Genomic DNA, 57,671 nt, shown 5'->3' with positions numbered 1-57,671 from the left:
CGCGGGGTTGAGCGCGGCGGCGGGCATGGCCCTGTTCGTCGTGTTCTCGGCGATCGCGGCGCTGCTGGTGTGGCTGTCGGACCGGCTGACCTTCCACGACAACTAGGGGATCCGCTGTGGATGCTTCCTCGGACGCACCGGTCGGCTCGCTCTCGCGGTGGCGCGCCGCGCGCGGGCACGTGGTGCTGGGCGCTTTGGGCCTGCTGTGCGCGTTCCCGATCTACTGGCTGTACGCGACCTCGTTGCGCGCGCCGGACGACGTGCTGTCGCTCTCGCCGTTCCCGTGGCCGCTGTCGTTGGACAACTACGTCGACGCGGCGTCCAAAGTGGACGTCGGGCGGTTGCTGCTGAACACGACGGTGGTGGCGCTGCTGACCTCGCTCGGCCAGCTGCTGACCGGCCTGCTGGCCGCGTACGCGTTCGCCGCCTGGCGGTTCCCGTTCCAGCGCCTGCTGTACCTGCTGTTCGTCGGCACCTGGCTGGTGCCGTTCCAGGTGACGATGCTGCCGAACTACGTGCTGCTGTTCCAGCTGGGGCTGCTGAACACGCTGGCGGGCGTGGTCGTGCCGACGCTGTGCTCGGGCCTGGGCGTGCTGATGCTGCGCCAGCACCTGGACAGCTTCCCGAAGGAGCTGCTCGAGGCCTCGGCGATGGACGGCCGGTCGTCGTGGGCGACGCTGTGGACCGTGGTGGTGCCGAACCTGCGGCCGGCTCTGGCGGCGTTGGCGATCCTGCTGTTCGTGAACGCGTGGAACGAGTACTTCTGGCCCGCCATGGTGCTCCAGCGCACGAACTCGGTGCTGCAACTGGGCCTGCGCAGCTTCATGGGCACCGAGGGCAACGACTGGGGTCCGCTGATGGCGGTCGCCGGGTTGGCCTGCCTGCCGGTGTTCGCGCTGTACCTGTTCCTCCAGCGGCACATCGTGAACGCGTTCGTCCGGTCGGGGATCAAGTAGTCGACCCGAGGGCCGCCGTCGATCCGCGAGGTCCTCTCGGCCGGCCGGTTCGGGTTCGGCACCGGGGTCCGCCGACGGCGGTCGCCTGCCTGCCCGCGTTCGCGCTGCATCTCGTCCTCCGGCGGCACGTCGTGAACGCGTTCGTCCGGTCGGGGATCGAGTAACCCTTTCGGGGCGACCACGACTCCCCCCGCCACCCCTAGGCTCGACCCGGCGACACCGGAACCGGGGAGTGCGGGATGCGGGCATTGCGGGCACACGAGCGCGGCGGGCCGGAGCGGCTGGTCTTCGAGGAGGCGCCTGACCCGGTGCCCGGGCGGGGCGAGGTGCTGGTGGCGGTGCGCGCGGCGGCGATCACGTTCGCCGAGTTGACCTGGGACCTGTCGTGGCAGACGGTGGACGGCGTCGACCGGACACCCGTCGTGCCGTCGCACGAGTTCTCCGGGGTGGTCGACGCGCTCGGTCCCGGCGTGGCGGACGTCGCCGTCGGTGACGAGGTGTACGGGCTGGTGCCGTTCGACCGGGACGGGGCCGCGGCCGGGTTCGTGGCCGTGCCGGTGACCGCGCTGGCCCGCCGGCCCCGGTCGGTGTCGCACGTCGAGGCCGCCGCGCTGCCGCTGGCCGGGTTGACCGCGTGGCAGGCCCTGGTGGACCACGCGGGGGTGCGGTCGGGGCAGCGGGTGCTGGTGCTGGGCGGCGCGGGCGGTGTCGGCAGCCTGGGCGTGCAGCTGGCCACGCGGCTGGGCGCGCACGTGACGGCGACCGCGCGGCCCGCGGACGTGGACTTCGTGCGCGGGCTGGGCGCCGCCGAGGTGGCCGGGTTGGCCGAGGTCGCGGGCGAGTACGACGTGGTGCTGGACGCGATCGGCGGCCCGGCGCTGGACCGCGCGTTCGCCCTGCGGCCCGGGAAGCTGGTGACGCTGACCGCGCCGCCGTCGGCCGAACTGCTGGCGAGCGGGGTGGACGCGGTGTTCTTCGTGGTGACGCCGGACCAGGCCCGGTTGGCCGAGCTGGCCGCGGTGGTGGACGACGGCGGCCTGCGGCCGATCGTGTCGGCGACGTACCCGCTGGCCGAGGGGCGCGCGGCGTTCGAGAGCGGCGGCACGGCCGGTCGGCGGCCGGGCAAGGTCGTGCTGGTGGTCGACTGACCCGGCCCCGTCAGTCCTCCGGCGGGGTGTCCCGCACCCTCGACCTGCGGCGCAGGACCAGCCACCGCACGCCCATCGCGAGGTCGAGCAGGGTGAACACGACCGGCCACACCAGGAGGACCAGCCAGTGGAACGGTCCCCAGCGGCCCGTCGCCTCGACCACGTCGGCCGGGTCGCGCGGGTTGAACGCCACCCGCCAGGTCGAGCCCACCTCGCGGTGGAGATCGCCCTTCAGGGTCGCGCCGTGCCCGCTCGGGCAGTCCAGCCGGAACTCCTTCCACGCCGTGCTGCTCGGCGGGTCCCACTCCTCGCGCACCTGCGCGGACACCGCGACGCAGGTCTCCACCTCGCCCGTCGCGGCGAGCACGATGTCGTGCGCGGACATCGTGGTGATGAAGAGGCCGATGCAGCCCAGCCCCATCGCCGCGGCCCCGAGGATCCCGGTCAGGTCGTCGTCGCCCGACGGTTCGGCCAGGACGACGGGTGCGCCCGCGCCCGTGCCCCCCGCGCTGATCACGACGATCGCGATGACGCCGTACACGAACGACAACGACCACCGCACGGTGAACTGGTACGAGGCGGCCAGCAGGATCGCCTGCGCCACCGGCAGCGCCGCCACGCTCAGCAGCAGCCAGCCCGACACCTTCAACGCCCGTCGCACGCGCACCTCCCGCTCATCCGTGCGACGGTGGCACGACGAGGACCCGCCGGTGTGGAATCCACCGACGGGTCACCCGGTCGCCGGACCGGAAGCTTCCGGCGGCGCGGTCACGCGATGGTGATCGGCAGCTCCACCAGACCCCGGTGGATGAGGCTCGGCTGGTAGGTCGGCACGGTGTCGGTCAGGGTCAGGTCGTGCCGGATGAGCCGGGACAGCAGGGTTTCCGCCTCGATGCGGGCCAGCGGCGCGCCCACGCAGTAGTGCAGGCCGAGGCTGAAGCCCAGGTGGCGGCGGGCCGGGCGGTTGCCGGCGTAGCGGGTCACGTCGAACTCGTCGGCCCGGTCGAACGCGCGCTCGTCGCGGCTCGCCGACGCGGTCAGCACCACGACGCCGTCGCCGCGCCGGAACGTCCGGTCGCCCACCTTCGTCTCGGCCAGCGCGACCCGGATGGTGAACTGGGTCGGCGCGTCGTAGCGGAGCATCTCGTCGATCGCCGACGGGACCAGCGACGGGTCGGCGCGCAGCAGGGCCAGCTGGTCCGGGTGCCGCAGCAGCGCGTGCAGGCCGTTGCCGATGAGGTTGATGGTGGTCTCCATGCCCGCCACCAGGGTCAGCAGGCTGATGCCCAGGACCTCGTGCTGCTTGAGCACGTCGCCCTGGTCCTCCACGTGCAGCAGCATCGACAGCAGGTCGTCGGTGCGCGACGTGCGCCGGCGCTCGATCAGCGCGTGCAGGTAGGCCATGCACTCCTGGGCCGCCGTGCCGCGGGCCGCGATGGCGTCCGCCGGCAGCAGGTGGTCCGGGTCCGAGCCGCGCGCGATGGCCAACTGCCAGCGGCGCAGGTCGGGGCCGTCGGACTCGGGCGCGCCGAGCAGCGCGCCCGGCACCATCGCGACGGCCAGCGGCACGGCGAAGTCGGCCAGCACCTCGGCGCGACCGCGCTCCACCGCCGCGTCGACCAGCAGGTCGACCCGCTCCTGCACCACCGGCAGGAACCTGGCCACCATGCGCGGTGTGAAGGCCTTGTTCACCAACGACCTCAGCCGGCCGTGGTCGGGCGGGTCCATCCGGACGAACGAGCCGGGGATGGCCGCGCTCGGGTCGCGGAACGGGCTGATGCCCGCCGAGTAGCCGTGGCCCCAGTCCGAGCCGGTCAGCACGGCGGCGCACTCCTCGTACCGGGTCACCAGCGTCACCGGCACGTCGTCCAGCAGGAACGGCACGAGCCCGCCCTGGTCGCGCATCCGCCGGTACACCGGGTACGGGTCGGCGTGGTGCTCGGGCTCCCACGCGTCGAACACGGAGAGCACGGGGTCCGACACGGTCACGACAGCCTCACCTTCAGCTCGGACATCCCGCGCACCACCAGGTTCGGCAGGTACGGCGGCTCGGACAGCAGTTCCACCGACGTCGTGCGCGTGGCCAGCGCCCGCAGCACGACCTCCATCTCCAACCGGGCCAGCGGCGCGCCCAGGCAGTAGTGCAGCCCCAGCCCGAACGACAGGTGCCGGTTGACCCGCTCGCCCACCCCGTACCGGTCGAGCACCAGGCGGTCGGGGTGCGCGAACGCGCGCGGGTCGCGGTTGGCCGAGCCGAACAGCAGCAGCACCGCCTCGCCGGGCTGGAACGTCCGCCCGGACACGGTGATCTCGGCCCGCGCGGTGCGGGTGGTCAGGTGCACCGGCGCGTCGTAGCGGAGGAACTCGTCCGCGGCGGACGCGGCGAGCTCCGGGTTCGCCCGCAGCTCGGCGAACACCGAGGGGTTGCGCAGCAACGCGAGCACACCGTTGGCGATCAGGTTGACCGTGGTCTCGTGGCCCGCCACCACGAGGATCAGCAGCGTGCCGATCAGCTCGGTGTCGGTGAGCCGGTCGCCCGACGCGTGCACCTGGGCCAGCGCGCTGACCAGGTCGTCGCGCGGCTCGGTCCGCCGTCGCGCGGTCAGCGCGCCGAAGTACTCCGTGAACCGGTGCACGGCCTCGGTGCGCGCGTCCTTCTCCTCCTGCGACAGCAGGGCGTCCGGGTCGAGACCGCGCGCGATGGCGCCGGAGATCTCCCGGATCAGCTCGTGGTCCGCGGCGGGCACGCCCAGCAGCTCGCACACCAGGGTCAGCGGCACCGGGTAGGCCAGCGCGTCGACCAGGTTCACCTCGCCGGCGGCCAACGCCTTGTCCACCAGGGAGTCCACCAGCTCGACGGCCCGCGACCGGGTGCCCTCGATGGTGCGCGCGGTGAACGCCTTGGACACCAGGCCGCGCAGCCGGGTGTGGTCCGGCGGCTCCATCCACAGGAACGACCCGGGCAGCTCGACGTCGCTGTCCGGGTGCAGCAGCTCGGACTCCTCGGCGTGCGACCACTGCGGGTTCTGGAGGATCGCGTCGCACTCGGCGTAGCCCGGCACCAGCGTGATGCCCATCGGTCCGGGCACGAACGGCCCGGCCGCGCGCAACGCGGCGTAGCTCGGGTAGGGATCGTCGCGCCGCAAGGGGTTGAACACCCCGACGACGGCTTCTTCCAGGTTCACCTGGCCACCTCGATGGTCCGGCAGGAGTCGACGAACGAGATCAGCTCCGACACCCGCTCGCTCGGCGCGTCCACCGCGCGGTTGACCACCTTGATCAGGTGCTCGTACGCGTCGGTGTGGTCGTAGCGGGCGGTGTCGGCGATTTTCAGCGCCCAGCGCCAGTAACCCCGGATCACGCCGGACAGCGGCATCCGGAAGTCGGCGACGGTTTCCCGGATGGGACCCACCACCTCGTCGCCGTACACCTGGAGGTACCGGGCCACCACGTCCGCCATGAACGTGAAGTGCCGCGCCTCGTCGCGCGACAGCCGGGTCAGCACCTCCTTGAGCACCGGCTCGTCCACCACCGCGCGCAGCTGCTGGTAGTAGATCTGGGTGGCCTTCTCCTGCACCAGCGCGTAGGCGAAGTACTGCACCGGGTGGGTGAAGGGCAGCTCGAACCGGCCCTGGCCGGGCGCGACGAGCAGACCGCGCAGGGTCTGCTCGTCGGTCAGCCCGGACGCGGTCTGGTAGCGGGTGAGCGCGCGTGCGTGGGTGTCCTCTTCGGACGCCCAGCGCACGGTGAAGTGGTACAGCTCCCGGTTGTGCTCGTACACCGAGGGCTCGACCGAGCCGTCGACAGGGAAGTTCTCGTGGTAGAGCGAGAAGTAGCCGGGCAGGTGGTCCTCGATGATGGTGATGAACTCCACCGCGGACCGCTGGCCGTCGGTCAGCCGCGCGGCGTCCGCGAGGTCCCACTCCATGGCCTTCTCCACGTGCCACGTGCGGGCCTGCGCGGCGCCGGCGAGGTAGTTCGTCACCACCGACGCCATGTCGTCGGTCGGCAGCAGGCCCGCTGCCCGGTTGGCGGTCATGACCGTGCTCCTCTCAGCGGGAGTTCGCGCACACCAGCGCGTAGTGCTTGGTGGTGTAACCCCAGCCGGCGTTGGCGATGTCCAGGTAGTGCAGGAGCTGGTCGCCGAGACCGGTGGACAGCTCGTTGAGCGGCTCGTGCACGGCGCGCAGGTTCTCGCTCCAGTGCTCGATGGTGCGCTTGTAGTGGTCGGTGAGGTCGTGCACGGCCTTGATGGAGAAGCCCGCGTCCTCGGCGGCCTCCACGAGCTCGGACAGCGGGCGCAGGTCGCCCGAGCCGAAGATGCTGCTGCGCACGAACTCCGTGCCCGGCCGGGTGTCGAACGACTCGCGCAGCGCCTGGTTGCGGAAGCAGCTCTCCGACACGTACAGCCGGCCGCCGCGGCGCAGCGCCTTGCGCGCCTTGGTGAACACCGCGCGCGGGTTGGCCATGTGCACGATGGAGCCGAGCAGCGTGACCGCGTCGTACCCGCCCTCGTCGGGCTGGTAGGTCTCGAACGACGCCACCTCGGTGCGCACCAGTTCGCCCAGGCCCAGTTCCTCGACCCGCTTGGCGATGTAGTCGTGCTGGCGGGCGGCCGGGCTGATGCCGACCGTGCGGCAGCCGTACTCGGCGGCCATGAACGTGATCAGCGCGCCCCAGCCGCAACCCACGTCGAGCACCCGCTCGCCGCCGCTCAGGTCGAGTTCCCGCGCCACGAACGCGAGTTTGTTGCGCTGCGCCTGCTCCAGCGTGTCGTCGGGCGACTCGAACAGCCCGGACGAGTACTTGCGCAGCGGGTCCAGGAATCGCGCGAAGACGTCCGGGTCCTGGTCGTAGTGCTGGTTGGTTGCCGGAATCGCGGTCGCGGTCATGCGCGGGCCTTCTCGACCACCGCGACGACCTCGGACACCGTGTTGACGCCGAAGATGTCCTCGTCCTCCAGCTCGACGTCGAACCGCTGCTCGATCTTCGCGATCATCCGCAGCACCTTGATGGAGTCCGCGCCCTCGATCGAGCGCAGGTCGGTGTCCGGGGTCAGCGCGGCCGGCGTCACGCCCAGCTCGGCGGCGACGATGGTGGTGATCTCGGTGGCCAGATCTGCGGTGGTGGTCTCAGCGGACATCGGGTTCTCCCTGGCGTTGGTAGGAGGCGGTCGCGGTCGCCATGACGGCGCCGTGCTCGTCGAGCACTTCCGCGGTGGAGGTGATCAGTCCGGTGGGCGGGGTGGTGGCCCGGGCGACGCAGCGGTAGCGACCGCCGACGGTCACCACGCCCACGTAGCGCATCCGCATCGACGTGGTGAGCGCCGGCACGCCCAGGCGCAGCACGACGAGGTTGCCCATCGTCTCGTCGCAGACCAGCGCGAGGATGCCGCCGTGCACCACGCCGGGGTAGGACTCGTAGTGGTGGTCCAGCAGGAACGACGCGGACAGGTCGTCGCCCTCGTGCTCGAACTCCAGCGCCAACCCGCGCGGGTTGCGCGGCGAGCAGCCGAAGCAGTGGTGGTCGATCCCGGCCCAGGGCAGGAGCGCGGTCATCCCAGCGAGGTGGCGAGCGCCCGGCGGACCGCCTTGTTGGACGAGAGGTCGTAGCCGGTCAGCGAGCCGAACGTGCGGCGGATCTTGCCCTGGAGCTCCTCGAGCGAACCGGCGTCGGCGACCGTGTCGAGGAACATCTCGAAGCCGGTGTCGATGGTCTCGGTGGTCTCCAGCTCGGCGAGGCCGGACTTGAACACGCCGACGGGGTGCTTGATGCGGTCGTCGGAGGTGTAGAAGTACAGCGTCTCCAGCACCGACGGGATCTCCTCGGGGTGCCGCTCCAGCCGCTTGGCGGCGAAGTGCCGGAACTCGCGGGCGTGCCCGGCCTCGTCCCGGCTGGCCTGGAGCAGCAGCTGCTTGAGCACCGGCTCCTCGACCCACTGCGACACCGCGCGGTATACGTGGTTCACGGTCAGCTCGGAGATGATGTTGGTGGCGAGCGTCGCGGACGGCGTCGAGCCCGGGTCGTAGGGCGCGCGCATCGCGGCCACCGCGCGGTTGTCGACCTCCTCGCCGACGGCCTGGAGCCACGAGGTGAACGCGTAGTGGTGCTGCACCTCCTGGTAACCCCAGATCACCGCGAACGCGGAGAAGTCGTAGTCGTCCAGGAACTCGTTCATGAAGCCGTGCACGGCGGCGATGACGTTGGACTCGCCCATCACCGCGCTCTTGACCAGGGTCACGTACTCCGGCTTGACCTTGGTCAGGTCCACCGCGTCCAGCTGGAGCTCGGCCAGCCGCCAGTGGGTGCGGTCGTAGTGCCGGAACACGTCCAGGGAGTGCATCTGTGCCATCCCGGGCAGGTCGACGGTCATCGGGTTGCCTCCGCCTTCATCAGGTCGCGCATGCCGAGTCGTTGCAGTTTCCCGCTGGTGGTGCGGGGGATCGTGCGGGGTTTGACCAGTCGCACGTCGACCTCGGGCAGCCCGAGGTCGACCGCGCACCGCACCGCGATCGCCTTGCGCAGCGCGGCCCGTTCGTCCTCATCGGACAGTCGGGTCTCCGCGCACAGCACGATCTTCTCGACACCGTCGTCGAGCAGCGCGAACGCCACGCACCGCTGCTGGTGGACGCCGGCGACCTCGCGGGCCACCGCCTCCACGTCGAGCGGGTACACGTTGACGCCGCGGAGGGTGATCATCTCCTTGCTGCGGCCGGTGAAGTACAGCTCGCCCTCGCGCAGGTAGCCGAGGTCGCCGGTGCGCAGCCAGCCGTCGGCGGTGAACGGGTCGGAGCCGCCGCCGAGGTAGCCGCCGGTCACCGCGCCGCCGCGGACCTGGACCTCGCCGACCGTGCCGTCGGGCAGCCCGTCGCCGATCCGGCACGCCATGCCGGGCACCGCCAGGCCGAGTCCGACCAGGCCGCGCGCGTCCGGGTGGTCGGCGGGCACCGGCAGCGCGACGCCCTTCTCCGTCAGCGCCACCCGGTCGCACCACTCGACCACCGGCGGCCGGTCCAGCGGCGGCAGCGTGACGACCAGGGTCGCCTCGGCCATGCCGTACGCGGGCGTCATCGCCTCCGGGCGGAACCCGGCGAGCGAGTAGTGCTCCAGGAACGCCTCCAGCGACCGGACGCCGATGGACTCGGCGCCGTTGAACGCGACCCGCCAGTGCGCCAGGTCGAGTTCGGCGAGGGTTTCGGTGGACACGGTGGTGGTGAGGTAGTCGTAGCCGAAGTTCGGCATCGCGCAGATGGTCGCCTTGACGGCGGCGAACTGGCGCAGCCACGCGCCGGGGCTCTTCACGAAGTCCGCGGGCGACCACAGGGTGAGCGGGATGCCGTTGAACAGGCCGGTGAGGGTGCCGAACAGGCCCATGTCGTGGAACAGCGGGAGCCAGCTGCCCCAGCCGTCCTCGGGCTTGATCGCGATCGCCTTGGTGATGGACTCGGCGCAGGACAGCACGTTGCGGTGGGTCAGCACCACGCCCTTGGGGTCCGACGTGCTGCCGGAGGTGAACTGGAGCACGGCCGTGGCGTCGATCGGCACCGCCGGGAACTCCCGGTCCTCGCCCAGCACCAGCGTTTCCGCCTCGTGCGCCGTCACGTCGAGGTGCTCGGTGATCGGCTTCATCCTCGGCACCGTGACCAGGTGCGTCAGGCCCGCCGTGGCGATGATCTTCCGAGTGCGCCGGACGTAACCCTCCAGGTCGCGCAGGCCCATCGGCAGCGGCAACGGGCAGGCCGCCGCGCCGAGCCTGCTCGCGGCGAGAACCCCTTGCAGGAACGCGGTGTTGTTGGGGCACAGCACACCCACGACATCCCGGGCGCCCGCGTCGTGCAGCGCGCCCGCCATCCGGCGGGAGGTCTCGGCGAGCTCGCGGTAGGTCAGCCGCTCGTCCTCGCCGGGGAACGCGATGGTCTGGTCCGGGTAGCGGGACGCCGCGGCGTCGAACCGCTCATGCACCGTCGACAACGCCGACACCTCCTGGGGAAGCGGATCCGCGGCGCAACACCCGCAGCAGCACCGGCGGGGCGAGCAGCGCGGTCGGGGGGATGGTGAGGTTCGCGGTCCGCATCAGCACGCGGGCCACCTCGGGATCGCGGTGGGCGGCCACGTGCACGCGGCCCACGTAGGCGTTGGTGAGCCGGGTGCGCAGCGGGCGCGGTCCCTCGACCCGCTCGTCGCGCAGGTCCGCGCCGGTGGACATCCGCCACGCGGTGTCGACCGCCCGCGCCGACCGGCGGTAGAACCGTTGCGGCGTCAGCCTTCCCTCGGCGAGCAGGTCGCGCAGCACCAGCGCCTGCTGGCCCGCGACGGTCATGCCCTGCGCGTAGAGCGGGTTGAAGCTGCACAGCGCGTCGCCCACCACCAGGAAACCGTTCGGCGACGCGGGAACCAGGTCGTGGCGCCGGCGCAGCGAGCCGCGGAAGCGGTGCGGCACGGCGTCGCCGAGCGGTTCGGCGTCGGCGACGATGCGGTGCACGTCGGGCACCGGCAGCGTGGCGGCGAACGCGGTGAAGCCCTCGTGGTCGGCGGGCGGGTGGTCGCCGAGCATGCCGGCGAGCGTCACGTGCCAGCGCTCGCCCTCCAGCACGATCGCGCCGCCGCCGCGGAATCCGGGCATGGTGGACACCACGACGCCGCGGTCGCCGTCGAGGTGGTCGGGCCGCCGCCGGTAGAACCGGGACGCGTAGCCGAGGTCGACGTCCACGCGCTGCTCGGCGGGCCGGTGGTGGCCGAGGTCGACCAGCCAGTCCGACGCCCGCGAGCCGCGCCCGGTCGCGTCCACCACCAGGTCGGCGGCGAGCGACCGGCCGTCGTCGCACCGAACGCCCACCACGTCGCCGTTCTCGTCGCCGACGAGGCCGGTCGCGTTGTGCCGCACCAGGGTCACGTTCTCCAGCGCGAGCGTGCGCCGCCGGAGGCCGTCCTCCAGCATCGGTCTGCTCGCCAGCAGCGTGATCAGGCCGGTGTCGGTCGGGTGCATCCGCAGCCCGGACAGGTACCAGCGCGACTCGCGCAGCACCTCCGTGGTCGGCGCGCCCTCGGCCGCCAGCTGCGCGGTGATGCCGGGGTGCAACTCCTCGAGGATTTGCCTGCCGCGCTCCATCAGGCCGTGCAGGTGCCTGGCCTGCGGCACGCCGCGCCGCTGGTCGGCGCCCGTCACGTCGTCGCGCTCGACGATCGTGACGCGGTAGTGGCCGGAGAGGACGCGCGCGGCCAGCAGACCCGCGATGCTCGCGCCGAGGACGACCGCGGAACCGGTCATTGAGGACCACCCCCTGTCGGGGAGGACCTTCTCCCGCCCCGGTGATCGGGACAACGAACGCGGGGCCACGCCTATCGGTCCATTGGGATCTCGTCACGAACCCCGGGATTCAGGGCTCGTTCAGGCCGTCGTCACCCGTGCACCGGACAGTGTGGGGCGGCCCCGACCACGGAGGATCCACAGTGGACGCAGTGACCCAGGCGATGGCGGACCTGTTCGTCCGGCGCGCCGACCCCTACACGCCCGCGCGGACCCTGCGCGAGGCCGGGCCCGTGCACCGGACCCCGATCGGCCTGCACCTGATCACCCGGTACGCCGACTGCGCGACCGTGTTGCAGGGCAACGACTGGAGCCACGCCGACGAGGCGGGCCAGCTGCACCCGAGCGTGGACCCGGAGCGGGCCGCCGAGGAGATGCCGACGTCGTTCCTGTGGATGGACCCGCCGGACCACACCCGGTTGCGCGGCCTGGTGTCCAAGGCGTTCACCCCGCGCACGGTGGCCGAGCTGCGGCCCCGGATCGAGGCGCTGGTGACCGAGCTGGTCGACCGGGCGCTGGCCGCGGGCGAGTTCGACCTGGTGGAGCTGATCGCCTACCCGCTGCCGCTGACCATCGTCTGCGAGCTGATCGGCGTGCCGGCGGCGGACCACAAGGCCGTGCAGACGTGGTCGCAGGACCTGGCGCGCGGGTTCGACCCGGACGTGCTGATGACGCCGGAGACGCACGAGGCCCGCAGCACCGCCGCGCGCGAGTTCATGCGCTACTTCCGCGCGCTGATCGACGCCCGCCGGGCCGAGCCGCGCGACGACCTGCTCAGCGCGCTGGCCGCGGTCGAGGACCGGGGTGACGTGCTGACCGAGACCGAGCTGCTGACCACGTGCGTGACGACGTTGGTGGCCGGGCACGAGACCACGGTGAACCTGGTCGCGAACGGGCTGCTCGCGTTGATGCGCAACGCCGACCAGTGGGAACTGCTGCGCGCGCACCCGGAGTACGTGCCGAGCGCGGTGAACGAACTGCTGCGCTTCGACCCGCCGGTGCAGATGACCACCCGGTCGGCCAAGAAGCCGATGACGGTGGCGGGGCACGACTTCGCCGAGGGCGACGGCGTGGTGGTGCTGGTGAACTCCGGCAACCGCGACCCCGAGGTGTTCCCCGACCCGGACCGGCTGGACGTGACGCGGTACCACGACCGGCGCGACCCGGCCGCCCGGCACCTGGCGTTCAGCCTGGGCATCCACTACTGCCTCGGCGCTCCGCTCGCGTTGCTGGAGATGGAGGTGCTGCTGGCCGAGCTGGTCCGCCGGGTGACCGTGATGGAACCGCTGACCGACGAGCCGCAGTACAAGGCCAACCTGATCGTCCGCGGCTTGTCCGCCCTCCCGGTGAGGTTCGCGTGACCAACGTCTTCGACCCGTCGTTGCGGGCCAACCCGTTCGACCTCTACCGGACCCTGCGCGAGTCGGGTCCGCTGCACCCCACCGGTTTCGGCATCAACCTGGTGCCCCGGTACGCGGACTGCTCGGCCGTGCTGGCCGACCCGGCGTGGGGCCACGGCTACTACGCGGGCATCAACCCGTTCCGGCCCGGTGTCGACCCGCGGTCGCTGCCCGGCTCGTTCCTGCTGATGGACCCGCCGGACCACGGCCGGATGCGCTCGCTCGTGACCAAGGCGTTCACCCTGCGCGCGGTCGAGGCGTTGCGGCCGCGGATCACCGCGCTGGTGGACGAGCTGCTCGACGCCGCGATCGAGGCGGGCGAGGTGGACCTGGTGCGCGCGCTGGCCTACCCGGTGCCGCTGATCACGATCTGCCGGCTGCTGGGCGTGCCGGAGTCCGACCAGGAGCTGTTCGGCCGCTGGACCGGCGCGATCAGCCGCGGCCTCGACCCGGACGCGGTGCTGAGCGAGGAGGAGAAGGCCGCGCGGCAGGTCGCCGTCGGCAACTTCGCCGAGTACTTCGCCGAGCTGATCGCGTGGCGGCGCACCGATCCGCAGGACGACCTGCTGAGCAGGCTCGTGACGGTCGAGGACGGCGGCGACCGGTTGTCGGTCAAGGAGATCGCGGACATCGGCGTGCTGCTGCTCATCGCCGGGCACGAGACCACCATGAACCTGATCGCGAGCGGGGTCTACGCGCTGCACCGGCACCCGGACCAGCGCGCGGTGCTGGCCGCGGACCCGGCGCTCGCGACCGTGGCGGTCGAGGAGTTCCTGCGGTTCGACACGCCCGTGCCGTTCCCCACCCGGGTCGCGCTCACCGACGTGGAGCTGGGCGGGGTGTCGCTGCCGCGCGGCAGCGGCGTGGTGCTGCTGCTGGGTTCGGCGAACCGGGACCCGGCGGCGTTCGACGCGCCCGAGCGGCTCGACGTGCGGCGGTTCGCCTCGGACGGGCCGCGGCAGCTCGCGTTCAGCCACGGTCCGCACTTCTGCCTCGGCGCGCCGATGGCACGGGTGGAGAGCGCGATCTTCTTCCGCCGGCTGTTCGAACGCGCGCCGGACTTCGAGGTGCTCACCGACGCGCCCGAGTACCGCTCCAGCATCTCCATGCGCGGCCTGGCCTCGCTGCCGGTCCGCTTCACGCCGAAGGGACGATCGTGACCACTGCCGACCGGATCGCCGAGCTGACCTCGTTGCTCACCAAGGGACTCACCGAGGGGATCGGCGTCGGCCACTCGCTCGGCGTGCAGTGCGCGGAGCTGGGCGAGGGCCGCGCGGTGTACACGTTGAAGCCGAACGCCGTGCAGGCCAACGCGATGCTGACCGTGCACGGCGGCGTGTTGAGCACGTTGATCGACACAGCCCTGGGCAGCGCGGTCTTCACCCGGCTGCCGGACGCGACGATCTACACCACGTTGGAGCTGAAGGTGAACTTCGTCCGCCCGGTGCGGCTGGACGAGGGTGAGCTGACCTGCGAGGCCACCGCGATCCACGTGGGCCGCCGCACCGCGACCGCCGAGGCGAAGGTGCACAACGCGGCGGGCAAGCTCGTCGCCTACGGCAACTGCACGTGCCTGGTGGAGACGTTCACGGGATGAGGTCGGCGCCCTGGTGCGGCGTTCCGCCGTGCCAGGGCAGCACCCGGCCGTACCGGACCAGTTCGCCGTGGGTCGCCGGGTCCACCGGTCCGAGCACGAAGTCCAGCACCGCGGCGGCGGCCCGCGCGGGCGTGAGCGCACCGCTGAAGTCGTCGAACCACGGCCGCGACGCCCGGGTGTCGACCAACCCCGGGCACACCGCCGCCACCAGCGTGCCGGCCGACAGGTCCGCGTCCCTCCTGGTCGCCGCGACCGCCCGCACCGCGGCCACCTGGGCGACCTTCGACGGCACGTTGACCCACCGCGGCCACCCGCGCTCCTCGGCGCGGCCGGCGCGCGCCGCCGCCACCCAGTCCCCCACCACCCGCTCGACCTCGTCCAGGCTCCGCCCGTCGAACAGCGGCCACAGCGCGGGATCGAGGTTGCCCAGCGTGCCCAACCCACTGGCCACCACGACCAACCGACCGCCGGCGCGCAGCCCGGGCCCGAACTCCCGCAGCACCGCGTGGGCGCCGCCGTTGGCGACCGCCGCGAACTCCTCCGCCTGGGCCGCCTGCGACCGGTCCGGCGACAACGGCGCCACCGCGTTCGAGAGCACCACGTCGACCGGGCCCAGCTCCCGCGCCAGCTCCGCGACCGCGGCGGCGTCGGTCACGTCGAGCACCCGTCCCTCCACTCCGGCCCGTCCACCGACCCGGGACACCGCCTCCTCCACCCGACCACGGTCCCGACCGGTGAGCAGCACCAGGTCCTCGTTCCCGAACCGTTCCGCGAGGTCCGCGACCAACGCGAACCCCAACCCCTGATTGGCACCGGTGACCACCGCGATTCGTGACATGGGACCACCGTAGGAACCGCCGGGTCCTGCGCCTAGCGCCGATCGCGCACCCCGGCCATGCGTAGTTCGCATGACCGCCCACGTCGCGCGGTCGGTGCCCGGAACTGGTACTCCTGACGGTCATGGCGCTGTCCGACGTGTCCCCCACCGTGCTGAGGGTGTTCCGCGAGGTGGTCGAGCGCGGCACGCTCACCGCCGCCGCCTCCGCGCTCGGCTACACGCAGTCCGCCGTGTCGCGGCAGGTGGCGACGCTCGAGCGGGCCGCGGGCGCGGTGCTGCTCGAGCGCCGGCACGACGGGGTGTCGCCCACCGCGGCCGGGCAGGTGGTGCTGCGCCGGGCGGTGGCGGTGCTGGACCAGCTCGACGCCGGCGCGCGGGAACTGGCGGGGTTGCCCGCCGACGCCGGAACGGTGCGGCTGGGGTGGTTCACCAGTGCCGGCGCGGTGCTGGTGCCCCGCGCGGTGGCCGCGGTGCGCCGGTCGCACCCGGCGATCACCGTCACCACCCGCGAGGGGTCGACGCCCGCGCTCGTCCGCGCGGTGCGCGCGGGCACGCTCGACCTCGCCGTGCTGGCCTCCGCACCGCCGTTCCGCCCGTTCGACGCCGAGTCGCCGCCGCTGCGGGTGCGCACGCTCGCCGAACGGCCGCTGCGGGTGGCGGTGGCGCGGTCCGACCCGCTGGCCGCCGCCGGCTCGGTCATGGTGGCCGAACTGCGCGGTCGGGCGTGGATCGCGAGCCGGTCGACGGCCGACGAACGCCTGCTCGGCTGGTGGCCCGGGTTGGACGAGCGGCCGCACGTCGCGCACACCGCCCGGGACTGGCTCGCGAAGCTGAACCTGGTCGCCGCGGGCGCGGGCCTGACGACGGTGCCGGCGTCCCTGACCGGCGCGCTGCCGCCCGGCGTGGTGCCGCTGACCGTGACCGACGGCCCGAAGGAAACCCGCCGCGTGGTGCTGGCGCGCCTTCCCGGCCCGCTGGGCGAGCAGGCCGGCGTGCTGGTGGACGCACTGGTCGCGGCCGCCGACTGAACCCACCGCCGAGGACCCGCCGCGACCGCCCGGTGAGCTGCGGCCCGTCCGCCGACGGGAGGCGGGAGACGCGCAGCGCGGGCCGAGCAGACCGGAGCGCCGCCGACGGGTCGAGCGGACCGGTCGGGGGACGACCGGCCCGCTCGGGCCCGCTGGGCGTGCCCGACCGGCTCAGGTCAGCCCGGTGAGCTGCGGCCCGGCCGCCGACGGGAGACGCGCAGCGCGGGCCGAGCAGACCGGAGCGCCGCCGACGGGTCGAGCGGACCGGTCGGGGGACGACCGGCCCGCTCGGGCCTGCTGGGCGTGGCCGACCGGCTCAGGTCAGCGTCTCCAGGAACCGGGTGTGGTGGCGGACCTCGCGGAACTCGGCGCGGTCCAGTACGTCGGACAGGAACTCCGCGGTGGTGGACACGCCCGCGCCGGTGATCCGGGTTTCGGCCAGCGCGCGGCGCATCCGGGCGATCGCGGCGTCCCTGGTCGGCGCCCACACGATCACCTTGGCCAGCAGGGAGTCGTACAGCGCGGGCACCCGGTAGCCGGTGTGCGCGTGCGTGTCGACCCGGACGAACGGTCCGCCGGGCAGCAGGCACTCCACCAGCGTGCCGGGCGCGGGGGCGAAGGCGCGGGACGGGTCCTCCGCGTTGATCCGGCACTCGATGGACACGCCCTGGTGCCGGATGTCGTCCTGCCCGAACGACAGCGGTTCGCCCGCCGCGATCCGCAGCTGCTCGGCGACCAGGTCGACGCCGGTCACCATCTCGGTCACCGGGTGCTCGACCTGGAGCCGGCAGTTGACCTCCATGAAGTAGAACCGGCCCTGCCCGTCCACCAGGAACTCGAACGTGCCGGCGCCGACGTACCCGGCCTCGCGCGCGCCCCGGACGGCCGCCTCGCCCATCTCGGCGAGCAGTTCCGACGGCAGGTTCGGCGCGGGCGACTCCTCGACGAGCTTCTGGTGCCGGCGCTGCAACGAGCAGTCCCGCGCGCCCAGGTGCACCACCGAGCCGTGCGCGTCGGCCAGGACCTGGATCTCCACGTGCCGCGCGGAGTCCAGGTAGCGCTCGACGTACATCCGGCCGTCCCGGAACACCGCCTGCGCCGCGGCCCGGGTTTCCGCCCACGCCCGCGCGAAGTCCTCGGACCGGCGGATCACCGCCATGCCCCGACCACCGCCGCCCGCGACCGCCTTCACGATCACCGGGTAGCCGATCTCCTCGGCGAGCGCGTGCGCGGCCGGTCCGTCGAGCGCGTCCCGGCTGCCGGGCAGCAGGGGCAACCCGGCGTCGGTCATGATCGCCCGCGCGGACGCCTTGTCGCCCAGCTGCGCCATCACCTTGGCCGGCGTGCCGACGAACGTGATGCCCTCGGCCTCGCACACCTCGGCGAAGTCCGGGTTCTCCGACAGGAAGCCGTACCCGGGGTGGATCGCGTCCGCGCCGCGGGTGCGGGCGGCCTCGATCACCGCCGGGATGTTGAGGTAGCTCTGCTTCGCGGGTCCCGGCCCGATGTTGACCGACTCGTCGGCGAACCGCACCACCGCCGAGTCGCGGTCGGACTCCGAGTACACCGCGACCGTGCCGATGCCCAGCTCCCGGCACGTGCGCGCGACCCGGAGCGCGATCTCACCGCGGTTGGCGATGAGGACCTTGCGGATCACCGGGGTTCCAGGGACACCAGCGGCTGGCCGTACTCGACCGCCGTGCCGTCCGGCACCAGCACCTCGAGCACCGTGCCGGCGCGGTCGGACTCGACCGGGATCATCAGCTTCATCGCCTCCACGATGCCGATCTGCTGACCCGCCTTCACCTCGTCGCCGACCGACACGAACGGCTTCGCGCCGGGCTCGGCCGCGTGGTAGAAGACACCGACCGTGGTGGCGCACACCTCGTGCCCGCCACGGTCCACAATGGACGGCTCGGGCACCGGAACCGGAACCGCGGCGCGGACCGGCGCGGCGGGCGCGGACACCGGCGTCGGCACGGCCGCCTCCGGCCAGTGCACCTCCACCGTCACGTCGCGCGCGGACAGCCGCACCACGCTGGGCGCGCGGCCGGTTTGCGCGGCCAGCGCCACGACCTGCTCGCGCAGCACCGACACCACGTGGTCGACGTCGTTCGACGCGACCGGGACACCGTTGGTCACCACGTTCACCGGGCGGACTCCTTCTCAGCGTGGTCGTCGAGCAGCACCGAGGTGGTCGCGCCGAAACGGCGGAACCGGGCGCGACGACCGGTGACGAGCGTCATCTGGTCCTGGGGCAGCAGGTCGGCCAGGGTGGCCGACAGGGCGTCGCCGAGCGCGGCCGCGGCGGCGAGGTGGTCGGTGTCGGCGCCCGCGCCCGGCTCGGGCACCACGCCGTCCACCACACCGGATTCGAGCAGCGAGCGGGCGTCGACGCGCAGCGCGGCGGCGGCCCGGGGCGCCTGGGCCGGGTCCTTCCAGAGGATCGACGCGCAGCCCTCGGCGCTGATCACCGAGTAGACCGCGTTGGCGCACATGAGGACCCGGTCCGCGACGGCGAGCGCGAGCGCGCCTCCGGAACCGCCCTCGCCGGTCACCACCGCGACCACGGGCACCGGCAGGCTCGCCATCAGCCGCAGGTTCTCCGCGATGGCGACGGACTGGCCGTGCTCCTCGGCCTCGATGCCGGGGTACGCGCCGGCCGTGTCGACCAGCGTCACCACCGGCAGGCCGAGCTTGGCCGCGAGCCGCATGACCCGCGCGGCCTTGCGGTAGCCGGACGGCGTGGGCATGCCGTAGTTGCGCTCGGACAGCTCGGCCGCCGTGGCGCCCTTCTGGGTGCCGATGATCGCGGCCGGCACGCCCTGCACCCGGCCGAGACCGGCGACCAGCGCCGGGCAGTCGGCGAACGCGCGGTCGCCGTGCAGCTCGGTGAAGTCCTCCACCAGCAGCGCGATGTAGTCCAGAGTGGTCGGACGGCCGAGCTTGCGCGCCGCGCGCACGCAGTCCCACGGCTCGCGCTCGGGCAGCTGCCGGTGGTCGAGCACCAGCGCCTGGCCGGTGCGGTGCGCCTGGTGCGGCACCTCCTCCGGGCGGCGGGACGCGACCGACAGCAGTGAGGCGAGCGCGGCGGGCAGCTCGTGCCGGGCCCGGATCACGTCGACGACTCCGTGCTCCAGCAGGAACTCCGCGGTCTGGAAGCCCGGCGGCAGCTTCTGCCGGATGGTCTGCTCGATCACCCGGGGACCGGCGAAACCCAGCCGGGCGCCCGGTTCCGCGACGATCACGTCGGTCAGCGTGGCGTAGGACGCGGCCACGCCGCCGAACGTCGGGTCGGTGATCAGCGAGACGGTGAGGATGCCCGCCTCGTCCAGCTGGCCCAGCGCCTGGCTGGTTTTGGCCATCTGCATGAGGGACAGCACGCCCTCCTGCATCCGCGCGCCGCCGGACGCCGTGACGATCAGCAGCGGCGTGCGCTCGCGCAGCGCGATCTCGCAGGCCTGGGTGACCGCCTCGCCGACGTTCGCGCCGAGGCTGCCGCCGAGGAACCGGAAGTCCATCGCCGCCACCACGACCGGGTTGCCGCCGATGCGACCCCGTGCGCACACCACGGCCTCCGCGAGGCCGGTGCGGGCCCGCGCGTCGCGCAGCCGGTCGACGTAGGGCTTGCTGTCCACGAAGCCCAGCGGGTCGCTGTCCGACACCGCCATCTCCAGCAGGTCGAGCGATCCCGCGTCGAGCAGCTGATCGAGCCGCTGCGGCGCGGTCAGCGGCGCGTGCCACCCGCACTCCGGGCAGACCCGCGCGGACCGGGCGAACCGCGGCCCGTAGAGCATCGTGTCGCAGCCGCCGCAGACCAGCCAGGCCTGCTCGGCGGCGCTGTCGAGGGTTGCCGTCATCGTTCCTCCCAGGAGGGGCTCGGCGGGTAGGTCGCGCACTCGGCGGGCAGCCGGACGCCCGCCGAACGCAGCTGCGCGACCCGGGTGGTGAACGCCGCGCCGCGCATCAGGTGCGTCGCCACGTCCGCGACGAACCGGTGGCCGGGCGCGGCCAGGTGGGTGCCCGCGACCCACTGGTTGAACGCGCCCATCGCCGGTCCGCACCAGATCTGGTAGTCGGCGGCCCGCTCGGGCACGCCCCGGATGCTCCAGCCCGAGGACAGGCCGAGGTACCAGCGGAACACCAGTGCCATGCGGCGCCGGGGGTTGTCCTGGGCGCGGCGGATCTGCTCCGGGTCGCGCGCGGTGAAGTAGGACACGCAGTCCGCCCACACGTCGTCCAGCGGGCGCCGGAAGACCTTCTGCTCCAGCTCGGCGCGATCGGTGCCGCCCAACGACTCCAGGCCGTCGTGCGACCGGTACAGGTCGTAGAGCTTCTTGGCGCGACCGGCGAACATGGTGCCGCGCTTGAGCACCTGCACGTCCACGCCCAGCTCGAACATGTCCGACGACGGCGCCATGCCGCAGTCCGCGACACCGGCGGAGGCGAGCAGCCGCTTGGCGTGCTCGGACTGGTCGGCCTCCACGCACGCCTGGTTCACCGAACCGGTGACGACGTACGCCGCGCCCATCCCGAACGCGGCCGACGCGGCGACCGGCGTGCCGATGCCGCCGCCGACGCCGACCCGCGAGGACAGGCCCAGCTCGCGCCGGACCCGGTCCCGCACCGCGATGATCTCGGGCAGCAGCACGACCAGCGGCCGCCGGTCGGTGTGCCCGCCGGAGTCGGCCTCGGCGGTGATGTCGTCCGCCATCGGCACGAGCGCCGCCAGTTCGGCCTGCTCGGCGGTCAGCTGCCCGGCCTCGACCAGCGGTCGCAGCAGAGCCTCCGGCGCGGGCCGGAGGAACTTCTCCGCCACCTCCGCGCGGGACACCTTGGCGATCACCCGGTTGCGCGCCTCGACGCCCCGCGCGGTCCGCACCAGGCCCGCGGCCCGGTAGCGGACGATCTGCGGGGTCAGGTCGAGGAACGCGGACGCCTCCACGCACCGCACCTCGTGCTTGAGGCACAGGTCGACGACGGCCCGCTCCAGCGCGGCCTCGCTGGGCGCGTGGATCAGGTTGACCGCGAACGGCGCGCCCGGCGCCTCGCGCTTGATGGTGGTGATCGCCTCGTCCACCCGGTCGGGCAGCACGCCCGCCGCGCCGAACGAGCCGAGGATCCCGTTGCGCGCCAACGCGACCACCATGGCGGCGGAGGCGATCCCGTTGGCCATCGCGCCCGCGTGGTAGGCGAGGCCGACGCCGTGCGCCTGCCGGAACGCCGGGTCGCCCAGGCCCTCCGGGGTGAGCGGGCCGACCGCGGCGAGCACCTGGTGCCCGCGCGGGTCGGCGGTGGCGCCGACACCGGCCGCCGTCCGCACCACGTAGCAGGGCTGGTCCAGCGCCAGCAGCTGCCGGTAGACCGCGTCGGTGTCCTGCGCGACGGCGGTCACCACGGCTCCGCCCCTTCCTCGCGCAGCTCCACCGCGATGTCGATCAGCTCGTAGATCCGCAGACCCGGCTTCCACACGCTCGCGTCGCCGATCACCCGCACCCGCCCCGGCTTGCGCAGCACGTCCTTGATGTGGACCTCCAGCGTGGACGCGCCGTCGGTGGGCAGGAACTGGCCGCGGTACTTCCAGCTGAACGGCACGCCCACCGGCAGCACGAAGCCCGGGTCGCGCAGGTCGGCGGCGTGCCCGGAGGCCAGCAGCCACTCCTGCATCGCGACGACCACCGACTCCACACCGAGCGAGCCGGGGATCACCGGGTCCAGGTGGAAGTGCCTGGCGAAGAACCAGTCGTCCGGGTCGATCGCCCGGCGCGCCCACAGGTAACCCGCGCCGTGCTCGCCGCCACCGTCCACAACGGACACCTCGTCCAGCAGGGCGAGGTGGTCCCGCGCGGTCAGCGGCGCGCCCGCGGCACGCCGACCCGCCACGTCGATCGTGCCGGTCACCGCCGCGCCGCTGCTCTCCAGCCAGGTCGGCTTGTCCCGGCCCGCGTCGAGGCCGGTCTGGTTGGCCAGCGCGGCGTCGCTGAAGTAGCCGAACATCGTCTCGCCCCGGTAGAACGGGACGCCGCCGGTTTCCAGCTCGTAGCCGAAGGTCTGGAGTGACGACCCGGTCATCAGGGTGGTGGCCAGCAGCGTCGAGCGCTGCTCGATCGTCCGGTCCCGCAGGTCGACCTCGCGCAGCACGGTCGCCGTGCCGCCGAGGTTGCGCAGGCTCAGCGTGGTGTCCGGAGTGGACAGTGTCGCGCCGAGGTGGTAGCCGATCAGCAGCGCCGCCTGGAGCGAGGTCTCCATGTAGACGCAGTTCGGCATGGAGGCGTTGGCGGTGTCCGCGTAGTACCAGGCGTCGGCGGGCGAGTCGTACTCGGTGCGGTAGGTCGCCGCGTCCAGCTCGCCGCGCACGCCGTCGATCTCCACGACCCGGTCCACCAGCAGCAGGCCGCCGGTGGGCAGTCGGGTCGCCTTGATCCCGGTGTAGTGCGCGAACTCCGGCCCGAGCGCCACGCCCTGGTCGCCGCGCGCGAGGTGGGTCAGGTGGAACTCGCTGAGCAGCACCTGCTCGCCGCGCACGCCCACCCGGCCGAGCCAGCGGGACGGGAAGCCGCCGCGCTCGGGTCCGACCGGCACACCGGGCTTCTCGCGCAGCGCCAAGGTCAGGTCGCGCACGACCGTGCCGCCGATCCGCACGTGCGCCTTGAGGTGCGGTCGGGGAACCAGGTCGATCTCCTCGACCTCGAGCTCCACGTCCTCGCCCGGCGCGCCCACGTGGACCGACTCGCCCGGCAGCCGGACGAACGTCGCGTCGGCCAGGCACAGGTGCAACCCGGTGTACAGGGCGAACAACTCGGCCGCCTGCACGGCCACCGCGAGCGGGTCCGCACCGGGCACCGCGCCGGCGGACAGCAGTCCCCGCCGGTGCGCGCCGCCGCGCAACCCGATGCCGCGCACGTCGGTCAGCACGATCCCGCCGGTCAGCCGCACGTCGGGGTTCGCGCCCTGCTGGTCGTAGCGCGAGCCGAACACCGACGGCACGTCGCCGTCGGCGAGCCGGCGCAGCTCCGCGTGCCCGAACCGGACCACCTGGGTCCGGGCGAGCGGCTTGAACGCGGTCTCGTCGGACGGCACGTGGGTCGTGCCGTACTCCTGCGCCGCCTCGGGCGCGGCGGGCGTGGCCAGCAGCACGCGCTGCCACCCCTCCTGCGCCCGCAACGCGGTGCTGTGCGCCTCCACCAGTGCCGAGCGCAGCAGGCTCAGCACCGGCACGTCCCGCACCGCGCGCTCCGGGTGCTCCGGGCGCTCGGGCTCGGGCTCCGCCGGCCCGTTCCAGGCCGTCGGGTCGAACGGAAGACCGACGAACTCCAGCGCTGTCACGCTTGCCACCCCCGCACCGATTCGCGGAACTTCTCGGACATGTCCGGCGTCGACACCACGGTCACGTCGGCGAACCTCTGCAACACCCGGCCGTCCGCAGTGGACGCGGTCGCGTCCACCAGCACGGTGCCGGCCGCCGGCCGGACGTGGTCCAGCACCAGCAGGAACGGCTCGTCGTCGGGCAGCGGCGCGTACCAGTCGGCCCGGCCGACACCCAGCGGCAGGCACGCGCCACCCAGCACGTCCTTGCCCAGCACCGGCGGGCCTTGCAGCAGCAGGTCGGCGAGCACCGGGCTGTGCAACCGGCCCCGGTACCCCGGCACGTCGGCGTCGGCGAGCCGGCACTCGACCACCAGGCCGTCGGTCCGGCTCAGGACCCGGCGCAGACCTTGCAGGCGCGGCCCGTGGAACTGGGTGGCCTGCCGGTAGATCTCGAGCCCGTCCTCGTCCAGCCCGCCGGCGACGGTGATCCGGGGGCTTTCCTCGGGCGTGCGGGCGAGCACGAACGTGCCGCCGTAGTGCGATTTGCCGTCGCCGCGCACCGTGGCCTTGACGATCACCCGGTCACCCTCGACCCGGCCGGCCTCCGCCTCGACGGTCAGGCCCGGGTGCGCGGTGCCGTCGAAGACGATCCCCTTGTGCACCTGGAACTCCCGCGCGCCGACCACGGTCAGGCCGGGGTGCGCGCGTTCGAGGACGTTGACGAGCCAGCCGAGCGCGAACGTCGCGGGCAGCACGGCGTGCGCGCCGATCCGGTGCGCCTGGACGACCTCGTGCCGCTCCAGATCCCCGACGAACCGCTGCGCGGTGAACGCGGGCCTGGTCGGCAGGGTCGCGCCGCCGAGGGCGTCGTCCTCGCCGATCAGCACGCACGTGTCGGCCAGGCGCGCCTCGGTGAACTGCTCGACGAACGCCCGCGCGCCGACCCGCGGCCCCACCAGGGAGATGCCGCGCTCGTGGAACATCCGGCGCAGGTCGTCGGTGACCATGCCGCCGTCCCACGCGCCCCAGTCGATCGCGACCGCGTGCCGCTCGGGCCGTTCCGCGCGCCACGCGGCGGCGAACCGGCACAGCGCCTCGTTGGCGACCGCGTAGTCGGCCTGGCCGGGGTTGCCCAGCAACCCCGCGACCGAGGTGAACAGCACCAGGTGGCGCGGTTCGCCGACCGCGTCGAGCACCGCGCGCAACCCGGCGAGCTTGGGCCCGAACACCGCCCGCACCTGCTCGGGCGTCTTGTCCCGGAGGAACGCGTCGGCCAGCACGCCCGCGCCGTGCACGACGACCGCCACCGGCCGACCGGACAGCGCCTCGCGCACCGCGTCCGCGTCGGTCACGTCGACCGCCGCGTACTCGCCGCGGCCGCCGAGCTTGGCCAGGGTGTCCCGGATCTCCCGGTTCGCCTCGACCTCGGCCACCGCGCGCCGCACGTCCTTGGGCGTCGGCTTGTCGAGCCCCTTGATGGCGGCCTGCTTCAGGTCCGCCGCGCCGCGCGCCCACTCGGGCTCGTCCTTGAGCGCCGTGCGACCCAGCAGCACGAACCGGGCCTCGGTGTGCTCGGCCAGCGCCGTCACACACAGCGCCGTGACGCCGCGCGCGCCGCCGGTGACCACGACGAGGTCGTCCGCGCCGAGCACCACCGGGTCCAGCCGACCATCGGCGTCCACAACGGACACCCGGTCGGACTTGCCGTACCCGCCGGGCACCACGGTGCTCCGGGTGCCGTCGGCCGCCACGCCGACCTCGGCGGTGTCCCGCGCGGAGTCGTGCAGCTCGTCGAGCAGCGCGGCCACCGGGTCGGTGTGGTCGGGGTCGACGTCGACCGCGCGGCAGAACAGCTCGGGCCGTTCCGCGGCGAAGGTCTTGACCAGCCCGCCCACTCCCCCGAGCAGCGAGGCGACACCCGCGCGGCCGTGCAGCCCCAGGCCGCCGTCGAGCCGGGTGAGCGTGACGAACGCGCCGAGGTCGGCCCGTGCCGCCTTGCCCGCGACCGCGATCGCGTCGGCGAGCCGGTCCACGTCGTCCGCCCACTCCGGGCTCGACTCCAGTGCCAGCAGGCACAGGTCGGTCCGGTCGGCGAACTCGACGTCGGACGAGGACGCGGCGGAGCGCACCGTCCAGCCCTGGGCGGCCAGGCCGTCCCGCAGCGCCGCGGTGTCCGTGCCGACCACCAGCGCGGTGGGGTGCTCGCCCCACGGCCGCGACCGGTCGACCGGCGGCAGCGTCACGAGGCCGACCGCGTGCCGGGGCGCGAACTCCCCGGCCTCAGGCGCTTTTGGGGCCGCACCACCCGCGCTTTCCAGGAAGGCCGCGATCTGGTCCAGCGTGCGCAGTTCGCCGAGTTGCTCCGGCCCGACGGTCGGCAGGTGCGGGAACCGCTCCTGCACCGCGCCCAGCACCTGGACCCGCTTGATCGAGTCCACACCCAGGTCGGCCTCCAGGTCCATGCCCGGGTCGACCATCTCGACCGGGTAGCCGGTCTTGTCCGCGACGACCTCGCGCAGCGCGAGCCGCACGTCACCCGCCGGAGAGGCCTGAGCCGGTGCCGGGGTCGAGGTCGGGGCTGGGGTCGCGACCGGCGCGGCCGACGGCGCGTTCGCGGTCAGGAAGGCGGCGATCTGGTCCAGCGTCCGCAGTTCGCCCAGCTGCTCGGGACCGACGGTCGGCAGCTCGGGGAACCGCTCCTGCACCGCGCCCAGCACCTGGACCCGCTTGATCGAGTCCACACCCAGGTCGGCCTCCAGGTCCATGCCCGGGTCGACCATCTCGACCGGGTAGCCGGTCTTGTCGGCGACCACCTCGCGCAACGCGAGCTTGAGGTCACCGCCGAGGGTCGCGACCGCGATCGCGGCCGGAGCGGCGGCGGGCGCGGTGACGACCGGCGAAGCGGTCGGTGCGGCGGCGGGGGCCGGAGCGGCCGTGACCGCGGACGTCTGCGCCGGAGCCGGGCTCGGGGTGGTCGTGGCCACCGGCGCGGCCGGGGCGTAGGCGGTGCCCGACGCGGCCGAGCCGGTGAACGCGGGCGCGGGGGAACCGTTGGTGGACTTGGCGGACGAGCCGTTCGTGGACGGCGGCGCGGAGAGGGCCTTCAGCTCGGACTCCACCGCGCCGACCGCGCGGACCACCCGGGCGGGCGGCAGTGCGCGCGGCGCGCCCGCCTCCAGTTCGGCCAGTGCCGCGAGGACCTCGTTGGCACGGCTGTGCGCGTTGCCGATCGCCACGCTCTGCTCGGCCACCGCGGTGATCGCCCGCACGTCGGCCGGTCCGCTCAGCGCGTCGGCCAACTGCTCGGCGACCCTCAGCTGGGTGTCCAGGTACTGCCCGTGCAACGCCAGGTGCTGCTGCACCACGCCGTCGACATCCGTGTTGGCCACGTCGGCCCTCTCCGCCTCGATGTGCACGAACTCGGTCTCTACCCGCGTCTCGACCCGCGTCTGGACCACCGGTTCGATCCGATGGCCGTTCTCGATCGCGTCGCGGTAGGCGGCGGCCCGTGCCGGCGGCACGTACTCCGGCGCGGACAGCGACACCGTCATGCCCTTCCTCGCCGCCGGCACGCGCACCGGCGCGGTGTGGCGGTTGATCGACTCCAGCGGCACGCCCAGCACGGCGAGCCGGACGGCCGCCTCCTTGAGCGTCACGTCGCCGTCGCCGAGCGGACCCGAGTCGGTCGGGATCGCCACCACGTCGTCGCCCAGCGTGCGGCGGACCAGCTGCGTCAGCACCTGCTTCGGGCCGAACTCCACGAACACCGTGACACCGGCGGACTTCATGGCCTCCAGCGTCGCCACGAACTCGACCGGCTCCAGCAGCTGACCCGACAGCACCGCCGCGTTCGCCGCCACGTCGCCGGAGTACGACGCCCCGGGCGAGTTCGCGAACACCGGCACCGCGGGCTCGGCCACGCCGACCTTCTCCACGGCGGGCCGGAACGCGTCCACCGCGTGCGCGACGAACCGGGTGTGGAAGGCCGCCGCGACCGGCAGCAGCCGCGCGTTGACCCCGCGCCGCCCGCACTCCTCGACCACGGCGCGCACGTCCTGGGTCGGACCGCCCACCACGACCTGGTCGGGCGCGTTGTGGTTGCACACCACCACGTCCGGGAAGTCGGCGAGCAGCGCCACGACGTCCTCGCGCGAGGTCTGCACCGCCGCCATCGTCCCGGCGTCGCCGTCGACCGGCGCCATCGCCGCGCCGCGGGCCCGTGCCAGCGCGAAGAAGTCCGCGTCGGACAGCGAACCCGCCGCCCACAGCGCGGTCACCTCGCCGAAGCTGTGCCCGGCGAACGCGGAGCACTCCAACCCCAGCGACCGCAGGAACCGGAACTGGCCCGCCGACAGCGCGCCGATCGCGGGCTGCGCGTGCTCGGTGCGGCGCAGCGCGGCCTCCTGCTCCTGGCGCAGCGCGGCGTCGAACACCGGCGGCGGGAACACGACCTGGCCCAGTCGCAGGTCGGCGCCCGCGAACGCGGCGTTGGCCTCGTCGAACGCGTCGGCCACCACCGGCACGTTGAGCGCGGCCTCCAACCCCATGTCCAGGTACTGGCTGCCCTGACCGGCGAACAGGCCCGCGACCTTGACCTCCGCCGGCGCGGACCGGCGGTAGTGCACGCCACGCGGGTGCGACCAGGCGTCGGAGTCCGCGGTGGACTCCAGCTGCTCGATCGCGATCTCCAGCAACGACTCCACGTCGTCGCCCGCGACCAGGCCGAGGCGCGCGTGCGCGGGCGGGATCGCGCCGCCGTCCACCGAGGGCGCGCCGGACTTCAGCAGCGCCAGCAGCTCCGCCGGGGTGGGCGCGTGCCACAGGTGCGCGGTGGCGGCGCGGTGCAGCACCGCGCGCGAAGAAGTGTGCTCCTCCAGCACCACGTGGAAGTTCGTGCCGCCGAAGCCCATCGCGGACGCGGCGGCCCGGCGCTTCGGGCGGTGCGGGTCGAGGACCCACGGCCGGGTGCGCACGTTGACGTAGAACGGCGCGTCGGCGAAGTCCACGGCCGGGTTCGGCGCGTCGACGTTGATCGTGCCCGGCAGCACCCGGTGGTACAGGCCCAGCGCGAGCTTCATGACGCTCGCCGTGCCGGCCGCGCCCTTGGTGTGCCCGATCTGCGACTTGACGCTGCCCAGCGCGGCGAAGTGCCGCTCGTCGCTGTTGTCGACCAGCAGACCGCCCAGCGCCTCCAGCTCGGTGCGGTCGCCGACGGCGGTACCGGTGGCGTGCGCCTCGAACAGCTCGACCGACGACGGCGAGACCTCGGCGTCCTCGTAGGCCCGGTCCAGCGCGACCCGCTGGCCGGCCGCGACCGGCGCGTAGATGCTCTTGGCCCGACCGTCGCTGGACGAGCCGAGGCCGCGGATCACCGCGTAGATCCGGTTGCCGTCGCGCTCGGCGTCGGACAGCCGGCGCAGCGCGAGCATGCCGATGCCCTCGCCGAGCAGCGTGCCGTCGGCGTCCTTGGCGAACGGGCTGATCCGGTCGGTCTTGGACAGCGCGCCGACCTTGGAGAAGCACAGGTAGATGAAGATGGAGTTCTCGGTGTCGACGCCACCGGTGATCATGGTGTCCGCGCGCCCGTCGAGCAGCTCGGCGATCGCGACCCGCAGCGCCGACAACGAGGCCGCGCACGCCGCGTCGACCGTGCAGTTGATGCCGCCCAGCCCCAACCGGTTGGCCACCCGGCCCGCGACGACGTTGGCCAGCAGACCCGGGAAGGAGTTCTCCTCCCACGGCGCGAACGCCTTGACGTACTTGTCCGCGATGGCCTGGGCGTCCACTTCGGACAGTCCACAGCTCTGCGCCGCCTCGATGAGCACCGGCGTGGACAGCCGGGCCGCGAGCGGGTGCATCAGCGGCACCGGTCCGGTCGTGCCGAGCACCACGCCGGTGCGCGCCGCGTCGTACCACGGCGAGTCCGTCGCGCCCGCGTCCCGCAGCACGTCCCGCGCCACGCCCAGGCTCAGCGTCTGCATGGTGCTGGTGACTTCCAGCTGGTTCGGCGGCAGGCCGAACTCGACCGGGTCGAAGTCCACGTCCGGCAGGAACGCGCCGCGCCGGGCGTAGGTCTTGTCCGGCGCCGCCGGGTCCGCGTCGTGGTAGTCCGAGAGCTTCCACCGGGACTCGGGTACCTCGGTGGTGCAGTCGACGCCGTCGACGATGTTCTGCCAGTACTCGCGGTGGTCGCGGGCCATCGGGAAGAGTCCCGACATACCCACGATGGCGATCGGGTTGCGCGCCAGGCGCCGACCGCTCAGGTCCTCGGTCACGTCGTTCCTCTCGAAGTGCGAGCGCACGACCAGGTGGCCCGGGCGTCGTCGCCAGAGCCACCGGTCGGTGAGGTGAGGTGCTTACGCGGCGGTCAGCCCGGTCGCGCGGTCGACCAGGTCCAGCACGGACTCGGCGAACCGGCGGTGGCCCAGCGGGCTGGGGTGCAGCCCGTCGGCCGACCACAGGGCCCGGTCGCGCCACTCGGGCGCGCGGGCGATGTCGAGGCAGAGCGCGCCCGCGGCGGCGGTGACACGGCGCAGAGTGGTGTTGGCCTCGGTGAAGCGGGAGCGCAGCAGGTCCCGGAAGGCGTCCGGGACGGGGAGGTTGGCCGGGATGTCCGGGTAGGTGGCGGTGACCACGGTGGTGTCCGCGCCGCCGAGCGCGCCGAAGAGCACGGTCAGGTTGCGCTCGAAGCGGACCGGGTCGTAGTCGCTGACCAGGTCGTTGACGCCGACGATGACGCCGATGAGCGGCGCCTTGTGCACCAGGGCGCCGGGCAGCTGGCTGTCCACCACGTCCTGGGTGGTCGCGCCGTGCGTGCCGGTGTTGCGCACGGTGCCGCGCGGCAGCCGCAGCGATTCGGCGAGCCGCGGCACCCAGCCGCGGTAGCCGCCGCCCGGGTGCGGGTCGCCGCGTCCCTCCACGAAGCTGTCGCCCAGCACGGCGAGCCGGATCGGCATGGCGGGTCCTTTCACGTGGGTGGGTGCGGGCCGGCCTGGGGCGACCGGCCCGCACCCGGTCGTCAGGACTGCGTCAGGAAGCGCTTGTCCCGGGGGAAGTCGACCTCGTCGTACATCCGCTCGAGGTTGGCGGGCGAGAAGTACTGCTCGCCCGGGATGCCGCCCGCGATCAGGCCGAAGAACTGCTTGATGCCGGTCGGGCTCTGGCTCGTGGCGCGGAACACCGAGTCGTAGTACGGGCTCAGCGTCAGCTCGGAGATGCTCGTGGTCAGCTCGAAGGTGCCGGCGCTCTCCTCGTCGCGGAGCTTGGCGTACTCGGCCGTCGCGTCGTCGATGGGGCGTTCGCCGGACAGGCCCTGGTGCAGCAGGCCCGCGAGCAGCTCGCCGTACTTGAACGCGTCGGTGATGCCCCAGCCGGTGAACGGGTCCTTGTGGTAGCCGGCGTCGCCGACCAGGGCCCAGCCCGGACCGTGCGACCGGCGGTAGTAGTTGTCCGGGTACCGCATGGGACGCCAGTTCTCGGCCCGCTCGCCGCTGTCCCGCAGCTGCTCGCCGAGCTCCGGCGCGACCTGGTCGAAGATCTCCTGGAAGGAGCCCTCGACGTCGGCGCGGAACTCGCCGAAGCGGTCACGCCGGCGCATGACGGCCAGCAGGTTCAGGCCGTCGTTGGTCGGCCAGGTGCCGATCTGCTGCTCGCCGAAACCGGTGCGGTGGTGCATGCCCCAGTCCAGGCCGCCGAAGTAGGAGTAGTAGATGAAGCAGCCCGCCGGGAGGTGCCGGTAGACCTCCGCGCCGACCTGCTCGGCGACGATCGAGCCGCTGCCGTCCGCGCCGACCACGAACTTCGCCTTGAAGTCGCGCTCCGGTCCGTTGCCCTCGCGACCCCGGACACCGACCGCGCGCCCGTTCTCGAAGAGCACCTCGGACACGCCGAAGCCCTCGATCACCTCGGCGCCCGCCTCGCGCGCCGCGTCGACGAGGATCTTGTCCAGCACCGTGCGGCGCGGGCAGTAGACGGCGTCGATGCCGTCGATCGGGTCGGCGAAACCCGCGATGTCGATGCCCGTGTAGGAGAAGTTCAGGTGCCGGATGGCGGGCGTGCCGGCGTCGACCACCTTGTCGAGCAGGCCCCAGTCCTGGAGCCGGGACAAGCCGGCCTGGTGCACGTAGTGCGTGGAGACGGTGTCGCTCGGGAACGTGGCCCGGTCCACGACCAGGACCCGGTGACCACGCCGGGCGAGCAGCATCGCCACGGGCGAACCCGCGGCGCGGGCGCCCACCACGATGACGTCGTACATGTGTGAACTCCTGTCCTGAAGCACCGGTTCGAAAATGATTCTGTAGATCCGCGCCCGCACCCGGCACCGGTGCGGCACCGAACCCATCGGCCGATTGGGGAGAGCAATGGTCGGCCGGCCCACGGAAGAATTCGCGCCCGGTTTACTTCGCGGAAATGTCGTACAGCGCGGCGATGTCCTCGGCGAATACCTCGGCGACCGCGGCGCGGCGCACCTTCATGGACGGCGTCATGAGGCCGTCGGCCACCGTGAGGTCGCCGGGCAGGATCCGGAACCGGCGGATCGACTCGGCGCGGGACACCAGGGTGTTGGCGTCGTCCACGGCCGTGCCGACCTCCTCCAGCAGCGCGGGGTGCTCGCGCCAGCCGTCGTCGTCGAGGTCGACGCCGTTGCGCGCGGCCCAGCCCGGCAGCGCCGCCGCGTCCAGGGTGACCAGCGCGGTGACGTAGGAGCGGCCGTCGCCGATGACGACGCAGTTGCTGACCAGCGGGTGCAGCCGGACCCGGTCCTCCAACGGGGTGGGCGCGACGTTCTTGCCGCCCGAGGTCACCAGGATCTCCTTGCGCCGCCCGGTGATCCGCAGGAACCCGTCGGCGTCGATCTCGCCGAGGTCACCGGTGGCGAGCCACTCGCCGGCGGTGCGCTCCGGCCAGTAGCCCGGCGACACGTTGCCGCCCTTGATCAGCAGCTCGCCGTCCTCGGCGATGGCGATCGTGACGCCCGGGATGGGTCGGCCCACGGTGCTCATCCGGTTGGTGGCGGGCTCGTTGACGGTGACCGCGGTCGCCGCCTCGGTCAGGCCGTAGCAGTTGAGGATCGTGACGCCGATGCCCGCGTAGAAGGCGGCCGTGGTGTCGTCCAGCGACGCGCCGCCGCTGATCACGTACCGGAAGCGGCCGCCGAACGACTCGCGGACCGCGGCGAACTCGGGCAGCTCGACGGCCTGGCCCGCGTTGGCCAGACCGGCCGCGATGGCGGTCTCCTCGGCGTCCGCGTCGAGCAGGCCGCGGCTGCGCTTGCGGATCTTCTCCAGCGCGTAGGGCACCAGCGGCAGCCACGTCGGCCGGAACTCGGCCAGCGCCTCCAGCAGCTCCGGCACGCCCGGCACGAGGCCGGTCCGGGTGCCGCCGCACAGGCAGGACAGCAGGATCGTGCGGCCGAACACGTGCGAGAGGGGCAGTGAGAGCAGGGTCGACGCCTGGCCCTGCCCGGGGGTGGCGTCGCGGAGCATCCAGCCGGTCTGCTCGACGGTGTTTGCCGACGACACGTACATGTTGCGGTGGGTGAGCATGCAGCCCTTGGGCAACCCCGTGGTGCCGCTGGTGTACACGATCGTGGCCAGGTCATCGGCCTTGACCGCGTGCCAGCGGGCGTCGAGTTCGTCCTTGCGGTCGGTGACCCGCCACTCGTGCACCTCGCGCAGCAGCCACACGGCGGTCGCGCCCGCCGCCGTGAGCCGACGTGCGTCCTCGGGCGTCTCGGCGAAGAACCAGGCCGCGCCCGAGTCCGCGAGCACGTGCTTGACCTGGTGCTCCGACGAGGTCGGGTAGATCGGCACGGTCACCGCGCCGATCGCCATCGCGGCGTAGTCGGCAACCGCCCACTCGTAGGACGTGCGGCCCAGCACGGCGACCCGGTCGCCGTGCCGGACCCCGTGCGCCAGCAGCCCGCAGGCCACCGAGCGGACCTGTTCGGTGAAATCGCGGTAACTCGCGTCCCGCCATCCGGTGTCGGTTTTCCGGCTGAGCACCACGCGGTTCGGGTCGGCCGTCACGGCGGTGTCCAGCACCCAGTTGAGGCCGCGGTCGTCGGGAAGGTCGAGACCGTTTCTGGTAAACGACTGCGTGTTCACGCCTATGAATTCTTCAAAGCCCCGACAATACCGGCAACGCGCAGTTGGCTAACGTCCGGTTGGAATCGCCTATCGCACCAGCTTGACCTCCGGCCGCGGCTCGCCGGGCGCGTGGAACGGCCGGGCCGCGTCCATGCAGTCGAGGAACGCCTCCACCAGCGGCGTGTGCCCGTCGGAGCGCCACACCGCGTACAGCTCGATCATCGGGACGGGGTCGTAGAGCTGGACCACCACCGGTCGCACCCCCAGTGCGGCCGATCCGGCGGACAGTCCCCTCGACATGGACGCGAAACCCACCAGCGGCTTGACCGACACCACGATGGCGGTCGCGCTGGGGTCGTCCACCGTGTAGGCGACGTTGAGGGCGATGCCGCTGCGCTGCGCGGCCGACAGGATGGCGTCGTACATCGCCGGGCACTGCTCCCGGTCGAACAGGATGCACGCCTGGTGCGCGAGTTCGGCGAACGGGACGCCGGGGCGGCCCGCCCACTTGTGACCCTGTCCCACCACGGCCACCATCGGCACCTGGAGGAGCCTTCGGTACTGGAACTCCGACGTCACCGGTCTGCCGTAGACGAGCGCGACGTCCAGCGTGCCGGCCGCGAGCTCCGCCAGCTGCGGACCGGTGCGCTTCTCCCACAACCCGACCGTCACGTCGGGGTAGTCCGTGGTCATCTTCGCGAGCGTGGTCGGCAGGATGTGCTGGCCCGCCAGGAAGTTGTAGCCGATGTTCACCGTGCCGGTCTTGCCGGCGGCGGCTTCGCGCGCGGTCTGCGCCGCCTTCTGCACCTGGGTGACGATGGTGCGCGCCTGGGTCTCGAACGCGCGCCCGGCCTGGGTCAGCCGGACCTCGTGCGACGTGCGGGCGACGAGCTCGACGCCCAGGGTCCTTTCCAGACGCTGCAACTGCTGGCTGAGCGAGGGTTGGGTGAGGTGCAGCCTGGCCGCCGCGCGGCCGAAGTGCAGCTCGTCGGCGATGGCGAGGAACGACTGCAGGTGCCTGAACTCCATCACGATCTCCACACCTGAGGGGTCGTCGGCAATGGTGGCCCCGCCAGGGAAATTCCCGGTGAACCGGGATTGGAGTCGGCTCGGCGGGCTGACGTCCGCGAACCTCAGCCGAGCAGTTCCCCCAGTCTCGCAACGGTGTTACGGGTGTCGGCGTGCAGGATCGCGGACCAGCCGCGGCGTGCCGCGGCGGCGCAGTTGACCTCCAGGTCGTCGATCAGCAGGCACTCCTCGGGCCTGGTGTCGAAGGTCTCCTCGGCCAGCGCGAACATAGCGTCCTCGGGCTTGCGCACTCCCACCTCGTGGGAGCTGATGATCCGGCGGAAGACGGTTTTGTCCGGGATCATCGCCGACCGGTGCGGCTCCCACTCGGCGATCGTGTTGGTGAGCATGGCGAGTTCGACGCCCTCCAGGGCGGTCAGCACGTCGAGCAGCCCGAGGTTCAACGCCCGGCCGCGGTGCCAGTGCTCGCCGAACCGGCCCAGGTCCACCGCCGGCACCAGCGGCAGCAACGCCCCGGTGACCCGCTCGCCCCACTCGCGCTCGGTGAGCCTGCCCAGTTCCAGGTCGGCGAGCAGCCCGTCCTCCGGCGCGACCGCGCGCACCGCCGCCAGCAACGCCTCCACCGGCACCCCGGCCGCCCGCGCCACGCGCGCCAGGTCCTCGCCGACGGGAGGGGTCAGCACACCGCCGAAATCGGTCCACACCACCCGGATCACCCGTCATTCGTAGCAGGCCCGGGCGGGGTCGCGGGAGGGGTCGACGCGGACGCCTATCGGTCGATCGGCGGCACGGCGGGACGAACCGGACGCCTCAGTCCACAGTGGACGTACGGCGCAGGTCGGGCAGCACCTCGGCCGCGATCGCCTCCAGCACGTCCTCGTCGCCCGCGAACGGGCCCTCCGCGCGCGGCCACGGCGCGGCGACGTCGGTGAAGCCCAGTTCGGCCGCCCGGCCGAGGAAGTCGCGGTACAGCTCGACGCTCCCGGTCGACAGCACCGGCGCGCCGTCGGTCTGGAGGTGGCGTTCGAAGCCCTCGCGGCAGGCGAGCTCGTCGTCCAGGCGGGCGGACAGCCCGGCCAGCGAGGCCCACCACCCGTCGAGGGTGTCGCTCGCGAGGCCGGTGGTCACCCAGCCGCGGCCGTACCGCGCCGCCAGCCGCAGCGCCTTGGGCCCGTTGGCCGCCATCACGAACGGCACCCGCGGCCGCTGCACGCACCCCGGCAGGTTCCGCGCGTCGACGGCCGAGTAGTACTCGCCGTGCCACGTCACGTGGTCGCGGGTCAGCAGGGCGTCCAGCAGCTCCACGAACTCGGCGTAGCGCCGGAACGGGCTCGCGGGCACGGCGGCGGGCCCCAGCACCGCCGAGTCGTACCCGCCCATCCCGCCCGCGCCGACACCGAGCACGAAGCGGCCGCCGGTGACGTCGTCCAGCGCCAGCACCTCGCGGGCGAACGGCACCGGGTGCCGGAAGTTGGGCGAGGCCACCAGCACGCCGAGCCCGATGGTGTCGGTGACCTCGGCGGCCAGCGCGAGCGTCGGCACGGCGGCGTACCAGGCGTGGTCGGCGAGCGCGGTCCACGCGATGTGGTCGAACGTCCACGCGTGGTCGAACCCGTACTCCTGCGCCGCCCGCCACCGCGGCTTCGCCTCGGCCCACCGGTACTCCGGGAGGATCGTGATCCCGACCCGCATCCGCCACCCCTCAGTCCGACCGCCGATCCTGTTCGATCGAACGTACCACCGGTGCGAAACCCCGGCCGGCCCCACCGGACGTCAGGACATCCCGGGGTAGTAGATCCTGCCGGAGGCGCGCACGGACACGCCGGTCGGCGAACCCAGGTAGAAGTAGTAGACACCGGCGCCCGAGGTGTTCCAGTGCGGGTAGGACGGCGCGGGGCAGGTCGTCGTCTGCGCCCCGTAGCTGCCCGAGGGCCCGTACAACTCGACCGTGACGGGCGCGCAGGCGCCGGTGTCCGCGCGGTTCGACACGGCCACCTCCACGGCGGTGTAACCCGGGTTGGCCGCCGGGTTCGTCCACGACCGGGAGTACGAGCCCGTGGTGAGGTTCCAGTCGATCGGTGCCGCCGACGCCGGGGTCGGCGCGACCACCGCGGCCGCCGTCGTCAGGCCGGCCACGATCATCGCGCCACGCCCGGGGAAACGTCTCGGCGACACGGTGCTCTCCTTGCGCAGAAGGGAAACAGCACGCCGAACGTAGCCGTGCGCGGCCGGGCCCGGGTACCGCCGAGCGTGGTCGCGCGCTCGGCGCTACCTCGCCCAGCCCGGCTCGGACAACAGGCGCAGTCGGCGGTCGAGCCGGGCGACGAAGTCCTGGGGCGCCCCCGCCACCAGATGCGCCCGCGTGGTCGCCGTGCGGACCGCCACGACCGGGCCGAGCGGGTTGCCCGGCACCTCCACCACCCACACGGACTCGATGTCCCGCAACGGGATCCGCCCGCCGGCGGGGTCCACTCCGGACGGTCCCGCGCCCACCGACCAGCGCAGCCACTCGCCGTCGAACGTCGCCGTCGCCACGTGCAGCCGACCCGTGTGGCCGCGCACCGACACGGCCTCGCTGCGGACACCGAGCGTGGTGCCCAGCACCGCGCCGTCGCCCGCGTCGAACAGCACCCCGCGCCCCCACACCACCGCCACCGCGGCCGACAGCGCGACGACTCCGACCGCCACCCCGGGCGGCACCGCGCCCGACAGGGCGACCACACCCAGCGCCTGCACCACGCCCAGCAGCGCGGTGAACGGGCCCCACCACCCCGGGTAGCGCACGTACGCGCCCGACACCGCGAACGCCACCGGTGCCGCGCCCAGCACGACCAGCACCCACCCGAGCCCCGGCGTCCCGTCCCACGGCACGACCACCGCGACCACCACCGCCGCGACCGTGGCGGCGGCGAAACCACCCAGCACCGGCACCCGCGCGCGGGCCCACCGGCGTTCGAACCCGGGACGCACCGCCGGGTGCGCCGCGAACGGCAGAGCCATGTTCCCCACCCCCGGCACGGAGCGTAGCGTCACCGGATCGACCGAACCGGCCACGAGCGGTGATCATCACTGTTAGCGTGCCGGCATGAGCGAGGAGCAACGGCCCGTCCAGGCGGGTGACCTGCGCGGGTTGGCCGAAACCCTGCAACGCCAGGCGGCCCGGTACGGCGAGTTGCAGGGCAGGCTCGACCGGACCGCGGTGTCGGCGGCCTCGCCGGACGACGCGGTCCGGGTGACGGTGGACGCGAGCGGCGCGCCGACCGCGATCGCCTTCACCGAGCGGTTCCGCGCGCTGGACACCGAGGCGATGGCGGCACTGGTGCTGGCCACCGTGCGGCAGGCGCAGGTCCGGTTGCGGGACCGCGTGGCGGAGTTGACCGCGGAGACCGTCGGCGACGACGCGCCGGGTCAGGACATCGTCGCGGGCTACCGCACCCGGTTCCCGGACCCGCCGGAGGCCGAGGACCAGGCGGTGCGGGTGCTGCGGTTCGACAACGAGGACACGCCCGCGCCCCCGGCGCCGCGACCGCCGCGACCGAGGCCGACGGGCGACGACGAGGACTTCGGCGGCGGCGGATTCCTGCGCTGACCGGCGCCGATCACGGGAGGGGGAGCACGGTGGCAGACCTGGAAGTGGACCTGGACCGCCTGAAGGACCACGCGAAGCAGACCGGCGAGGTGGCCGACGGCGTCGCGGAGGCGGCCGACGCGGCACGCCACGTCGCGGCGCTGGACGACGCCTACGGCTGGACGTGCCAGTCGCTCGGCCTGCCGGAGAAGTTGCGCGGACCGCAGGACCGCGGCGCGGCGCTGATCACCGGTGTGGCCGACGACCTCCGGCGCGACTCCACCGAGCTGGCCGGCGCGGAGAAGACCTACGGCGAGGTGGACGAGAAGATCACCGCCGTGGTCAACGACCTGATCGAACGCCTGGTGCTGGGCCGCAAGCCGCCGAGGGTGGGTCGGTGATGGCGATCGTCGGCGACGACCAGCAGAGCCACAACCCGCTGGTGGACAGCGGGACGGACATCCGCAACCAGTACAGCGCCGAGAAGATGCTGACCTCGACGGTCGCCGGGGTGGCGAGCCTGCTGAACCCGGTGCTGCTGCCGGTGGGCGTGGCGACGGGGCAGTTCTCGAACACCGAGGACTTCGACGGGCTCAACGACGGCACCATCGTGGACTCCGTGCAGCAGCTGTGCGAGCAGATCAGCGGCGGCGACTGGCCCTCGGCGGTGATGAGCGGCGCCGGGTTGGCCGTCGACGTGACCGGCGCGGTGCTCGACCCGATGAGCTTCCTGTCGGGTCAGGTCGTCGGCTGGATGCTGGAGCACGTCGAGCCGCTGCGCGCGCTGCTGCACCAGCTGACCGGCAACCCGGCGATGGTCGAGGGGTACGCGAACACCTGGCGCAACATCGCGCAGCGGATGGCCGAGCAGGCCAAGGAGCACGCCGAGCGGCTCGGCGCGGGCACCGCGGACTGGAAGGGCGCGGCGTCCGACGCGTACCGCCGGCACGCGGTGGAGCTGATCGGCCGGGCGGCGGGCGGCGCGTTCTCCGCGGCCGGGCTGGCCGAGGCGGCGGCGAAGATGAAGGACGTGGTGGACACCGTGCGCGGCGGCGTGCGGGACATCCTGGCCGACCTGGTGGGCACCTTGGTGTCCTGCACCATCGAGGTGCTGACCGGGGTGGGCGCGCCGGACGCGGTGCGACGGGCGCTGCTCCAGATCGGCAAGGCCATGCTCAAGGCCGAGGACCTGCTGATGAAACTGGGTCTGGTGGTGGCCAAGCTCGGCGCGCTGCTGACCGATCTGCAACAGCTCCAGGACCAGTTGGACGCGGGCCGTTAGGAGCGGTGTCCCCGCCGCGGGCGCGACGGGGACCCGCGAGGTCAGCCGCCGAGGCGGTCCAGCAGCCACTCGGCCGCGGCCGGGTCCTCGACGGACAGCACGAGCGCGTGGCACGCGGGCACGTCCGGGAGTTCCGCCGGTCCGTCGACCAGCGCGACGCCGACGTCCCGCCCGGCGCACGCCTTGCGCAGGCGGCCGGCGATCGAGTCCAGTTCCCGGTTGCGCCGGTCGATGCGCTCGCCGGTCGCCTTGCGCTCGGCCGTTTCCCTGGCCTCCTCCCGCTGCGCGCGGGTCAGCCAGCGCTCGAACAGCACCGGGTCGGCCCACGACTCGCGGCGGTCGTGGGTCCAGGCCTTCACCTGTCCCTTGACGCGCAAGCGGTCCAGCGCGCGGGAGACGATGCCCGGCTGGAGCTTCAGCTGTTCGGCGATGGCCGCCGCGGTCTGCAACTCCGAGCCGTCGGACTGGCGGGCGAGCAGCCAGCGGATCTGACCCTCGTCCGACCACAGCGGGTTTGTGTCGTCCTCGACGCGCTCGGCGGCTGTCATGTGCTTGCGGCACGCGGGCGCGAAAGCGTCCAGCGCCACCGATCGGCGGACCACCAGTTCGCAGGGTGCGCCCGATCTCGTCGGACGGCCGCACCTGGGACGATTGAGCACCGATCCCCCGTTCTCGTTGGTTGTGGGAGCCTGCCGAAATTAGCAGCGCTGCTCCACCTATACGGTCGAGTATTCCAATAGAGCCAGGCAAAGGAATATTCCCGACCGCAATAATGCGGAGAACTCCGACCCCTGCAAACGGGCGTCGTCGGATAACCGCGCCGCAACCCCACGTCCACCGAATATGCCACAGGTCGACGGGCGGCGGATTCCCGACTCGCTAGAGGACCGCGCGCAGTCGGTCGGCGAAGGCGGCCGGGTGGGTGAGGAACCCGGAGTGCGCGCCGGGGAACACGCTCAGCTCGCGCCCCGACGCGGCGGCCAGCTCCTCGGCGCAGCGACGCGGGAAGAAGCCCGTCGAGGTGGCGCCGGCGGCGGGCACCAGGCGGTCGGCGTGCCGCAGCACGGCGGGCAGGTCGACCCGGTGCGCGTGCGCCTGGGGCGCGTGCAGGCGCAGGAACGCGACCAGGTTCGCCGGGCGGCGCTGCGCGGGCGTCGGCCGGGGCGCGCCGTCCTCCCACTCGTCGAACCGCATGCCCGCGAACGACAGGAAGTGCTGCATCGCCACCGCCACGCCGTCGCTCTCGACCAGCTCGCCCACCTCCTCCTGCGCGCGTTCGGCCGGTTCGCGCTCGGCGTCGGGCAGCAGCTGGGTGGCGGGCGGCTCGTGCGCGACGAGGGTGGTGACGCGGTCGGGGTGGCGGGCCAGCAGGTCCAGGCCGACCAGCGCGCCGAGGCTGAACCCGACCACGGCCACCGGGCCGTCGGTGAGGTGCTCGACCAGGCGCAGCGCGTCCTGCGCGTGCACGGCGAACGCGGGCACGGCGGACGGGTCGTCCAGGGGGCTGCGGGCCAGGCCTCTGCGGTCGTGGGTGACGACGGTGAAGTGCGCGGCGAGGTGGTCGACCAGGCCGACCGCGCTGTCCGCGTCGCCGTCGCCTCCCGGCAGCAGCAACAACAGCGGTCCGTCGCCGCGGACCTGGTAGTGCAGGGTGGCTCCGGGCAGGGCGAGCGTGTTCACGGTGCTCCCAGGGTGTCGAGCGCGGGCAGGAGGTGGCGGACGCACGTGGCGACCAGGACGTGGAGGTCGGCGGCGCCGTCGTCGTCCAGCCACTGCTCGACCGCGACCCGCACCGCGCCGGACACGGCGGCGGCCAGGGAGCGCACCGGCAGGTCGACGGGCACGCCGAGCCGGGCGGCGAGCGCCTCGGCGAGCGGACCGTCCAGCACCGCGACGGCCCGCAGGTAGGCGGCGCGCAGCGCGGCCGAGGAGGTGACCAGGGCGACCATGTCCGGACCGAGTCGGGCGCGGGCGTACTCGCCGGTCAGCGCCGCCAGCACGGCCGTGCCGGGCGACTCGGCCGCAGGTCGCGCCCGCACCGCCGCGCCCGCGCTCAACGCCCGTTCCGCACCCAATGCCGCGCAGATCGCATCCTCACGGCTGGCGAAGTAGTTGTTGTAGGTGCGGGGCGACACGTCGGCCGCCGCGGCGATCTCCTCGACGCGGACCTGATCGGGTCCGCGCTCGGCGGCCAGGCGCAGCGCGGCGGCGCTCAGGGCGCTCCGCGTGGCGAGCTTCTTGCGCTCCCGCAGACCCGGTGTCTCCACCTCCGCCACCCTACGGCAGAAAAGTGCGTGCACGCAAGTTTTCCACCGCGCAACGAAAACGGCCGCACCCCGGCGAGGGGGTGCGGCCGTCGTGGAACGGGGGTCAGATGCGGCAGGTGTCCAGGCTGCTGACCAGGATGGCGCGCGCGCCGACCCGCCACAGCTCGTCCATCACGTGGGGCGCCTCGTCGCGCGGCACGAGCGAGCGCACCGCGACCCAGCCTTCGCGGGCCAGCGGGGACACCGTCGGCGACTCGATGCCGGGCACCAGCTTGAACGCCTCGTCCTGCGCCACGACCGGGCAGTCGAAGTCGAGGATCACGTAGCGGCGGGCGATCAGCACGCCCTGGAGCCGGCGCTTGAGGATCTCCACCGCGTGCGCGGCCTCGGGGGTGTCCGCGACGCTGTCGCCCTCGATCAGCACGGCCTCGGACTTGAGGATCGGCTTGCCGAACGTCTCCAGGCCGGAGGTCTTCAGCGTGATGCCGGTTTCGACCACGTCCGCGATCGCGTCGGCCACGCCGAGTTCGACGGCGGTTTCGACCGCTCCGTCCAGCCGCACCAGGTGGGCCTTGATGCCCAACTCGGACAGGTGCCCGTCGACCAGGTTCGGGTAGCTCGTCGCGATCCGCTTGCCCTCCAGGCCCGGCAGGTCGCTGATGCCACCCGGCTTGGACGCGTAGAAGAACGACGCCCGGCCGAACCCCAGCGGCAGGATCTCCTTCGCCGACACCGTCGAGTCGAGCAGGAGGTCGCGCCCGGTGATGCCGACGTCGAGCGAACCCTCGCCGACGTACACCGCGATGTCGCGCGGGCGCAGGAAAAAGAACTGAACGTCATTGGACGGGTCCGCCACGATCAGTTCCCGACCCGACCGATGGACCCGGTACCCCGCCTCGACCAGCATTTGCGCCGCAGGTGCACTCAATGAGCCCTTGTTGGGCAGGGCGAAGCGAAGAGGAGCCATGGCGGGGAGTCTCCCACACCGCTCCGCGCGCCCCTGACCTGGGGTTGGCCGGTGTCCACATGACGAGAAGTGATCGACATTTCGACCATTGGACGACGAATGTCACCCGATCGGAAATGCGCTATTCGGTCAAGGATGAGAACCGGTCTCCGCCGGCCGCGACCACCAGTTCGCGACACCCGCGGTGGTGAAGCCGAGCGAGCCGTAGAGGGGCGCGCCCGCGGTGGTCGCGGTGAGCGTGGCGACGCGGTCCGCCCGGTGCAGCGCGGTGGCGGTCAACGCCCGGCCGACGCCCTTCGACCGGTGCGCGGGCAGCGTCGCGACCCAGTAGAGACCCGCCACGTCGTCCTCGTCCACGATCGTCAGGCACACCCCGGCGGGCTCGCCGGACCGCCACGCGATCAGCACCTCCACGCCGGGCGGCGCGAGCAGCCCGGGCGGCGCCAGCTCGGCCGGGTCGACGCCGGGGAACGGGAAGCCCTCGACGGCCAGTCGCGCGGCGGTGGCCAACTCCCCCGGCGTGCGCACCGGCGTCACGTCGGGCGCGGGCTCCGGTGCGGGACCGGTGCGCCACATCACCTCCAGCGGCCGGGCGACGAGGCCGAGGTCGGCGACGTCGACCGCCGCGAACGGGTCCTCGACCAGCACCCGGCCGGGCGCGGCGCGCACCAGGTCGGCCACCTCGCCGAGGTCGCCGGGGTCCTCGTCGAGCAGCAGCACGCGCAGCGAGCGCGGTCCGCCGACGGCGAGGAACCCCGGCCGGCGGACCAGGTCGTGCCCCCGGGCGCGGGCCAGCGCCGTCCACAGCGCGGCGGCGTTGCGGGAGGCGAGGCGCAGTGCGGACGTGCTCATGCCCGCACCCTAGTCAGCGGTTCAGCAGTTCCTCGAACGGCGTGAACCGCTCGACCGGCTTCCTCGCGGGCGCGCCGGTCAGCAGCGCCACCAGCTCACCGGCCGCCCGGTCGACCCGCTCGGACAGGCCCCGCGGCGCGCCCCAGTCCGCCGACGCCGCGTACACGCCGGTCGGCACGACCACCGCCCGCAGGTAGGCGAACAGCGGGCGCAGCGCGTGGTCGAGCACCAGCGAGTGGCGCTCGCTGCCGCCGGTCGCCGCGATCAGCACCGGGGTGCCCACCAGCGACTCCGGGTCGAGCACGTCCACGAAGGACTTGAACAGCCCGCTGTAGGAGGCGTTGAACGTCGGTGTCACGAAGATCACCGCGTCCGCGCCGGTCACGTCCGCCACCACCTCGCGCAGCGCCGCGCTCGGGAACCCGGTGACGAGGTTGTCCGCGATGTCCCGCGCGTGGTCGCGCAGGTGCACGGTCCGCACCCGCGCGGGCAGCTCGCGCGTCACCGCCTCCGCGAGCCGGGTCGCCAGGAGGTGGGACGACGACGGGTCGCCCAACCCCGCCGACACCACCGCGATCGTCGTCATGCCACGGTCTCCTTGGTCGCCGCCAGCAGCGACGCGTGGGTGGGCGCGTCCGGCACGTCCGCCGGCCGGCCGATCGCGAACTCGCGCCGCAGTACCGGCACGATCTCGCCGAGGAGGTCCAGCTGCTCCAGCACGGTCTTGAGCGGCAGGCCCGCGTGGTCGACCAGGAACAGCTGGCGCTGGTAGTCGCCGAAGTGCTCGCGGAAGGTCAGCGTCTTCTCGATGACCTCCTGCGGGCTGCCGACGGTCAGCGGGGTCTGGTCGGTGAAGTCCTCGAGCGACGGTCCGTGCCCGTAGACCGGCGCGTTGTCGAAGTACGGCCGGAACTCGCGCACCGCGTCCTGCGAGTTGCGCCGCATGAACACCTGACCGCCGAGCCCGACGAACGCCTGGTGCGCCTTGCCGTGGCCGTAGTGCTCGAACCGCTCGCGGTAGAGGGTGATCAGCCGCTGGAAGTGCTCCTTGGGCCAGAAGATGTGGTTGGCGAAGAACCCGTCGCCGTAGTACGCGGCCTGCTCGGCGATCTCCGCGGTGCGGATCGAGCCGTGCCAGACGAACGGCGGCACGTCGTCCAGCGGACGCGGGGTCGCGGTGAACGACTGGAGCGGCGTGCGGTGCCTTCCCTGCCAGTCCACCACGTCCTCCCGCCACAACCGGCGCAGCAGGGCGTAGTTCTCGACGGCCAGTTCGACACCGTCGCGGATGTCCTTGCCGAACCACGGGTAGACCGGCCCGGTGTTGCCCCGGCCCATGATCAGGTCGACCCGGCCGTCCGCGAGGTGCTGGAGCATCGCGTAGTCCTCGGCGATCTTCACCGGGTCGTTCGTGGTGATCAGCGTGGTCGCGGTGGACAGGATCAGCCGCTCCGTGCGCGCCGCGATGTAGCCGAGCATGGTCGTCGGGGACGAGGGGACGAACGGTGGGTTGTGGTGCTCGCCGGTCGCGAACACGTCCAGGCCGACCTCCTCGGCCTTGAGCGCGATCTCGACCATGGCCTTGATGCGCTCGGCCTCGGTCGGCGTCCGACCCGTCGTGGGGTCGGGCGTCACGTCGCCGACGGTGAAGACACCGAACTGCATGACCACTCCTCTGCCAGGTAGTTGCAAGCTCAACTATCCGGCTCAACCGTAGCCTCGCGGTGGCTATTCCGCGCGCTCCGGGTGGCGTGGCACACGGTCGGCGGCACGGTCAGGGCCAGCTCCAGCGGAAGCCCGCCTCGCCCGGCCCGAAGTCGAGGAACACCCCCAGCAGCGAGCCGCCCGGACCCAGCAGCACCGGCGTGGACAGGTCGCCTCGGGTGTCGGTGTGGCTGTAGCGGCGGCACGCGACGGGCGTCGCGGCGGGGTCGAACTGGACCTCCAGCACGTACTCGCGCACCGGCAGGCGGAACCGGCGGCCGTAGTTGGTGGCGATCGGGTGCGGGTCGGCGTTGACCAGCTCGTGCTCGATCACGATGCTCTCGCCGCGCCGCAGCACCCGGTCGAACAGCAGCTCCGCCACCACCAGGCCCACCTCGGGGCGGGGCAGCACCCGACCGAGGGCGCAGTGCCGCAGCGGCGTGATCGTCGGCGGCGTCCGGTCGACGTGCGCGACCACCAACCAGCGGTCCGCGCCGTCCTCCTCGGCCCGCAGCACGTGCCGGGACCGGAACGACACCTCGCCCCGGTCGCGCCCGATGGTGACCACGTCCTGCTGGCTGAGCCGCGAGATCCGGTCGTCCCAGGACGGCACCGGCCGCGGCTCCTCCGGTAATCGCTTCAACCACCGCCCGCGCGGGCGCGGCGGGCCCAGCAGACCCGCGAGGTGGCCGGGCGGCAGGTCGAGGATCGCCTCCAGGTGGCCGATCGCGGCCAGCGACGACCGGCGCTCCGGCCTGCTCCGCCCCGACTGCCAATAGCTCAGCGTGGCCAGGCTGACCGACACGCCGTGCTCCGCCAGGTGTTCACGGATGCGTTCCAGACCTATCCCCCGCGCCGCGATGGCCGATCTGAGGGCATCCGCGAACGGCCGGGCGGGGGCGGCGTCCCCCTCGCTGCTCACTCCACACACGGTATTGCGCCGCGGCCGGTCAGGGGAATGGTGTTATGGCCGGATTTTATGGGCCTAATCGTTGCCGAATAGCGCCGGCGAACGGGCCGCCCCGATCAGCCGATCGCCCGCCGGCCGGGTGAAACCGGCAGGTCGGAGTGGCCCGGGTGGATTATCCACCCGTCCGTCGGGTGCCGAGGCGCAAAGAACCACTCCGACACGTGCTCGCCGACTGAATTCCTCCGGCACGAAAACGCCCGTTAAGTCGGCTTTTCGCCGCGCCGGTCCGGACCTCACCGGCGCGGCCAGACCACCGCCGCACTCCTGACCACCGGCGGACCAACGCGGGTCCGTGCCCGCGGCGGGGCCGCCCGACCGCCGGGAGGAGCAGCGCCGCTCACCCCCGGAACGCGCGCCGGTACGCCCGGGGAGTGGTGCCGGCGGTTTTGCGGAACGCGTCCCGGAACGCCGTCGGCGAGCCGAAACCGACCTCCGCCGCGATCCGCTCCACGGGGTGCGCGGTGGTTTCCAGCAGGTCCTGCGCGGCGCGGATCCGGGCCAGCACGAGCCAGCGCGACGGGGTGGTGCCGGTCTGCTCGCGGAACCGCCGGTTGAGCGTGCGGGTGCTGAGCCTGGCCTGCCGCGCGAGGTCGTCCAGGGTCAGGTCGCGCGCCAGGTGCGCGCGCATCCAGCGCAGCAACGGCTCCAGGCTCACCCCGTCCGGCGCGGGCGGCTCGTGCACGATGAACTGGGCCTGACCGCCGTCGCGCTCGAGCGGCATCACCGACAGCCTGGCCGCGGCCGCCGCGACCGACGCGCCGTGGTCGATCCGCACCAGGTGCAGGCACAGGTCCAACCCGGCCGCCGCGCCGGCGGAGGTGAGCAGGGCGCCGTTGTCGACGTAGAGCACGTCGGGTTCGACCAGGACCCGGGGATGCCTGCGCGCCAACGCCTCCGCGCCGCGCCAGTGGGTGGTCGCGCGCAACCCGTCGAGCAGTCCCGTCGCCGCGAGGGTGAACGCGCCGCCGCAGATCGACGCCAGCCGCGCGCCCCGGTCCGCGGCGGCCCGCAGGCTCTCGACCACCTCGGGCGGCACCGGGGTCTCCGGGTCGGCCACGCCCGGCAGCACGACCGTGTCGGCGACGTCCAGCGCGGTCAGGTCGTGCGGCGCGGTGAGGGTGAACGCACCGGCGTCGACCTGCGGCCGGGGCGCGCAGACCCGCACGTCGTAGGGCCGGGTGCCGTCGGGCAGCACCGCCCGCCCGAACACCTCCACCGGCACGGACAGGTCGAACGGCACCACGCCGTCGAGAGCGAGCACCGCGACGACGTGCACCGTGGCCTCCTCGGCGGCTGGTCCGGGCCGCGCCACAGGTTCAGCGCGCGGGGACGGCGAAGCGTTACCCGCCGGGTGGTGGCGAGAGTCCGTCGGAGTGTGGCAATCGCGCCACTGCCGCGCCGCGGCGGGGTTGCCTAGCGTTGCCGGCGTGAAGAACGCGCAGGTGGTGCTGTTCGACGGGTTCGACCCGCTGGACGTGGTGGCGCCGTACGAGGTGCTGTTCGCGGGCGGGGTCGACGTGGAGTTGGTGAGCGCCGAGGGGCCGCGCGTGGTGCCCGGCGGCTCCGGGCCGCTGTCGTTGCGCGCCACGGGTTTCCTGCGTCCCGAGGGGGACGTGGTCGTGGTGCCGGGTGCCTCGGCGCGCGACGTGGAGGGGATCACGGCGGCGCTGGCCGCGACGTTGCGCACGCCGCTGCCCCGGTTGCTGGGCCAGGCGCGGGACAACGGGGCGGTGCTGGCGACGGTGTGCGGCGGCGCGCTGGTGCTCGCGATGGCCGGGCTGCTGGAGGGGCGCACGGCGGTGACCCACCACGAGGGCATGGACTTCCTCGACGCGACGGGGGTCACCGCGGTGGACGCGCGGGTGGTGGACGACGGGAACGTGGTGTCGGGTGGCGCGGTCACGTCCGGGTTGGACGTGGCGCTGCACCTGCTGGACCGGTTCCGGGGTTGCGCGGTGGCGCGGGAGGTGGAGCGGCTGTTCGCCTACGAGCGGCGCGGGATCGTGTGGAGGACGACGTGATCGAGGGGACGTGGCGGCTGGTCGTGAGCACGCCGATCGGGCGGCAGGAGGCGGAGATCGTCCTGTCCACTGTGGACGTAGGGTGGACGGGCGTGGCGCGGGGCGCGGGCGAGGAGGTGCCGCTGCGGGACGTGGCGTTCGACGGCACGAGGCTGACCTGGACCCAGTCCATCACCCGCCCGCTGCGGCTGAACCTCGCGTTCGACGTGGCGGTGGCGGGCGATGAGCTGACCGGCTTCTCCCGCGCCGGCCGCCTGCCGAAGTCGACCGTCGTGGGCCACCGCGTGGGGTGACCCGGGCTGGGCGTCGACTGATCGCGGACCCGGCCGCAGGGTTCCGCCCGACACGCCACCCGCTCGCGCCGGCACGCGCGGCCCGGCCGGGTGTGCCGCACCGGATCCGGGAAGCCAAAACCAGTCAAGTTGCCGCAGGCAACACCCGGCCGCGCGGCACGCGCCTCCAGGCCGATCACGTCGACGCGCGACGCGAGCACGAACCCCCGGCCCCGGGAAGCCAAAGCCCGCCAAGCCGCCACCCGCAACACCCGGCCGCGTCGGCGCGCGACGAGCGCGAACCCCCGGCTCCGCGGAGCCGGGGGCGCGGGGTCAGCCTCGTTCCACCAGGTGGCCCACCACGTCCGGGCCCGGGTGGGCGTGGCCGGAGCCGTCGCGGCGTTGGTCTGGGGCCGGGAGTTCCACCGGGGAGCCGTTGGTCGCGGCGCCGGCTGGGCGCGGGCCGACCCAGGCCAGGGTCAGGCCCGCTGCGCCCTTCAGGAAGCGGTGGGCTCGGACGCCGCCGGTGGCGCGGCCCTTCGGCGGGTACTCGGCGAACGGGGTCACCTTCACGCTCTGGCCGGTCGAGGTGACCACCTGCGGCTCGCCGTGCTCGTCGTCGTCGGTGCGCACCGCGCCGAAGAACACCACCCGCGCGTCGGCCGGCAGGTTGATGCCCGCCATGCCGCCGCCGCGCAGGCCCTGCGGGCGCACCAGCGACGCCGGGTAGCGCAGCAGCGAGGCCTCCGACGACACGAACACCAGGGTTTCCGCCGTGCTGCCCAACCAGGTCGCGCCGACCACCTCGTCACCCTCCTTGAGGGTGATCACCTCGAACTCGTCCGACCGCACCGGCCACTCCGGCGCGCACACCTTGACCACGCCCTGCCGGGTGCCCAGCGCCAACCCGGGCGAGTCGGTGTCGGTCAGCGGCGCGATCGCCACCACCCGCTCGCCCTTCTCCAGCGACACCAGCTCACCGGCCGCCATGCCGCCGCTCAACGACACCGTCCCGCTCTGCTCGGGCAGCACCGGCAGCGGCAGCACGTCGACCTTCGCCGCGCGACCCCGGTTCGTCACCAGCAGCACCTGACCGCGCGCCGTCGTGTGCACCACCGCCGCCACCGCGTCGTGCTTGGTGCGGCCGTTGCGCCGACGGGCCTCGGAGGCCTCCTCGGACTCGGCGGCGGTGCGCGCGACCAGACCCGTCGCGGACAGCACCACCTGGCACGGGTCGTCGGCGACCTCCAGCGGGCCGGCGGGCTTCGACGCCGCCAGCACCTCCTTCAGGTCGCCGTCGAGCAGCACCGTGCGGCGCTCGGTCGTCAGGTCCTTGGCGGCTTTGGCCAACTCGGTCGAGACGACCTTCTTGAGCACCTTCTCGTCGTCCAGGATCGCGGTCAGCTCGGCGATCTCGGCCCGCAGCCGCTCCTGCTCGGCCTCCAGCTCGATCGAGTCGTACCGGGTGAGCCTGCGCAGCGGCGTGTCCAGGATGTAGGTCGCCTGGATCTCCGAGAGCCCGAACGTCTCGACCAGGCCCTGCTTCGCGGCCTGCGCGTTCTCGCTGCCCCGGATCAGCCGGATCACCCGGTCGATGTCGAGCAGCGCCAGCAGCAGACCCTCGACCAGGTGCAGCCGGTCCTCGCGCTTGCGGCGGCGGTAGCGGGTCCGGCGGGTCACCACCTCGTAGCGGTGCGCCAGGAACACCTCCAGCAGCGCCTTGAGCCCGAGGGTTTGCGGCTGCCCGTCGACCAGCACCAGGTTGTTGATGCCGAACGACTGCTCCATGGGCGTGAGCCGGTACAGGTCGGCCAGCAGCGCCTGCGGGTTCACCCCGACCTTGCACTCGATCACGACCCGGATGCCGTTCTCCCGGTCGGTGAGGTCCTTGACGTCCGCGATCCCGGTGAGCCGCTTGGACTTGGTGACCTCGTCGGTGATCTTCTCGATGATCTTCTCGGGCCCGACGCCGTAGGGCAGCTCGGTCAGCGTGATCGCCTGCCGCCCGCGGCTGCCCTCCAGCGGCCCGGTTTCCACCTTGGCCCGCATCCGCACGACGCCGCGCCCGGTCTCGTAGGCCTTGCGCACCTCGTCCAACCCGAGCAGCACCCCGCCGGTCGGCAGGTCGGGGCCGGGGATGAACTCCATCAGCTTGTCCAGCGACGCCTCGGGGTGCGTCACCAGGTGCCGCGCGGCGGCCACGACCTCGCCCAGGTTGTGCGGGATCATGTTCGTCGCCATCCCGACCGCGATCCCGGACGTGCCGTTGACCAGCAGGTTCGGGAAGGCCGCCGGCAGCACCGTCGGTTCCTGCAACGAGCCGTCGTAGTTGGGCCGGAAGTCGACCGTCTCCTCGTCCAGCTCGCCGACCAGCAGCATCGCGGCGGGCGACATGCGCGCCTCGGTGTAGCGCGACGCGGCCGGGCCGTCGTCCGGGCTGCCGAAGTTGCCGTGACCGTCGACCAGCGGCGCGTTCAGCGAGAAGTCCTGCGCCAGCCGGACCATCGCGTCGTAGATCGCCGTGTCGCCGTGCGGGTGGTACTTGCCCATGCAGTTGTGCACGACCAGGCCGTCCACCACGAACGCGTGCTCCTCGGCGCCCACCTGGATGTCGTAGGTGGTGTCGGGCTCGACCTCCTCGACCGCGACCACGGTCGGGAAGCCGGACTCGGCGCGGGCGCCCCTGATCACCCGGACCAGGGCGTCCTGCTTGGCTCGCGTCCTGGTCCAGCGCAGCAGCGCGACCGCGAGGGCCGCCGCGTCGTGGCCGGTGACCTCCAGCCGGTCCGCCGTGCTGACCGACGGGCGCACGCCCGAGTCGGCGAGCAGCGCGTGGACGCGGTCGGTGTGCGCGGTGAACGTGATGCCGGACGGGCCGGCGTGGCCCGTCGCGTCGAACAGGCCGCCCAGGTAGGGCGCCCAGTCCTCGCGCCGGGACGGCACGTCGAGGTCGGGCAGGGCGTCGAACACCAGCACGTGGCGGTCCGGGTCGAGCGGGTCGACGGCCTCGACCTTGTCCCTGGTCACCGCGAGGCCGAAGGCGATCGCCCAGCCGTGCGCGGTGTCCACCGGCTCGCTGTCGGCCAGGTCGACGCGGCCGTCGACGGCCAGGCCCAGCACGTAGGCGTGCGGGTCGCCGCCGTCGGCCAGCAGGTTCACGTGCCGCTCGTCGCCGTAGCCGACGGTGGCGCGGCCGACCAGGTCGCGGGCCCGCGTCCACGCGCCGTCGTCGGTGCGGAACCGCTGGCCCGGCGTGACGAGCATGGTGCGACCGGTGGACCAGGTGACGCGGACCAGGTCGGACGCCGGGTTCTCGTAGACCTCGACCACCGGCGCGGGCACGCCCGCCGGGTCGAGCACCACGTCGCCGACCTCGAACTCCTCGATCGGGCGCAGGCCGGCCGGCGTCGACACCAGGGCGCCGCGCACGAAGCAGTCGCCGACGACCCGCGACGACTTCACGTACGCGCTCGTCGGGCGGTGGCCCTGCTCGTTCATCGAGAACAGGATCCGCCGGTGCACCGGCTTGAGGCCGTCGCGCGCGTCGGGCAGCGCCCGGGAGTGGATCACCGAGTACGCGTACTCCAAGTAGGAGTCCTCGATCTCGGTGGTGAGCGAGTTGTCGAAGACCTGCGCGCCCGCCCGGTCGAAGGCGGACGGGTCGACCCGGGTGGTCGGGGTCTTGCGGCGTGCCACTGTTTCTCCTGCGTCAGACGTCGATCGCGGACTGGTCGACCCGGGCGGCCGACTCGACGAGCCACGCCCGGCGCGGCTCGACCTTTTCACCCATGAGCAGTTCCAGCGCCGCCTCGGCGGCCTCGGCGTCGTGCATCGTGATGCGCCGGACCGACCGGGAGGCCGGGTTCATCGTGGTCTCCCACAGCTCGTCGGCGTCCATCTCGCCGAGGCCCTTGAACCGGGGCACCGGTTTGACCACCGTCTTGCCGGACTTCTCCAACCGCGCGACGGTCTGCTCCATCTCGCGCTGGGTGAAGGTGAAGTGGGTTTCGGCGTTGCGGCCGCGGGTGACCACCTTGTGCAGCGGCGGCATCGCGGCGTAGAGCCTGCCGTCCTCGATGACCGGCCGCATGTACTTGGCGAACAACGTGATCAGCAGCGTGCGGATGTGCGAGCCGTCCACGTCCGCGTCGGCCATCAGGATCACCCGGCCGTACCGCATGGCGGGCAGGTCGAACGTGCGGCCGGTGCCGGCGCCGAGCACCTGCACGATGGACGCGATCTCCACGTTGCGCAACGTGTCGGCGAGGCTGGCCTTCTGCACGTTGAGGATCTTGCCCCGCAACGGCAGCAGCGCCTGGTACTCCGACACCCGCGCCATCCGCGCCGAGCCGAGCGCGCTGTCACCCTCCACCAGGAACAGTTCGCTGCGCGCCACGCCGGTGGTGCGGCAGTCGACCAGCTTCGCGGGCATCGCGGCGCCCTCCAGCGCCGTCTTGCGCCGGGCCGCGTCCTTCTGCTGCTTCTGGGTCAGCCGCACCCGGGAGGCGTCGACGACCTTCTGCAGCACCACCTTCGCCTCGGCCTTGGTGCGCCGGTCCTCGGTCCACGCCTTGAGGTGGCGCTCCACGACGCCCAGCGCGACCCGGGTGATGCCGGCGGTGGACAGCTCGTCCTTGGTCTGCGAGGTGAACTGCGGCTCGGGCACCCGGACGTGCACGACCGCGGTCATGCCCTCCAGCACGTCCTCCAGCGTCGGCGGGTCCTCCTTGGGCTTGAGCAGCCCGCGGGTGCGGCCGATCGCCTCCTGCACCGCCTTGAGCACCGCGCGTTCGAAGCCGCGCCGGTGGGTGCCGCCGTGCACGTTGCGGATGGTGTTGGTGAAGCACTCCACGGTGCGCTCGTAGCCGGTTCCCCAGCGCAGCGCGATCTCCACCTCGGCCTGGCGCTCCACCTTGGACCGCATGACGCCGTTCTCGTCGGCCGCGTTCTCGTGGTAGACGCCCTCGCCGGTGATCAGCAGCGTGCCGGACACCGGCTTCTCCGCCGCCGGCGCCAGGAAGTCGACCATGTCGCCGAGCCCGCCCGGGTAGTGGAACGTCTCCTCGGTGACCGCGCCGTCGACCGCCGAGCGGAGCACGTAGGTCACGCCGGGCACCAGGAACGCGGTGTTGCGCAGCTTGGCGCGCACCGCCTCCACGTCCAGCGCCGCGCCGTTCTCGAAGTAGCGGGCGTCGTGCCAGTACCGGGTCGAGGTGCCGGTCTTGCGGGTGCGGCCGGTGACCCGCAGCCCGGACTCCCGGGTGAAGGCGGCCTTCGGGCCCGGGCCGTCGAACACGCCGGGCACGCCGTGCGCGAACGACATCTCGTGGGTTTTGCCCTCGCGCCGCACCACGACGTCGTACCGGTGCGACAGCGCGTTGACCGCCGACGCGCCGACGCCGTGCAGGCCGCCGGAGGTCTTGTAGCCCGAACCGCCGAACTTGCCGCCCGCGTGCAACCTGGTGAGCACCAGCTCGACGCCGGACAGCCCGGACTTGGCGTGCGTGCCGGTCGGGATGCCGCGCCCGTCGTCGTCGACCTGCACGCTGCCGTCGGCGTGCAGGGTGACCACGATCTTCGTCGCGTGCCCGGCGACGCCCTCGTCCGTGGAGTTGTCCACGACCTCGCTGAACAGGTGGTTGATGCCCCGGCTGTCGGTGGAGCCGATGTACATGCCGGGGCGCTTGCGCACCGCTTCCAGACCCTCGAGGTGGGTCAGGTCGTCGGCCCCGTACAGGATCTCAGCGGTCACCGGGTCGTTCTCCCCAGGTCGTGGCGTGCGTGGAGCGGTTCACGGTAGTGGAGGGTAACTTCCGGCTCCGACAATTCCCCGGCCAGACGGTGGAGGGCGGGACGGGTGGGTCCGATCGGGGTCTGGGCGGCGGCGGCGACCGTGAGCGGCGTGCCGTCGACCGTACACGCGCTGGTGACCGGTGGTGACGCACTCGCGGCGACCCGCGCGGCCGGCGCCCTGTTGGGCGCGCCGACCGTGCCGAGGGGTGTCGCAGCACACGTCGCCGTGTCCGCCGGATGGACGCTGGTCCTGCGCGCGGCGGCGCGGCGGTGGACCGGTTCGGGGGTGGTGGGCGGCGCGGTCGCCGGGTTGGCGATCGCGGTGCTGGACCTGGAGGTGGTGCGGGTGCCCGCGATCCGGGCGCTGCCCCGGCTGCCGCAGTACCTCGACCACGTGGTGTTCGGCGCCGTGGTGGGCGGGTTGTCGACGCGCGCGGTGACCGGTCGCTCGCGGCGCGTGGCCGGTCGTCGCGGGCGCCGGCGCACTGGGCCGAATGCTCCACTGTGGACTTTTCACCGGGGTTGACCAGGAATTTCCGGTCGGGCCTGGTTTCGTGGAAGCGCTTGCCGCGTAGAGTGCGACCCGTGCCGAGCAGTCGTGCCTGGAGGTGAGCGGGCGCCCTATGTTCCGACGTGCCGTGTCCAGGGAGCCCGAGCCTCCCGTGGTGGTCGAGCGGGAACCCGTGCCCGCGCCCCCTCCCCCGACACCACCCCAGCCGCAGTACTCGGCGACCTACGCGGGGCCGACGATGGTCGTGGGACCGTCCGCCGGCGCCGGGCAGGCCGCGATGGCGCTCGCGCGGACCCTCCCGGTCGACCGCGGCCGGACAGTCGTGGTCGTCGACTTCCCGCCCGGTGACGAGGCGGGGTTCTGGCCGTCGGTCGCGGCGGCGTTGCAGGGCCGCGGGCCGGTGCGGTTGATGACCGCGCACTCCGGCAGCATGCGGCCCACCGCGCCCGCGCAGTGGCTGTCCGAGCAGTTGCAGACCGAGGTGGTCGCGCCGGACGGCGTCGTCACCACCGTGCCCGGTGTCGCGTTCGTGACCGGTGGCGGCGGGTACGGGTGCTGGCTGCGGTTCCAGCCGGGCGCCTCGCCGATCCCGATGGGACGGCGGTTCCCGGTGCCGCAGTGGGAGGCGTTCGACCCGAACTCGCCGTGGCCCACCGGTGACGTGGGCGTCTCGGAGCCGATTCCGGCCGGGTTGTGGCTGCGCGCGCAGCGCTCGACGTTCGACCCGCAGGCGCCGGAGGTCCGGGCGGTGCTCGGGCTGCCGTGCCGGGACAACGTGCTGACCGTGGTGGTCGGCGGCCCGGGTCAGCCCGCGATCCCGGTGGACGAGGTGTGCCGGTTGCTGGGCGGCCTGTCCTCGGCCGCGCGGTCCCGGGTGCGGCTGGTCTGGTACGGCGGCGACCACCAGGCGCAGGCCGTGGCCGACCAGCTCGCCGAGCCGATCTCGCTGTACACGGGTCTGCCGGTGGGCGCGTTGCGCACCGGCGCGGCCGTGGTGGCGGTGAACCCGCGCGGGCAGCAGACGTGGCGGCCGTACGTGACGGAGGTCCGGCACACGCCGGGGTCCGCGCCGGTGGTCGCCGGGTACCGCACGCCGGTGCCGGGTCTGGTGGAGCGCGGTCCCGGTGTGTTCGACCTCGGCGGCGGCGTGGTGCTCGAGGTCGTGCCGTCGGGGCTGTGGGTGCGCGACGCCGAGGACAACGGGCCGGAGGTGCGCGCCCTGCCGGTGGACCCGGAGTGGGCGCGGCTGACCGTCGGCTCGCCCGGTCGCACGACGGCGGGCGCGGTCGCGGTGGCGGGCGCGTCGCTGGTCGAACGACTGGAGCCGGAGGTGCGGCGACTGCTGAAGGTGGTGTTCTGCGACCCGACCCCGATGCCCAAGCCACCGGTGGCTGAGGAGCCGCCCGCGCCGACCGTGACCGACGACCCGGTCCCGCTCAGCGTCGACGGCCCGCTGCCCGCCGCGCCCGCGCCGGTGTGGGGCGAGCTGACCGGCGAGGAGGTCGTGGCGCCGGACCACCGCAGCACCGAGCAGGAGCGCGACGCGGTGCGCCGGATGCTGGGCGAGCGCTACGGCGAGCACGCCGCGGTCGCGTGCCGGCACCTGGAGGAGCGCCCCGAGGACGCGGAGGCGTTCGAGGCGGTGGTGACCGACCTCGCGGCCGTGTCGGCGTGCCTCACCCAGGACGAGGAGGTCATGGTCGAGGCGTTCCGGACCGGTCGGCTCGGCCGGTTGTGGCCCTACGCCGCGACGATCGTGTCCGGGTTGCGCCGGTTGCCCGGCCACCAGGGCGTGACCGTCGGCTGGGGCGAGGCCCGGGGTTACCGGACCGGCGACATGCTGGTGGAGCACGGCCTGTTCAGCACGGTGGCCGGGCCGACGGTGCCGATCGACGGCCGGCCGGAGTTCGTGATCTGGTCGGTGACCGGCCGCCGGGTGACGGTGGTCGACTCGTTCGGCGGCGTGGTCCAGGAGCGCGTGGTGTTCGCGCCCGGCACCGCGTTCAAGGTGCTGGCGGTCGTGGAGCAGGAGGAGTCCGCGCCGATGCAGGTGATGTTGCAGGAGGTCGCGGGCCGCCACCAGGAGTTGCCGTCCGGGGTGCTCGGCGGGTTGGAGCGGGCCGCGATGGCGTTGCGCAACGCGGCGCGCGCGCACGCCTAGCGATGGCCGGTCCCCCTCGACGGCCTCGGTCGCCGTCGAGGGGGTTGCGGCTAGGCGGGCTGCCAGAGCTCGACGCGGTTGCCCTCGGGGTCGGTGACCCAGCCGAAGCGGCCGACGCCCTCCATGTCCTGGGTTTCCTCGGCCACGGTGTCGCCGTGGGCGCGCAGCTGCGCGAGCATCGCGTCGAGGTCGCGCACCCGGAAGTTGAGCACGGTCTGCTGGGTCGGCGAGCCGAAGTAGTCGGTGCCGGCCTCGAACGGCGCGAAGACGGTGGGCCCGGGCTCCGGCCGCCACACGCCGGTGTCGTCGGCGTCGAGGCCGAGGTGGTCCCGGTACCAGGCGCCGAGCGCCGCGGGGTCCTGCGCGCGGATGAAGTACCCGCCGATGCCGAGCACGCGTTCCATGCCGCGATCCTGCCACGGCGCCGGGTCTCGTGCGGGCGGGGTTGCGCACGGTCCCCTGTGGTGGGCGGGTCTCGGGGGGGGGGGGGGGGGGGCCCCCCCCCCCCCGCGGGGGCCGGGCGGGGGGGTGAGCCCGCCCCCACAAAAAAACGCCCGAGCGCGGGCCACCAGGGCGCGGGGGGGGGGCGGCCGGGCTGGTGGGG

Annotated in this window: 51 protein-coding genes (1 of these 51 running past the window's edge); 14 read left to right on the top strand and 37 right to left on the bottom strand. The window is 73.2% G+C overall.

Features of this window, described 5'->3' with window-relative positions:
• The 3 genes from AB0G50_RS25225 to AB0G50_RS25215 all read left to right on the top strand — a co-directional run.
• Positions 1–106, top strand: the 3' end of a protein-coding gene (locus AB0G50_RS25225; RefSeq protein ID WP_360112843.1) for a sugar ABC transporter permease. Its footprint begins 836 nt before the window's first position; the window shows 106 of its 942 coding nt (coding positions 837–942); its start codon lies off the left edge, out of view; its stop codon occupies positions 104–106.
• Between the two features lie 10 nt (positions 107–116).
• Positions 117–956 carry a carbohydrate ABC transporter permease gene (locus AB0G50_RS25220; RefSeq protein WP_360112841.1) on the top strand — a complete coding sequence of 280 codons (840 nt, stop codon included), beginning with the start codon at positions 117–119 and terminating at the stop codon, positions 954–956.
• A 239-nt stretch (positions 957–1,195) separates the two neighbouring features.
• Positions 1,196–2,104, top strand: coding sequence for an NADP-dependent oxidoreductase (locus AB0G50_RS25215; protein WP_360112839.1), 909 nt, complete (start codon positions 1,196–1,198; stop codon positions 2,102–2,104).
• Between the two features lie 10 nt (positions 2,105–2,114).
• Here the strand turns inward: AB0G50_RS25215 and AB0G50_RS25210 are convergent, their stop codons facing one another.
• From AB0G50_RS25210 to AB0G50_RS25165, 10 genes are all read right to left on the bottom strand, one after another.
• Positions 2,115–2,771, bottom strand: coding sequence for a hypothetical protein (locus AB0G50_RS25210; RefSeq protein ID WP_360112837.1), 657 nt, complete (start codon positions 2,769–2,771; stop codon positions 2,115–2,117).
• A gap of 101 nt (positions 2,772–2,872) precedes the next feature.
• Positions 2,873–4,093, bottom strand: a complete 1,221-nt coding sequence (locus AB0G50_RS25205) for a cytochrome P450 (protein WP_360112835.1) — start codon at positions 4,091–4,093, stop codon at positions 2,873–2,875.
• Positions 4,090–5,289, bottom strand: coding sequence for a cytochrome P450 (locus tag AB0G50_RS25200; protein WP_360112833.1), 1,200 nt, complete (start codon positions 5,287–5,289; stop codon positions 4,090–4,092). The genes AB0G50_RS25205 and AB0G50_RS25200 overlap by 4 nt, the downstream gene beginning before the upstream one ends.
• Positions 5,286–6,143 (bottom strand): acyl-ACP desaturase, encoded by an 858-nt coding sequence (locus AB0G50_RS25195; protein ID WP_360112831.1) that lies wholly within the window; start codon positions 6,141–6,143, stop codon positions 5,286–5,288. Before AB0G50_RS25195 ends, AB0G50_RS25200 begins: the two co-directional genes overlap by 4 nt.
• 13 nt (positions 6,144–6,156) lie before the next feature.
• Entirely contained in the window at positions 6,157–6,996 is an 840-nt protein-coding gene (locus AB0G50_RS25190) for a class I SAM-dependent methyltransferase (protein WP_360112829.1), read from the bottom strand.
• On the bottom strand, positions 6,993–7,247 hold the full coding sequence (locus tag AB0G50_RS25185) for an acyl carrier protein (protein ID WP_360112827.1): 255 nt from the start codon (positions 7,245–7,247) through the stop codon (positions 6,993–6,995). The genes AB0G50_RS25190 and AB0G50_RS25185 overlap by 4 nt, the downstream gene beginning before the upstream one ends.
• The gene (locus AB0G50_RS25180) at positions 7,237–7,662 is read right to left on the bottom strand and encodes a PaaI family thioesterase (RefSeq protein WP_360112825.1); all 426 of its coding nucleotides are present in this window, start codon (positions 7,660–7,662) and stop codon (positions 7,237–7,239) included. Before AB0G50_RS25180 ends, AB0G50_RS25185 begins: the two co-directional genes overlap by 11 nt.
• Positions 7,659–8,477 (bottom strand): ferritin-like domain-containing protein, encoded by an 819-nt coding sequence (locus tag AB0G50_RS25175; RefSeq protein ID WP_360112823.1) that lies wholly within the window; start codon positions 8,475–8,477, stop codon positions 7,659–7,661. The genes AB0G50_RS25180 and AB0G50_RS25175 overlap by 4 nt, the downstream gene beginning before the upstream one ends.
• Complete coding sequence (locus AB0G50_RS25170) at positions 8,474–10,066, bottom strand: AMP-binding protein (protein WP_360112885.1); 1,593 nt, start codon at positions 10,064–10,066, stop codon at positions 8,474–8,476. Before AB0G50_RS25170 ends, AB0G50_RS25175 begins: the two co-directional genes overlap by 4 nt.
• Positions 10,059–11,372, bottom strand: coding sequence for an FAD-dependent oxidoreductase (locus tag AB0G50_RS25165; RefSeq protein WP_360112821.1), 1,314 nt, complete (start codon positions 11,370–11,372; stop codon positions 10,059–10,061). The genes AB0G50_RS25170 and AB0G50_RS25165 overlap by 8 nt, the downstream gene beginning before the upstream one ends.
• A gap of 182 nt (positions 11,373–11,554) precedes the next feature.
• Between AB0G50_RS25165 and AB0G50_RS25160 the strand changes: the two genes are divergently transcribed.
• The 3 genes from AB0G50_RS25160 to AB0G50_RS25150 are packed head-to-tail and all read left to right on the top strand — an operon-like array spanning position 11,555 to position 14,408.
• Positions 11,555–12,772 (top strand): cytochrome P450, encoded by a 1,218-nt coding sequence (locus tag AB0G50_RS25160; protein WP_360112819.1) that lies wholly within the window; start codon positions 11,555–11,557, stop codon positions 12,770–12,772.
• Positions 12,769–13,971, top strand: a complete 1,203-nt coding sequence (locus AB0G50_RS25155) for a cytochrome P450 (protein WP_360112817.1) — start codon at positions 12,769–12,771, stop codon at positions 13,969–13,971. Before AB0G50_RS25160 ends, AB0G50_RS25155 begins: the two co-directional genes overlap by 4 nt.
• Positions 13,968–14,408: a PaaI family thioesterase gene (locus tag AB0G50_RS25150; protein ID WP_360112815.1), complete on the top strand. Its 441-nt coding sequence runs from the start codon at positions 13,968–13,970 to the stop codon at positions 14,406–14,408. Before AB0G50_RS25155 ends, AB0G50_RS25150 begins: the two co-directional genes overlap by 4 nt.
• Here AB0G50_RS25150 and AB0G50_RS25145 read toward each other — a convergent pair.
• Positions 14,398–15,246 carry an SDR family NAD(P)-dependent oxidoreductase gene (locus AB0G50_RS25145; protein WP_360112813.1) on the bottom strand — a complete coding sequence of 283 codons (849 nt, stop codon included), beginning with the start codon at positions 15,244–15,246 and terminating at the stop codon, positions 14,398–14,400. The genes AB0G50_RS25150 and AB0G50_RS25145 overlap by 11 nt on opposite strands.
• Positions 15,247–15,368: 122 nt before the next feature.
• On the opposite strand from AB0G50_RS25145, the gene AB0G50_RS25140 reads away from it, so the two are divergent.
• Positions 15,369–16,274, top strand: coding sequence for a LysR family transcriptional regulator (locus AB0G50_RS25140; protein WP_360112811.1), 906 nt, complete (start codon positions 15,369–15,371; stop codon positions 16,272–16,274).
• Positions 16,275–16,590: 316 nt separating this feature from the next.
• On the opposite strand, the gene AB0G50_RS25135 is transcribed toward AB0G50_RS25140, so the two are convergent.
• The 14 genes from AB0G50_RS25135 to AB0G50_RS25070 form a co-directional block, all read right to left on the bottom strand.
• Positions 16,591–17,931 (bottom strand): acetyl-CoA carboxylase biotin carboxylase subunit, encoded by a 1,341-nt coding sequence (locus tag AB0G50_RS25135; protein WP_360112809.1) that lies wholly within the window; start codon positions 17,929–17,931, stop codon positions 16,591–16,593.
• Complete coding sequence (locus tag AB0G50_RS25130) at positions 17,928–18,425, bottom strand: biotin/lipoyl-containing protein (protein ID WP_360112807.1); 498 nt, start codon at positions 18,423–18,425, stop codon at positions 17,928–17,930. Before AB0G50_RS25130 ends, AB0G50_RS25135 begins: the two co-directional genes overlap by 4 nt.
• Positions 18,422–20,134: an acetyl-CoA carboxylase, carboxyltransferase subunit beta gene (gene accD / locus AB0G50_RS25125; RefSeq protein ID WP_360112805.1), complete on the bottom strand. Its 1,713-nt coding sequence runs from the start codon at positions 20,132–20,134 to the stop codon at positions 18,422–18,424. Before accD ends, AB0G50_RS25130 begins: the two co-directional genes overlap by 4 nt.
• The gene (locus AB0G50_RS25120; protein ID WP_360112803.1) at positions 20,131–21,669 is read right to left on the bottom strand and encodes a PfaD family polyunsaturated fatty acid/polyketide biosynthesis protein; all 1,539 of its coding nucleotides are present in this window, start codon (positions 21,667–21,669) and stop codon (positions 20,131–20,133) included. The genes accD and AB0G50_RS25120 overlap by 4 nt, the downstream gene beginning before the upstream one ends.
• Positions 21,666–23,600 carry a beta-ketoacyl synthase gene (locus AB0G50_RS25115; RefSeq protein WP_360112801.1) on the bottom strand — a complete coding sequence of 645 codons (1,935 nt, stop codon included), beginning with the start codon at positions 23,598–23,600 and terminating at the stop codon, positions 21,666–21,668. Before AB0G50_RS25115 ends, AB0G50_RS25120 begins: the two co-directional genes overlap by 4 nt.
• Positions 23,597–29,857 (bottom strand): beta-ketoacyl synthase N-terminal-like domain-containing protein, encoded by a 6,261-nt coding sequence (locus AB0G50_RS25110; RefSeq protein WP_360112799.1) that lies wholly within the window; start codon positions 29,855–29,857, stop codon positions 23,597–23,599. Before AB0G50_RS25110 ends, AB0G50_RS25115 begins: the two co-directional genes overlap by 4 nt.
• Before the next feature lie 81 nt (positions 29,858–29,938).
• Positions 29,939–30,538: an SGNH/GDSL hydrolase family protein gene (locus AB0G50_RS25105; RefSeq protein WP_360112797.1), complete on the bottom strand. Its 600-nt coding sequence runs from the start codon at positions 30,536–30,538 to the stop codon at positions 29,939–29,941.
• A gap of 62 nt (positions 30,539–30,600) precedes the next feature.
• Positions 30,601–31,836 carry an NAD(P)/FAD-dependent oxidoreductase gene (locus tag AB0G50_RS25100; RefSeq protein WP_360112795.1) on the bottom strand — a complete coding sequence of 412 codons (1,236 nt, stop codon included), beginning with the start codon at positions 31,834–31,836 and terminating at the stop codon, positions 30,601–30,603.
• Positions 31,837–31,978: 142 nt separating this feature from the next.
• Entirely contained in the window at positions 31,979–33,625 is a 1,647-nt protein-coding gene (locus AB0G50_RS25095; RefSeq protein ID WP_360112793.1) for an AMP-dependent synthetase/ligase, read from the bottom strand.
• Between the two features lie 132 nt (positions 33,626–33,757).
• Positions 33,758–34,699: a LysR family transcriptional regulator gene (locus tag AB0G50_RS25090; protein WP_360112791.1), complete on the bottom strand. Its 942-nt coding sequence runs from the start codon at positions 34,697–34,699 to the stop codon at positions 33,758–33,760.
• Positions 34,700–34,803: 104 nt separating this feature from the next.
• Positions 34,804–35,415: an HAD-IA family hydrolase gene (locus AB0G50_RS25085; RefSeq protein ID WP_360112789.1), complete on the bottom strand. Its 612-nt coding sequence runs from the start codon at positions 35,413–35,415 to the stop codon at positions 34,804–34,806.
• A gap of 94 nt (positions 35,416–35,509) precedes the next feature.
• Entirely contained in the window at positions 35,510–36,391 is an 882-nt protein-coding gene (locus AB0G50_RS25080) for an LLM class flavin-dependent oxidoreductase (RefSeq protein ID WP_360112787.1), read from the bottom strand.
• Between the two features lie 81 nt (positions 36,392–36,472).
• Positions 36,473–36,874, bottom strand: coding sequence for a hypothetical protein (locus AB0G50_RS25075; RefSeq protein WP_360112785.1), 402 nt, complete (start codon positions 36,872–36,874; stop codon positions 36,473–36,475).
• Positions 36,875–36,967: 93 nt separating this feature from the next.
• A complete protein-coding gene (locus AB0G50_RS25070; protein WP_360112783.1) occupies positions 36,968–37,699 on the bottom strand; it encodes a hypothetical protein in 732 nt (243 codons plus the stop codon).
• A gap of 85 nt (positions 37,700–37,784) precedes the next feature.
• On the opposite strand from AB0G50_RS25070, the gene AB0G50_RS25065 reads away from it, so the two are divergent.
• The 3 genes from AB0G50_RS25065 to AB0G50_RS25055 are packed head-to-tail and all read left to right on the top strand — an operon-like array spanning position 37,785 to position 39,549.
• Positions 37,785–38,288, top strand: coding sequence for a YbaB/EbfC family nucleoid-associated protein (locus tag AB0G50_RS25065; RefSeq protein ID WP_360112781.1), 504 nt, complete (start codon positions 37,785–37,787; stop codon positions 38,286–38,288).
• Positions 38,289–38,317: 29 nt separating this feature from the next.
• Positions 38,318–38,668: a type VII secretion target gene (locus tag AB0G50_RS25060; RefSeq protein WP_360112779.1), complete on the top strand. Its 351-nt coding sequence runs from the start codon at positions 38,318–38,320 to the stop codon at positions 38,666–38,668.
• Positions 38,668–39,549 (top strand): hypothetical protein, encoded by an 882-nt coding sequence (locus tag AB0G50_RS25055; protein WP_360112777.1) that lies wholly within the window; start codon positions 38,668–38,670, stop codon positions 39,547–39,549. Before AB0G50_RS25060 ends, AB0G50_RS25055 begins: the two co-directional genes overlap by 1 nt.
• Before the next feature lie 41 nt (positions 39,550–39,590).
• Here AB0G50_RS25055 and AB0G50_RS25050 read toward each other — a convergent pair whose 3' ends face one another.
• The 9 genes from AB0G50_RS25050 to AB0G50_RS25010 form a co-directional block, all read right to left on the bottom strand.
• Complete coding sequence (locus tag AB0G50_RS25050) at positions 39,591–40,151, bottom strand: hypothetical protein (RefSeq protein WP_360112775.1); 561 nt, start codon at positions 40,149–40,151, stop codon at positions 39,591–39,593.
• A 277-nt stretch (positions 40,152–40,428) separates the two neighbouring features.
• Positions 40,429–41,229, bottom strand: coding sequence for an alpha/beta fold hydrolase (locus AB0G50_RS25045; RefSeq protein WP_360112773.1), 801 nt, complete (start codon positions 41,227–41,229; stop codon positions 40,429–40,431).
• Positions 41,226–41,816, bottom strand: coding sequence for a TetR family transcriptional regulator (locus AB0G50_RS25040; protein ID WP_360112771.1), 591 nt, complete (start codon positions 41,814–41,816; stop codon positions 41,226–41,228). The genes AB0G50_RS25045 and AB0G50_RS25040 overlap by 4 nt, the downstream gene beginning before the upstream one ends.
• Positions 41,817–41,919: 103 nt before the next feature.
• Complete coding sequence (gene hisG, locus AB0G50_RS25035; protein ID WP_360112769.1) at positions 41,920–42,783, bottom strand: ATP phosphoribosyltransferase; 864 nt, start codon at positions 42,781–42,783, stop codon at positions 41,920–41,922.
• Positions 42,784–42,912: 129 nt separating this feature from the next.
• Positions 42,913–43,635, bottom strand: a complete 723-nt coding sequence (locus tag AB0G50_RS25030) for a GNAT family N-acetyltransferase (RefSeq protein WP_360112767.1) — start codon at positions 43,633–43,635, stop codon at positions 42,913–42,915.
• A 13-nt stretch (positions 43,636–43,648) separates the two neighbouring features.
• Positions 43,649–44,221: an FMN reductase gene (locus AB0G50_RS25025; RefSeq protein WP_360112765.1), complete on the bottom strand. Its 573-nt coding sequence runs from the start codon at positions 44,219–44,221 to the stop codon at positions 43,649–43,651.
• Entirely contained in the window at positions 44,218–45,300 is a 1,083-nt protein-coding gene (locus AB0G50_RS25020; protein WP_360112763.1) for an LLM class flavin-dependent oxidoreductase, read from the bottom strand. Before AB0G50_RS25020 ends, AB0G50_RS25025 begins: the two co-directional genes overlap by 4 nt.
• A 109-nt stretch (positions 45,301–45,409) precedes the next feature.
• Positions 45,410–46,261 carry an XRE family transcriptional regulator gene (locus tag AB0G50_RS25015; protein WP_360112761.1) on the bottom strand — a complete coding sequence of 284 codons (852 nt, stop codon included), beginning with the start codon at positions 46,259–46,261 and terminating at the stop codon, positions 45,410–45,412.
• Between the two features lie 385 nt (positions 46,262–46,646).
• Positions 46,647–47,585 carry a helix-turn-helix domain-containing protein gene (locus AB0G50_RS25010; RefSeq protein ID WP_360112759.1) on the bottom strand — a complete coding sequence of 313 codons (939 nt, stop codon included), beginning with the start codon at positions 47,583–47,585 and terminating at the stop codon, positions 46,647–46,649.
• Positions 47,586–47,736: 151 nt separating this feature from the next.
• Here AB0G50_RS25010 and AB0G50_RS25005 point away from each other — a divergent pair, with 151 nt between their 5' ends.
• Together AB0G50_RS25005 and AB0G50_RS25000 are read left to right on the top strand one after the other, a co-directional pair.
• Positions 47,737–48,330, top strand: a complete 594-nt coding sequence (locus tag AB0G50_RS25005) for a DJ-1/PfpI family protein (protein WP_360112757.1) — start codon at positions 47,737–47,739, stop codon at positions 48,328–48,330.
• Positions 48,327–48,623: a hypothetical protein gene (locus tag AB0G50_RS25000; protein WP_360112755.1), complete on the top strand. Its 297-nt coding sequence runs from the start codon at positions 48,327–48,329 to the stop codon at positions 48,621–48,623. The genes AB0G50_RS25005 and AB0G50_RS25000 overlap by 4 nt, the downstream gene beginning before the upstream one ends.
• A 312-nt stretch (positions 48,624–48,935) precedes the next feature.
• Here AB0G50_RS25000 and AB0G50_RS24995 read toward each other — a convergent pair whose 3' ends face one another.
• Both AB0G50_RS24995 and AB0G50_RS24990 read right to left on the bottom strand, forming a co-directional pair.
• Positions 48,936–52,298 (bottom strand): DNA topoisomerase (ATP-hydrolyzing), encoded by a 3,363-nt coding sequence (locus AB0G50_RS24995; RefSeq protein ID WP_360112753.1) that lies wholly within the window; start codon positions 52,296–52,298, stop codon positions 48,936–48,938.
• A gap of 13 nt (positions 52,299–52,311) precedes the next feature.
• Positions 52,312–54,354 carry a DNA topoisomerase IV subunit B gene (locus tag AB0G50_RS24990; RefSeq protein WP_360112751.1) on the bottom strand — a complete coding sequence of 681 codons (2,043 nt, stop codon included), beginning with the start codon at positions 54,352–54,354 and terminating at the stop codon, positions 52,312–52,314.
• Positions 54,355–54,504: 150 nt separating this feature from the next.
• Between AB0G50_RS24990 and AB0G50_RS24985 the strand changes: the two genes are divergently transcribed.
• Both AB0G50_RS24985 and AB0G50_RS24980 read left to right on the top strand, forming a co-directional pair.
• A complete protein-coding gene (locus AB0G50_RS24985) occupies positions 54,505–54,921 on the top strand; it encodes a hypothetical protein (RefSeq protein WP_360112749.1) in 417 nt (138 codons plus the stop codon).
• A gap of 112 nt (positions 54,922–55,033) precedes the next feature.
• Positions 55,034–57,067: a hypothetical protein gene (locus AB0G50_RS24980; RefSeq protein ID WP_360112747.1), complete on the top strand. Its 2,034-nt coding sequence runs from the start codon at positions 55,034–55,036 to the stop codon at positions 57,065–57,067.
• A gap of 50 nt (positions 57,068–57,117) precedes the next feature.
• Here AB0G50_RS24980 and AB0G50_RS24975 read toward each other — a convergent pair whose 3' ends face one another.
• Positions 57,118–57,471: a VOC family protein gene (locus AB0G50_RS24975; protein ID WP_360112745.1), complete on the bottom strand. Its 354-nt coding sequence runs from the start codon at positions 57,469–57,471 to the stop codon at positions 57,118–57,120.
• Positions 57,472–57,671 lie beyond the last annotated feature (200 nt).

Source organism: Actinosynnema sp. NPDC020468 (genome assembly GCF_040642015.1).
Classification (GTDB): Bacteria; Actinomycetota; Actinomycetes; order Mycobacteriales; family Pseudonocardiaceae; genus Actinosynnema.
This window is presented reverse-complemented; position numbering and strand designations above follow the sequence as displayed.

Bases quoted from the DNA above. Each gene is read 5' to 3' on its own strand.
- AB0G50_RS25215 (WP_360112839.1), top strand. From the start codon at position 1,196: ATGCGGGCATTGCGGGCACACGAGCGCGGCGGGCCGGAGCGGCTGGTC.
- AB0G50_RS25195 (WP_360112831.1), bottom strand. From the start codon at position 6,143: ATGACCGCCAACCGGGCAGCGGGCCTGCTGCCGACCGACGACATGGCG.
- AB0G50_RS25190 (WP_360112829.1), bottom strand. From the start codon at position 6,996: ATGACCGCGACCGCGATTCCGGCAACCAACCAGCACTACGACCAGGAC.
- AB0G50_RS25185 (WP_360112827.1), bottom strand. From the start codon at position 7,247: ATGTCCGCTGAGACCACCACCGCAGATCTGGCCACCGAGATCACCACC.
- AB0G50_RS25180 (WP_360112825.1), bottom strand. From the start codon at position 7,662: ATGACCGCGCTCCTGCCCTGGGCCGGGATCGACCACCACTGCTTCGGC.
- AB0G50_RS25175 (WP_360112823.1), bottom strand. From the start codon at position 8,477: ATGACCGTCGACCTGCCCGGGATGGCACAGATGCACTCCCTGGACGTG.
- AB0G50_RS25165 (WP_360112821.1), bottom strand. From the start codon at position 11,372: ATGACCGGTTCCGCGGTCGTCCTCGGCGCGAGCATCGCGGGTCTGCTG.
- AB0G50_RS25145 (WP_360112813.1), bottom strand. From the start codon at position 15,246: ATGTCACGAATCGCGGTGGTCACCGGTGCCAATCAGGGGTTGGGGTTC.
- AB0G50_RS25140 (WP_360112811.1), top strand. From the start codon at position 15,369: ATGGCGCTGTCCGACGTGTCCCCCACCGTGCTGAGGGTGTTCCGCGAG.
- accD (WP_360112805.1), bottom strand. From the start codon at position 20,134: ATGACGGCAACCCTCGACAGCGCCGCCGAGCAGGCCTGGCTGGTCTGC.
- AB0G50_RS25105 (WP_360112797.1), bottom strand. From the start codon at position 30,538: ATGCCGATCCGGCTCGCCGTGCTGGGCGACAGCTTCGTGGAGGGACGC.
- AB0G50_RS25100 (WP_360112795.1), bottom strand. From the start codon at position 31,836: ATGTACGACGTCATCGTGGTGGGCGCCCGCGCCGCGGGTTCGCCCGTG.
- AB0G50_RS25090 (WP_360112791.1), bottom strand. From the start codon at position 34,699: ATGGAGTTCAGGCACCTGCAGTCGTTCCTCGCCATCGCCGACGAGCTG.
- AB0G50_RS25080 (WP_360112787.1), bottom strand. From the start codon at position 36,391: ATGCGGGTCGGGATCACGATCCTCCCGGAGTACCGGTGGGCCGAGGCG.
- AB0G50_RS25070 (WP_360112783.1), bottom strand. From the start codon at position 37,699: ATGGCTCTGCCGTTCGCGGCGCACCCGGCGGTGCGTCCCGGGTTCGAA.
- AB0G50_RS25065 (WP_360112781.1), top strand. From the start codon at position 37,785: ATGAGCGAGGAGCAACGGCCCGTCCAGGCGGGTGACCTGCGCGGGTTG.
- AB0G50_RS25055 (WP_360112777.1), top strand. From the start codon at position 38,668: ATGGCGATCGTCGGCGACGACCAGCAGAGCCACAACCCGCTGGTGGAC.
- hisG (WP_360112769.1), bottom strand. From the start codon at position 42,783: ATGGCTCCTCTTCGCTTCGCCCTGCCCAACAAGGGCTCATTGAGTGCA.
- AB0G50_RS25030 (WP_360112767.1), bottom strand. From the start codon at position 43,635: ATGAGCACGTCCGCACTGCGCCTCGCCTCCCGCAACGCCGCCGCGCTG.
- AB0G50_RS25025 (WP_360112765.1), bottom strand. From the start codon at position 44,221: ATGACGACGATCGCGGTGGTGTCGGCGGGGTTGGGCGACCCGTCGTCG.
- AB0G50_RS25020 (WP_360112763.1), bottom strand. From the start codon at position 45,300: ATGCAGTTCGGTGTCTTCACCGTCGGCGACGTGACGCCCGACCCCACG.
- AB0G50_RS24975 (WP_360112745.1), bottom strand. From the start codon at position 57,471: ATGGAACGCGTGCTCGGCATCGGCGGGTACTTCATCCGCGCGCAGGAC.